At 70.9% G+C, this 56025-nt stretch carries 58 protein-coding genes (1 of these 58 only partly in view); 26 read left to right on the top strand and 32 right to left on the bottom strand.

Annotated elements, in window-relative coordinates; all coding sequences use genetic code 11:
• On the top strand, positions 1 to 1553 hold the 3' portion of the coding sequence (gene ppc, locus AB0C01_RS27570) for a phosphoenolpyruvate carboxylase (protein ID WP_357241696.1). Its footprint begins 1234 nt before the window's first position; only the last 1553 of its 2787 coding nucleotides appear in the window; the start codon falls outside the window, past its left edge; the stop codon is at positions 1551 to 1553.
• Positions 1554 to 1621: 68 nt separating this feature from the next.
• Here ppc and AB0C01_RS27565 read toward each other — a convergent pair whose 3' ends face one another.
• Complete coding sequence (locus AB0C01_RS27565) at positions 1622 to 2422, bottom strand: hypothetical protein (RefSeq protein ID WP_357241693.1); 801 nt, start codon at positions 2420 to 2422, stop codon at positions 1622 to 1624.
• A 54-nt stretch (positions 2423 to 2476) separates the two neighbouring features.
• Here AB0C01_RS27565 and AB0C01_RS27560 point away from each other — a divergent pair, with 54 nt between their 5' ends.
• On the top strand, positions 2477 to 3640 hold the full coding sequence (locus tag AB0C01_RS27560) for a DNA recombination protein RmuC (RefSeq protein WP_357241690.1): 1164 nt from the start codon (positions 2477 to 2479) through the stop codon (positions 3638 to 3640).
• Between the two features lie 9 nt (positions 3641 to 3649).
• On the opposite strand, the gene AB0C01_RS27555 is transcribed toward AB0C01_RS27560, so the two are convergent.
• Both AB0C01_RS27555 and AB0C01_RS27550 read right to left on the bottom strand, forming a co-directional pair.
• Positions 3650 to 4084, bottom strand: a complete 435-nt coding sequence (locus AB0C01_RS27555; RefSeq protein WP_357572503.1) for a hypothetical protein — start codon at positions 4082 to 4084, stop codon at positions 3650 to 3652.
• 40 nt (positions 4085 to 4124) lie between these two features.
• Positions 4125 to 5111, bottom strand: a complete 987-nt coding sequence (locus AB0C01_RS27550) for a 4-hydroxy-3-methylbut-2-enyl diphosphate reductase (RefSeq protein WP_357241684.1) — start codon at positions 5109 to 5111, stop codon at positions 4125 to 4127.
• 114 nt (positions 5112 to 5225) lie between these two features.
• Here AB0C01_RS27550 and xseA point away from each other — a divergent pair, with 114 nt between their 5' ends.
• Positions 5226 to 6455, top strand: a complete 1230-nt coding sequence (xseA, locus tag AB0C01_RS27545) for an exodeoxyribonuclease VII large subunit (RefSeq protein WP_357241680.1) — start codon at positions 5226 to 5228, stop codon at positions 6453 to 6455.
• 30 nt (positions 6456 to 6485) lie between these two features.
• Positions 6486 to 6707, top strand: a complete 222-nt coding sequence (locus AB0C01_RS27540; protein ID WP_357572502.1) for an exodeoxyribonuclease VII small subunit — start codon at positions 6486 to 6488, stop codon at positions 6705 to 6707.
• Positions 6708 to 6750: 43 nt separating this feature from the next.
• Here the strand turns inward: AB0C01_RS27540 and AB0C01_RS27535 are convergent, their stop codons facing one another.
• A complete protein-coding gene (locus AB0C01_RS27535) occupies positions 6751 to 7599 on the bottom strand; it encodes a hypothetical protein (RefSeq protein ID WP_357572501.1) in 849 nt (282 codons plus the stop codon).
• A 163-nt stretch (positions 7600 to 7762) separates the two neighbouring features.
• The gene (locus AB0C01_RS27530) at positions 7763 to 8410 is read right to left on the bottom strand and encodes a DUF4245 family protein (RefSeq protein ID WP_357241675.1); all 648 of its coding nucleotides are present in this window, start codon (positions 8408 to 8410) and stop codon (positions 7763 to 7765) included.
• Between the two features lie 159 nt (positions 8411 to 8569).
• Here AB0C01_RS27530 and glpX point away from each other — a divergent pair, with 159 nt between their 5' ends.
• Together glpX and AB0C01_RS27520 are read left to right on the top strand one after the other, a co-directional pair.
• Positions 8570 to 9601: a class II fructose-bisphosphatase gene (gene glpX / locus AB0C01_RS27525; protein WP_357241672.1), complete on the top strand. Its 1032-nt coding sequence runs from the start codon at positions 8570 to 8572 to the stop codon at positions 9599 to 9601.
• Positions 9598 to 10569 carry a DMT family transporter gene (locus AB0C01_RS27520; protein WP_357572500.1) on the top strand — a complete coding sequence of 324 codons (972 nt, stop codon included), beginning with the start codon at positions 9598 to 9600 and terminating at the stop codon, positions 10567 to 10569. The genes glpX and AB0C01_RS27520 overlap by 4 nt, the downstream gene beginning before the upstream one ends.
• Before the next feature lie 37 nt (positions 10570 to 10606).
• Here the strand turns inward: AB0C01_RS27520 and AB0C01_RS27515 are convergent, their stop codons facing one another.
• The 7 genes from AB0C01_RS27515 to AB0C01_RS27485 form a co-directional block, all read right to left on the bottom strand.
• Positions 10607 to 12271, bottom strand: a complete 1665-nt coding sequence (locus tag AB0C01_RS27515) for a hypothetical protein (RefSeq protein ID WP_357572499.1) — start codon at positions 12269 to 12271, stop codon at positions 10607 to 10609.
• Between the two features lie 65 nt (positions 12272 to 12336).
• Positions 12337 to 13305: an NAD(P)/FAD-dependent oxidoreductase gene (locus AB0C01_RS27510; protein WP_357572498.1), complete on the bottom strand. Its 969-nt coding sequence runs from the start codon at positions 13303 to 13305 to the stop codon at positions 12337 to 12339.
• A 106-nt stretch (positions 13306 to 13411) separates the two neighbouring features.
• Positions 13412 to 14065 (bottom strand): rhomboid family intramembrane serine protease, encoded by a 654-nt coding sequence (locus AB0C01_RS27505; protein ID WP_357241660.1) that lies wholly within the window; start codon positions 14063 to 14065, stop codon positions 13412 to 13414.
• Between the two features lie 107 nt (positions 14066 to 14172).
• Entirely contained in the window at positions 14173 to 14850 is a 678-nt protein-coding gene (locus AB0C01_RS27500) for a lytic transglycosylase domain-containing protein (protein ID WP_357241657.1), read from the bottom strand.
• Positions 14851 to 15127: 277 nt separating this feature from the next.
• On the bottom strand, positions 15128 to 16543 hold the full coding sequence (locus tag AB0C01_RS27495) for a PhoH family protein (protein WP_357241654.1): 1416 nt from the start codon (positions 16541 to 16543) through the stop codon (positions 15128 to 15130).
• Positions 16544 to 16958: 415 nt separating this feature from the next.
• The gene (locus AB0C01_RS27490; RefSeq protein WP_357076516.1) at positions 16959 to 17294 is read right to left on the bottom strand and encodes a hypothetical protein; all 336 of its coding nucleotides are present in this window, start codon (positions 17292 to 17294) and stop codon (positions 16959 to 16961) included.
• Between the two features lie 31 nt (positions 17295 to 17325).
• A complete protein-coding gene (locus tag AB0C01_RS27485; protein WP_357241651.1) occupies positions 17326 to 17670 on the bottom strand; it encodes a hypothetical protein in 345 nt (114 codons plus the stop codon).
• A gap of 264 nt (positions 17671 to 17934) precedes the next feature.
• On the opposite strand from AB0C01_RS27485, the gene AB0C01_RS27480 reads away from it, so the two are divergent.
• From AB0C01_RS27480 to otsB, 3 genes are all read left to right on the top strand, one after another.
• The gene (locus AB0C01_RS27480) at positions 17935 to 18378 is read left to right on the top strand and encodes an XRE family transcriptional regulator (protein ID WP_357241648.1); all 444 of its coding nucleotides are present in this window, start codon (positions 17935 to 17937) and stop codon (positions 18376 to 18378) included.
• Positions 18379 to 18540: 162 nt separating this feature from the next.
• Complete coding sequence (locus AB0C01_RS27475) at positions 18541 to 18894, top strand: hypothetical protein (protein ID WP_357241645.1); 354 nt, start codon at positions 18541 to 18543, stop codon at positions 18892 to 18894.
• Positions 18895 to 18961: 67 nt separating this feature from the next.
• Complete coding sequence (gene otsB, locus AB0C01_RS27470; RefSeq protein ID WP_357241642.1) at positions 18962 to 19786, top strand: trehalose-phosphatase; 825 nt, start codon at positions 18962 to 18964, stop codon at positions 19784 to 19786.
• A 39-nt stretch (positions 19787 to 19825) separates the two neighbouring features.
• On the opposite strand, the gene AB0C01_RS27465 is transcribed toward otsB, so the two are convergent.
• The 8 genes from AB0C01_RS27465 to AB0C01_RS27430 form a co-directional block, all read right to left on the bottom strand.
• Complete coding sequence (locus AB0C01_RS27465; protein WP_357572497.1) at positions 19826 to 20596, bottom strand: isoprenyl transferase; 771 nt, start codon at positions 20594 to 20596, stop codon at positions 19826 to 19828.
• A gap of 31 nt (positions 20597 to 20627) precedes the next feature.
• The gene (locus AB0C01_RS27460) at positions 20628 to 21770 is read right to left on the bottom strand and encodes a geranylgeranyl reductase family protein (RefSeq protein ID WP_357241636.1); all 1143 of its coding nucleotides are present in this window, start codon (positions 21768 to 21770) and stop codon (positions 20628 to 20630) included.
• Positions 21771 to 22025: 255 nt separating this feature from the next.
• On the bottom strand, positions 22026 to 22631 hold the full coding sequence (locus tag AB0C01_RS27455) for a response regulator transcription factor (protein ID WP_357241634.1): 606 nt from the start codon (positions 22629 to 22631) through the stop codon (positions 22026 to 22028).
• Positions 22628 to 23800, bottom strand: a complete 1173-nt coding sequence (locus tag AB0C01_RS27450) for a sensor histidine kinase (RefSeq protein WP_357241631.1) — start codon at positions 23798 to 23800, stop codon at positions 22628 to 22630. Before AB0C01_RS27450 ends, AB0C01_RS27455 begins: the two co-directional genes overlap by 4 nt.
• Before the next feature lie 20 nt (positions 23801 to 23820).
• Positions 23821 to 24552 (bottom strand): ABC transporter permease, encoded by a 732-nt coding sequence (locus AB0C01_RS27445; RefSeq protein ID WP_357241628.1) that lies wholly within the window; start codon positions 24550 to 24552, stop codon positions 23821 to 23823.
• 1 nt (position 24553) lies between these two features.
• The gene (locus AB0C01_RS27440; protein WP_357241625.1) at positions 24554 to 25444 is read right to left on the bottom strand and encodes an ABC transporter ATP-binding protein; all 891 of its coding nucleotides are present in this window, start codon (positions 25442 to 25444) and stop codon (positions 24554 to 24556) included.
• A gap of 88 nt (positions 25445 to 25532) precedes the next feature.
• Positions 25533 to 26390: a hypothetical protein gene (locus AB0C01_RS27435; protein WP_357572496.1), complete on the bottom strand. Its 858-nt coding sequence runs from the start codon at positions 26388 to 26390 to the stop codon at positions 25533 to 25535.
• 37 nt (positions 26391 to 26427) lie between these two features.
• Positions 26428 to 28272 (bottom strand): phosphoenolpyruvate carboxykinase (GTP), encoded by a 1845-nt coding sequence (locus AB0C01_RS27430; RefSeq protein WP_357241620.1) that lies wholly within the window; start codon positions 28270 to 28272, stop codon positions 26428 to 26430.
• Positions 28273 to 28699: 427 nt separating this feature from the next.
• On the opposite strand from AB0C01_RS27430, the gene AB0C01_RS27425 reads away from it, so the two are divergent.
• The 3 genes from AB0C01_RS27425 to AB0C01_RS27415 all read left to right on the top strand — a co-directional run bounded on the left by AB0C01_RS27425 (position 28700) and on the right by AB0C01_RS27415 (position 30723).
• Positions 28700 to 29248, top strand: a complete 549-nt coding sequence (locus AB0C01_RS27425; RefSeq protein ID WP_357572495.1) for a GtrA family protein — start codon at positions 28700 to 28702, stop codon at positions 29246 to 29248.
• A 63-nt stretch (positions 29249 to 29311) separates the two neighbouring features.
• Positions 29312 to 30013, top strand: a complete 702-nt coding sequence (locus tag AB0C01_RS27420; RefSeq protein WP_357242386.1) for a GtrA family protein — start codon at positions 29312 to 29314, stop codon at positions 30011 to 30013.
• Positions 30010 to 30723 carry a MaoC/PaaZ C-terminal domain-containing protein gene (locus AB0C01_RS27415; RefSeq protein ID WP_357572494.1) on the top strand — a complete coding sequence of 238 codons (714 nt, stop codon included), beginning with the start codon at positions 30010 to 30012 and terminating at the stop codon, positions 30721 to 30723. Before AB0C01_RS27420 ends, AB0C01_RS27415 begins: the two co-directional genes overlap by 4 nt.
• 49 nt (positions 30724 to 30772) lie before the next feature.
• Here the strand turns inward: AB0C01_RS27415 and AB0C01_RS27410 are convergent, their stop codons facing one another.
• A complete protein-coding gene (locus AB0C01_RS27410) occupies positions 30773 to 31345 on the bottom strand; it encodes a PH domain-containing protein (RefSeq protein WP_357241614.1) in 573 nt (190 codons plus the stop codon).
• Between the two features lie 123 nt (positions 31346 to 31468).
• A complete protein-coding gene (locus tag AB0C01_RS27405) occupies positions 31469 to 32344 on the bottom strand; it encodes a biotin--[acetyl-CoA-carboxylase] ligase (RefSeq protein ID WP_357241611.1) in 876 nt (291 codons plus the stop codon).
• Between the two features lie 84 nt (positions 32345 to 32428).
• On the opposite strand from AB0C01_RS27405, the gene AB0C01_RS27400 reads away from it, so the two are divergent.
• A complete protein-coding gene (locus AB0C01_RS27400) occupies positions 32429 to 34012 on the top strand; it encodes an acyl-CoA carboxylase subunit beta (RefSeq protein WP_357241608.1) in 1584 nt (527 codons plus the stop codon).
• 103 nt (positions 34013 to 34115) lie between these two features.
• Here the strand turns inward: AB0C01_RS27400 and AB0C01_RS27395 are convergent, their stop codons facing one another.
• The 4 genes from AB0C01_RS27395 to AB0C01_RS27380 form a co-directional block, all read right to left on the bottom strand.
• A complete protein-coding gene (locus tag AB0C01_RS27395; protein WP_357572493.1) occupies positions 34116 to 34982 on the bottom strand; it encodes a hypothetical protein in 867 nt (288 codons plus the stop codon).
• Complete coding sequence (locus AB0C01_RS27390) at positions 34975 to 35475, bottom strand: sigma-70 family RNA polymerase sigma factor (protein WP_357241602.1); 501 nt, start codon at positions 35473 to 35475, stop codon at positions 34975 to 34977. The genes AB0C01_RS27395 and AB0C01_RS27390 overlap by 8 nt, the downstream gene beginning before the upstream one ends.
• 62 nt (positions 35476 to 35537) lie before the next feature.
• Positions 35538 to 36521, bottom strand: coding sequence for a 2-dehydropantoate 2-reductase N-terminal domain-containing protein (locus AB0C01_RS27385; protein ID WP_357572492.1), 984 nt, complete (start codon positions 36519 to 36521; stop codon positions 35538 to 35540).
• A gap of 125 nt (positions 36522 to 36646) precedes the next feature.
• Entirely contained in the window at positions 36647 to 37390 is a 744-nt protein-coding gene (locus tag AB0C01_RS27380) for a M50 family metallopeptidase (RefSeq protein WP_357572491.1), read from the bottom strand.
• A 101-nt stretch (positions 37391 to 37491) separates the two neighbouring features.
• Between AB0C01_RS27380 and AB0C01_RS27375 the strand changes: the two genes are divergently transcribed.
• Together AB0C01_RS27375 and AB0C01_RS27370 are read left to right on the top strand one after the other, a co-directional pair.
• Positions 37492 to 38043, top strand: coding sequence for a Uma2 family endonuclease (locus AB0C01_RS27375; protein ID WP_357572490.1), 552 nt, complete (start codon positions 37492 to 37494; stop codon positions 38041 to 38043).
• Between the two features lie 126 nt (positions 38044 to 38169).
• Positions 38170 to 38922, top strand: coding sequence for a GH25 family lysozyme (locus tag AB0C01_RS27370; protein ID WP_357241590.1), 753 nt, complete (start codon positions 38170 to 38172; stop codon positions 38920 to 38922).
• An 81-nt stretch (positions 38923 to 39003) separates the two neighbouring features.
• Here the strand turns inward: AB0C01_RS27370 and AB0C01_RS27365 are convergent, their stop codons facing one another.
• Complete coding sequence (locus tag AB0C01_RS27365; RefSeq protein WP_357572489.1) at positions 39004 to 39237, bottom strand: hypothetical protein; 234 nt, start codon at positions 39235 to 39237, stop codon at positions 39004 to 39006.
• An 87-nt stretch (positions 39238 to 39324) separates the two neighbouring features.
• On the bottom strand, positions 39325 to 41337 hold the full coding sequence (locus tag AB0C01_RS27360) for a protein kinase (RefSeq protein WP_357241584.1): 2013 nt from the start codon (positions 41335 to 41337) through the stop codon (positions 39325 to 39327).
• 90 nt (positions 41338 to 41427) lie between these two features.
• Here AB0C01_RS27360 and AB0C01_RS27355 point away from each other — a divergent pair, with 90 nt between their 5' ends.
• From AB0C01_RS27355 to AB0C01_RS27330, 6 genes are all read left to right on the top strand, one after another.
• Positions 41428 to 41622 (top strand): acyl-CoA carboxylase subunit epsilon, encoded by a 195-nt coding sequence (locus tag AB0C01_RS27355; RefSeq protein WP_357241581.1) that lies wholly within the window; start codon positions 41428 to 41430, stop codon positions 41620 to 41622.
• Positions 41623 to 41710: 88 nt separating this feature from the next.
• Positions 41711 to 42175 carry a hypothetical protein gene (locus AB0C01_RS27350; RefSeq protein ID WP_357572488.1) on the top strand — a complete coding sequence of 155 codons (465 nt, stop codon included), beginning with the start codon at positions 41711 to 41713 and terminating at the stop codon, positions 42173 to 42175.
• A complete protein-coding gene (locus tag AB0C01_RS27345; RefSeq protein ID WP_357572487.1) occupies positions 42172 to 43557 on the top strand; it encodes a hypothetical protein in 1386 nt (461 codons plus the stop codon). Before AB0C01_RS27350 ends, AB0C01_RS27345 begins: the two co-directional genes overlap by 4 nt.
• Positions 43558 to 43670: 113 nt before the next feature.
• A complete protein-coding gene (gene mycP, locus AB0C01_RS27340; protein ID WP_357572486.1) occupies positions 43671 to 44711 on the top strand; it encodes a type VII secretion-associated serine protease mycosin in 1041 nt (346 codons plus the stop codon).
• 189 nt (positions 44712 to 44900) lie between these two features.
• Positions 44901 to 45569, top strand: coding sequence for a Maf family protein (locus tag AB0C01_RS27335; protein WP_357241569.1), 669 nt, complete (start codon positions 44901 to 44903; stop codon positions 45567 to 45569).
• A complete protein-coding gene (locus tag AB0C01_RS27330; RefSeq protein ID WP_357572485.1) occupies positions 45566 to 46219 on the top strand; it encodes an O-methyltransferase in 654 nt (217 codons plus the stop codon). The genes AB0C01_RS27335 and AB0C01_RS27330 overlap by 4 nt, the downstream gene beginning before the upstream one ends.
• A 203-nt stretch (positions 46220 to 46422) precedes the next feature.
• On the opposite strand, the gene AB0C01_RS27325 is transcribed toward AB0C01_RS27330, so the two are convergent.
• The 3 genes from AB0C01_RS27325 to AB0C01_RS27315 form a co-directional block, all read right to left on the bottom strand.
• Positions 46423 to 47178 carry an ABC transporter permease gene (locus AB0C01_RS27325; protein ID WP_357241564.1) on the bottom strand — a complete coding sequence of 252 codons (756 nt, stop codon included), beginning with the start codon at positions 47176 to 47178 and terminating at the stop codon, positions 46423 to 46425.
• Positions 47179 to 47195: 17 nt separating this feature from the next.
• Positions 47196 to 48155 carry an ATP-binding cassette domain-containing protein gene (locus tag AB0C01_RS27320; protein ID WP_357241561.1) on the bottom strand — a complete coding sequence of 320 codons (960 nt, stop codon included), beginning with the start codon at positions 48153 to 48155 and terminating at the stop codon, positions 47196 to 47198.
• Positions 48156 to 48280: 125 nt separating this feature from the next.
• A complete protein-coding gene (locus AB0C01_RS27315) occupies positions 48281 to 48892 on the bottom strand; it encodes a PadR family transcriptional regulator (protein ID WP_357242382.1) in 612 nt (203 codons plus the stop codon).
• Between the two features lie 139 nt (positions 48893 to 49031).
• Here AB0C01_RS27315 and AB0C01_RS27310 point away from each other — a divergent pair, with 139 nt between their 5' ends.
• Positions 49032 to 50783, top strand: a complete 1752-nt coding sequence (locus AB0C01_RS27310; RefSeq protein ID WP_357572484.1) for a biotin carboxylase N-terminal domain-containing protein — start codon at positions 49032 to 49034, stop codon at positions 50781 to 50783.
• A 41-nt stretch (positions 50784 to 50824) separates the two neighbouring features.
• Here AB0C01_RS27310 and AB0C01_RS27305 read toward each other — a convergent pair whose 3' ends face one another.
• Positions 50825 to 51718, bottom strand: a complete 894-nt coding sequence (locus tag AB0C01_RS27305) for a LysR family transcriptional regulator ArgP (RefSeq protein ID WP_357572483.1) — start codon at positions 51716 to 51718, stop codon at positions 50825 to 50827.
• A 70-nt stretch (positions 51719 to 51788) separates the two neighbouring features.
• On the opposite strand from AB0C01_RS27305, the gene AB0C01_RS27300 reads away from it, so the two are divergent.
• From AB0C01_RS27300 to AB0C01_RS27285, 4 genes are all read left to right on the top strand, one after another.
• Complete coding sequence (locus tag AB0C01_RS27300) at positions 51789 to 52385, top strand: LysE/ArgO family amino acid transporter (RefSeq protein ID WP_357572482.1); 597 nt, start codon at positions 51789 to 51791, stop codon at positions 52383 to 52385.
• A 159-nt stretch (positions 52386 to 52544) separates the two neighbouring features.
• On the top strand, positions 52545 to 53984 hold the full coding sequence (locus AB0C01_RS27295) for a GuaB1 family IMP dehydrogenase-related protein (protein ID WP_357241549.1): 1440 nt from the start codon (positions 52545 to 52547) through the stop codon (positions 53982 to 53984).
• Between the two features lie 227 nt (positions 53985 to 54211).
• On the top strand, positions 54212 to 54826 hold the full coding sequence (locus tag AB0C01_RS27290; RefSeq protein WP_357241545.1) for an RNA polymerase sigma factor: 615 nt from the start codon (positions 54212 to 54214) through the stop codon (positions 54824 to 54826).
• The gene (locus tag AB0C01_RS27285; RefSeq protein ID WP_357241542.1) at positions 54819 to 55757 is read left to right on the top strand and encodes a CU044_5270 family protein; all 939 of its coding nucleotides are present in this window, start codon (positions 54819 to 54821) and stop codon (positions 55755 to 55757) included. The genes AB0C01_RS27290 and AB0C01_RS27285 overlap by 8 nt, the downstream gene beginning before the upstream one ends.
• The last annotated feature ends 268 nt before the right edge of the window (positions 55758 to 56025 follow it).

Here is a 56025-nt window from a genome sequence, read left to right as displayed (position 1 = left end):
ACGCCGAGGCGCACCACGCGGTGCTCGCCCAGCTCTACGAGGCCGTCGGCGAGGTCTCCGACTACCCGTCGCTGACCCGGCTGGAACGCACCAAGCTGCTGGCCGACGAGCTGACCGGCCGTCGACCGCTGTCCACCCTCGACACTCCGCTCACCAAGCCGACCCGCAAGACGTTCGACGTGTTCAGCACGATCCGGGAGGCCCAGGACCGGTTCGGCACCGAGGTGATCGAGTCGTACATCATCTCGATGACCATGGGCGTCGACGACGTGCTGGCCGCGGTGGTGCTGGCCCGTGAGGCCGGCCTCGTGGACGTGCACAGCGGGCGGGCCCGGGTCGGGTTCGTACCGCTGCTGGAGACCCCGGCCGAGCTGAACGCCGGCGGCGAACTCCTCGACGACCTGCTGTCGCTGCCCGCGTACCGGGCGCTGGTGAGCGCCCGAGGCGACGTGCAGGAGGTCATGCTCGGCTACTCCGACTCCAACAAGGAGGCCGGGATCACCACCAGCCAGTGGTCGATCCACCGGGCGCAGCGCGCGCTGCGCGACGTGGCCGCCCGGCACGGGGTGCACCTGCGGCTGTTCCACGGCCGGGGCGGCACCGTGGGGCGTGGCGGCGGGCCGACGCACGAGGCGATCCTGGCTCAGCCGTACGGCACGCTGGACGGCGCGATCAAGGTGACCGAGCAGGGCGAGGTGATCTCCGACAAGTACACCCTGCCGTCCCTGGCCCGGGAAAACCTGGAGCTCACCCTGGCCGCGGTGCTCCAGGCGACCCTGCTGCACACCGCACCACGGCAGCCGGCCGAGATGTTGGAACGCTGGGACGCCACCATGGACGTGGTGTCCGAGTCGGCGTACCGGTCCTACCGCTCGCTCGTCGAGGACCCGGACCTGCCGGCGTACTTCTGGGCGTCCACCCCCACCGAGTTGCTCGGCGCGCTGAACATCGGCTCCCGGCCGGCGAAGCGCCCGAACACCGGCGCCGGGCTGTCCGGTCTGCGGGCCATTCCGTGGGTGTTCGGCTGGACGCAGACCCGGCAGATCGTGCCGGGCTGGTTCGGCGTGGGCTCCGGGCTGGCCGCCGCCCGCGAGGCCGGGCTGGCGGACGTGCTGGCCGAGATGCACCGCAACTGGCACTTCTTCCGCACGTTCCTGTCGAACGTCGAGATGATGGTGACCAAGACCGATCTGAGCATCGCCCGCCGGTACGTCGAGACCCTGGTCCCGAAGAAGCTGCACCCGATCTTCGAGCAGATCGAGCAGGAGTACGAGCTGACCAAGCGGGAGGTGCTGGCGGTGACCGCCTCGCCCGCCCTGCTGGAAAACTCGCCGGTGCTCCAGCGCACCCTCGCCGTCCGCGACACCTACCTCGAGCCGCTGCACCATCTCCAGGTGGCGCTGCTGCGGCAGTACCGGGAGTCCGGCGCCGCCGGGCGGGCGATCGCCACCGCGCCGGGCGGCCGACGCGCACCGAGCGACGGCACCGCCCTGGAACGGGCACTGCTCACCACTGTGAACGGCATCGCCGCCGGGATGCGCAACACCGGCTGATCAGGCCGAACGCGGAACGGACCCCGGTCGCTGCGACCGGGGTCCGTTTCGTCAGATCCGCCCGACGGTCAGAAGTCTCCACCGCCGAAATCGCCACCGCCGAAGTCCCCGCCACCGAAGTCGCCACCGGCGTAGTCGCCGCCGACGTCCCCACCCTGGTCGCCGCCACCGAAGTCGCCGCCCTGGTCGCCGCCGTCGCCGCCCTGATCGAAACCGTCGCCGAAGCCCTCCTGGTAGCCGGCGTCATAGCCGTAACCGGGGTCGGCGAAGGCCGGCGAGAACAGCGCGTCGGCGATCAGGATGCCGCCGAGCACACCGGCGCCCGCCCCCAGCGCCGTCTTCCACCACGGCGTCGAATACCAGCCGGCCGGCACCGGTCGACCCTGATAACGCCCACCCGGGTAGTAGTAGGGCGTTTCCCGGCCGGGTTGCGGACCGGCCCGGAAGGTCTGCCCCTGCACGTCGACCTCGCGCTCCCTGGTGAGCTGGCCCACGCCACGGGCGGCGGCCAGCGCCGGCACCTCGGGACCCGGGTCGATGCCCAGCGCGGTACGCGCCGCCCGGATGTACGCGAGCCCCTCCAGCGCGGTCTCCCGGGCCAGCGCGAACTGGTTCGGCGTACGCGCCTGCTCCAACTGCGAGCCGGCCGCGTTGTACCGCTCACCGGCGTCGGCCAGCGCCTGACGTACCGCTGGCTCCTCGCCGTGCAGGTTCATCAACTGGCCGCCGAGGCGCTCGTACCACCGCTGCGCCTCCGCGCGGGCGTCGCCGAGCGCGGTCCGTTGGCGAGCCCCAGCCTGGGCGCGGACGAGCGCCGCGGCGCCCAGCGCGCCGACCAGCACGACGACGAGGCAGAGCACAAGTTCCATGCCAACGAACGTACCCCCGCCTCGCACGTCGTACCGGTCTGGCAAGCTCCGGTGATGGACGTCTCGACGCTGCTCGTGGTGGTCGTGTGCCTCGGCGCCGGCGGAGCGGTCGGTTGGCTGGCGGCCCGGTCCCGGTCAGCGGCCGACATCGCCCGCCTCGATGCCACCCTGGCCGCCACCCGGGAGGGCGAGGGCCGGCTGGAGCAGTCCATGCGGGCGCTGGGTTACGAGGCCACCGCGCAGTCCCAGGAGGCGGTGGCCCGAGCGGTCGCGCCGCTGCACGACACCCTGCGTCGCTACGAGCAGCGGGTGGCCGAGCTGGAGCACGACCGGGTCGACGCGTACGCCGAGCTGCGCGAGCAGGTCCGGTCGATGACCGCCGTCTCCGGTGAGCTGCGCACCGAGACCAAGCAACTGGTGGCAGCGCTGCGCGCGCCGCAGGTGCGGGGCCGGTGGGGTGAGCACCAGTTGCGTCGGATCGTCGAGGCGGCCGGGATGTTGGAGCACTGCGACTTCTCCGAGCAGGTCACCGCCGCCACCGACCAGCAGGTCGTCCGACCGGATCTGGTGGTCCGGCTGCACGGCGGCCGATCGGTGGTGGTGGACGCCAAGGCGCCGTTCGACGCGTACCTGACGGCCATGGAGGCCCGTGACGAGCGGGGTCGCGACACCCACCTCGACGCGCACGCCCGGCACCTGCGGGGGCATGTGGACGCGCTGGCTGCCAAGTCGTACTGGTCGGCGTTCGACAACTCACCCGAGTTCGTGGTGCTGTTCGTCCCCGCCGACCCGTTCCTCGACGTCGCGCTCCAGCGTGACCCGACGCTGCTGGAGCACGCCTTCACCCGCAACGTGGTGCTGGCCACGCCGGCGACGCTTGTCGCCCTGCTCCGCACTGTCGCCTACTCGTGGCGGCAGGAGGCGCTGGCCCGCAACGCGCTGGCGGTGCACACCCTCGCCCGCGAGCTGTACGGTCGGCTCTCCACGCTGGGCGACCACGTGGGCAAGCTCGGGTCCTCGCTGGCCGGGGCGGTGACCGCGTACAACCGGGCGGTCGGCTCGTTGGAGGCCCGGGTGCTGGTCAGCGCGCGCAAGCTCGCCGAGTTGGGCGTGTCGGACGACGAGTTGGCCACGCCCGCGCAGGTCGAGTTGACGCCCCGGCAGCCGCAGGCGCCCGAGCTGGTTGATCCGTCCGACGACGAGGTCGCAGCCCGCTAGCCGGGCTGGTCAGGACCGGATGGCGTTCGACACGACGAGCGGGATGCCCTGCTGGCAGGTGGTCATCATGTCGGGCTCGGCCCGACCGGTGACCTCCACCCGCGCGCCCGGGGTCAGCACGTCCCGCGGCCCTCCGAGCAGCAGGTAATCGCCGAGCAGGACGCAGTTGGGCTCCACCCCGCTCTGCACCACCCCGGTCACGGTGGTGGCCCGGACCCCCGGGGGCGTGCTCGGCCCGCCCGGCTTCGGGCTCGACTGCCGGGCGGTCGGTGCGGGGTCGACGATCGACGGCGTGCTGGTCGGGTCGGGGGTGGGCGAGCTGGTCACCGGCTGCGTCCCGGTCGGCATCGGCGGGGGGTTGCCGCGTTCGGCGTCCTGGCCGCCGCAGGCGCTGAGCGCCCCGCAGATGGTCAGCGCGGAGACGACGAGCCGAAAGGTCCTCATGCCAGATCTGACGTACGCCGGGCCGGGTTCGTTCCCGTGCTCAGCCGCGCGCCGCCGCGGCCTTCATGTCCCGCTTGAGTTCCTGCGGGAGCGAGAACACGAGCCGCTCGTTGGCGGTGGTGATCTCCTCCACGTCGGCGAAGCCCCGCGCGGCGAGGTAGGCCAGCACGTCCTGGACCAGGTCGTCCGGGACGCTCGCGCCGGAGGTCAGGCCGACCGTGGTGGCCCCCTCCAACCAGGCGTCGTCGATCTCGTGGGCGAAGTCCACCAGGTGGCCGGCGCGCGCGCCCGCGTCCAGGGCGACCTCGACCAGGCGGATGGAGTTGGAGGAGTTCGTCGAGCCGACCACGATCACCACGTCGCAGTCGGGGGCGATCTCCTTGACCACGTGCTGCCGGTTGGACGTGGCGTAGCAGATGTCGTCGCTGGGCGGCGACTGCAACAGCGGCAGTCGCTGCTTGAGCCGGGCCACGGTCTCCAACGTCTCGTCGACCGAGAGCGTGGTCTGGGAGAGCCAGACGACCTTCTCCGGATCCCGGACGGTGACCTTGTCCGCGCCGTCCGGGCCGTCGACCAGTTGGATGTGGGCGGGGGCCTCGCCGGCGGTGCCGATGACCTCTTCGTGCCCCTCGTGGCCGATGAGCAGAATGTCGTAGTCCTCGGCGGCGAACCGCTTCGCCTCGTGGTGCACCTTGGTGACCAGCGGACAGGTCGCGTCGATCGCCTTCAGCGAGCGCTGCTTGGCCTGCTCGTAGACCTCGGGAGCGACGCCGTGCGCGGAGAAGATGACGGTGGACCCCTCCGGCACCTCCTCGTTCTCCTCCACGAAGATCGCGCCCTGGGCCTCCAGGGTCTGCACGACGTGCTTGTTGTGCACGATCTGCTTGCGCACGTAGATCGGGGCACCGTAGAGCTTCAGTGCCTCCTCGACCGTCTGCACGGCGCGGTCGACACCGGCGCAGTAGCCCCGGGGCTTCGCCAGGAGCACGCGCTTACCGGTCCGGGGAGTCGCCTCAGCCTCAGTCACCCCCCCATCGTACGTGCCGCCGGTCAGCCCTGGTGATCAAGAGGTTTACGTCAGAAACGCGCCCGATGCTGACGCAAACTTCTTGATCACCGCGAGGGTCCGTAGGGTGGGCGGGTGACTGAGGGGGCGCGCAGCAGCGCGGAGGAGCCCTGGCCGGTTCGGGTGGTCAGCCAGAAGGTGGGGGCCTGGATCGCCAAGCTGGGCTGGGTGTGGGTGGACGGGCAGGTGGCGCAGATCAGCCGCCGCCCCGGGGCCAGCACTGTCTTCCTCACCCTGCGTGACCCGTCGGCCGACCTGAGCCTGACCGTCACCACCAACCGGGACGTGCTCGACGCCGGCGCACCGGAGCTGCGCGAGGGCGCCCGGGTCGTGCTGCACGCCAAGCCGGAGTTCTACGCCGCCCGGGGCACGTTGAGCCTGCGCGCCGACGAGATCCGTCAGGTGGGGCTCGGGGAGTTGCTGGCCCGGCTGGAGAAGCTCAAGAAGCTGCTCGCCGCCGAAGGGCTCTTCGACCGCGCCCGCAAGCGCCGGCTGCCGTTCCTGCCCGGCCGGATCGGGCTCATCACGGGTCGGGCGTCCGCGGCGGAGCGGGACGTGCTGACGAACGCCCGGCGACGCTGGCCGGCGGTGGAGTTCCGCACGGTCAACGTGGCCGTGCAGGGTCCCTCCGCGGTGCCGCAGATCGTCGACGCGCTCCGGGTGCTGGACGCCGACCCGAGCATCGACGTGATCATCATCGCCCGCGGCGGCGGCGGCATCGAGGATCTGCTGCCCTTCTCCGACGAGGCGCTCTGCCGTGCCGTGTTCGGCTGCCGTACCCCGGTGGTCAGCGCCATCGGTCACGAGACGGACGCGCCGCTGATCGACTACGTCGCCGACGTCCGCGCCTCCACCCCGACCGACGCGGCCAAGCGGGTCGTCCCCGACCTCACCGAGGAGGTACGCCTCATCGGTCAGGCCCGGCACCGCCTGGAACGGGCGGTGCGCAACCTCGTCGATCGGGAGACCCACCGGCTCGACGGGCTGCGGTCCCGGCCGGTGCTGGCCCGACCGCAGGTGATGGTGGACCAGCGGGCGACCGAGCTGACCGCGTTGCGCCAGCGGGCCGGCCGCTGCCTGGAGCACCGGCTCGTCGCCGCCGACGACGACCTGCGCCACACCCTCGCCCGGCTGCGCGCGCTCTCCCCCGCCGCCACCCTGGACCGGGGGTACGCGATCGTGCAGCGCGCGGACGGCCACGTGGTGCGCGCGGCGGCGGAGGTCGGCAAGGGCGACGCTCTACGGGTACGGCTGGCCGACGGTGAACTGGCCGCCACGGTCGACGGCGCAGTGGCGACGCGGTGACCGGGCGAGCGGTGTGCTGAGATGGGTGCGATGACTGACGACACGAAGGCCGGGCCGGACGAACGGCTCAGTTACGAGCAGGCCCGCGCCGAGCTGGCCTCGGTGGTCGAGCGGCTGGAGGCCGGCGGCACGTCCCTGGAGGAGTCGCTGGCGCTGTGGGAGCGTGGCGAGGCGCTGGCGGTGATCTGCCAACGCTGGCTGGATGGGGCGCGGGCGCGGATCGACGCCGTCCGGCAGGAGCCCGCTTCCTGACCGACCTCCGGTGGGGCGGCCGGAGCCGCCCCACGCGGACGCGTCAGTTGAACAGGTTGTACAGCTCGGCCGGCGCCTCGACGACCTCGGCAGCCGGCGGCTTCTGGGCAGCGGTGGCGGCACCGTAGTCGGAGTACGTCATCTTGACCTCCTGGGCGGCGGTCTGCCCGGCGGCCGGCAGCTGTAGCACCAGCTCGCTGAGCCGGCCCTGCGGGTCGACCTTCGCGGTGAAGGGAACCGTCTTCGCCTGGGTGCCCAGCGCGGCGATCGTGGCGGCGTTCAGCGAGCCCGCCTCGGCGGCCTTGGTGACGTCGATGGTGCCCGCGTACGCGCCGGTGCCGGTGCTGCGGACCTCGGTGATGCCCTGGGTGAGCACCGCGCTACCGGCCGGGTCGACCTTCTCGAAGTCGAATCCGAGGCTGCGGTTGCCCTTGATCCGGGACTGGTCCAGGTGCTGGTACTTGCCGAGGTTGAGCTGCTTGATGGTGGGCAGGCTGTCGGCGGTGGCGCCGCTCAGCTCCAGCTTGACCCAGCTGTCCGGCTTGTAGTGGATCACGTCGAGCTTCATTGCCAGGTCGGACGAGGGTCCGCCGATCGCGACCTTCATCGTCGCGCTCTGGCTCGGCTGGTGCACCTGGCCCTCCGCCGTCGAGCCGGCGCCGGCGAGGGTGAATCGGAAGTTCCCGTTGCTGATCTCCTTGGTGGAGTCGAGCAGGGCCTGCTTGGCGTCGCCCGCCGCCGGGGCACCAGACGGGCTCGCCGTGCCGGAGGCGGTCGCCGTCGGAGTGGCGGTCGATCCGGCGCTGCCGGTCGTACCGCTGCCGCAGGCGGCCAGGGCGGGCGTGAGCAGAGCGGCGGCTACCAGGCCGGCGCCGAGTCGTCGAACAGTCATATGTGTCTCCCAAGAGGGTCACCCGACGACCTGGACGGCGCCGGAAACCGGGCGACGCGGCAGCACCGTCGGCCGCGACGCGCGATCCGGGTCGAGTCAGCGCGCCCGGATCACTCCCTCTCTGTTCCCTGTCGACGGGTCGGACAATCGCCCTTCTGTCCGATCAGTGCAGCGAGCCGGCCAGCTCGCGTAGTTCGTTGTTCCCGGCATCACCGACGACGATCACCGTGCGGGTCGGTTCCAGCAGGACCAACGCCTGCTGGTTGCCCCGGGCCGCGTAGAGCTGCCAGGTCCGCCCGGCCAACTCGGTCGGCCCCTGGGGCTGGCCCTGGTCGGTCAGCTCGGCGGGGAGCAGCCGCTCGGCCGGCACACTGCTCTGCAGGAGTTGGACGCCCCGCCCCTCCGGGGTGAGGTAGCCGATCCGCAGGTTCGCACCGCCGTCGACGGTCTGGTAGCGGGCGCTGACCGTCGACCAGTCGGAGCCGAGCCCCTCCGGCTGGCTCACCGGAAACACGTTCGCCGACCGGGCCTGTTCGATGGCCGGGGCCGGATCGACGGTCGTGGCCTGATCACCACCCAGAAAGCCCCGGTAGAACGCCAGCAGCAGCGCGATCGGGACGAGCAGCACCAGCAACGAGATCGCCATGTCCTTCGGCGACCGCTCGGATTTGGCGGGCGCCGCCCGCTGCGGTGGCGTCGGGTCATCGCCGGCGCTCTCACCACCGGGGGCGACGGGGACGTCGACCGGCGGCTGACCGTCGGGTGGCGTGCGGTCGGCGGGTACGCGGTCGGCTGGCTGTGCGGGCTCCACCCCTCCATCTTCGCAGCCGCCCGACCGGCGGTATCCAGGCCATCACCGCCCCGCGCCAACGCCCGGTCGGCCATCGTGTGAGGATCAGCGACAGAGCCGGCAGCGGGGACCGCCCCGCCGCCGGTCGTCCCCGCACCGTCGCGAGGAGGAGCAGCCGTCATGACCAACACCAGGACGCGGATCCCACAGGATCTCGACCGAAACCTCGCCCTCGACCTGGTCCGGGTCACCGAGGCCGCCGCGATGGCGGCCGGTCGGTGGGTGGGCCGGGGCGACAAGGAGGGTGGCGACGGCGCGGCCGTCGACGCCATGCGCAAGCTGATCAACTCGATTCAGATGCGTGGCGTGGTGGTGATCGGCGAGGGCGAGAAGGACAACGCCCCGATGCTCTTCAACGGCGAACACGTCGGCGACGGCACCGGCCCGGAGGTGGACGTCGCCGTCGACCCGGTCGACGGGACCACGCTGATGAGCAAGGGCATGCCGAACGCCGTCGCGGTGCTCGCCGTCTCCGAGCGGGGCGCGATGTTCGACCCCAGCGCCGTTTTCTACATGGAGAAGCTCGCCGTCGGGCCGGCGTACGCCGACGTGATCGACATCAACGCCGGGGTGGCCGAGAACCTGCGCCGGATCGCCAAGGTCAAGGGCACCGACGTCTCCGAGGTGACGGTCTGTGTGCTGGACCGGAGCCGCCACGACGACCTGGTCACCCAGATCCGCCGGACCGGGGCGGGCATCCGGTTCATTTCCGACGGCGACATCGCGGGCTCCATCGCGGCCGCGCGCGGCGAGTCGGAGGTCGACGTGCTGATGGGCATCGGCGGCACCCCGGAGGGCATCATCTCCGCGTGCGCCCTGAAGTGCATGGGCGGTGCGATGCAGGCCAAGCTCTGGCCCCGCGACGAGCAGGAGCGGGAGAAGGCGCTCGCCGCCGGGCACGACCTGGACCGGGTGCTGGGCACCGATGATCTGGTCACCGGTGACAACTGCTTCTTCGTGGCGACCGGGGTCACCTCCGGAGATCTGCTGCGCGGGGTGCGGTACCGGGCCGGCGGCGCGTACACCCAGTCGATCGTGATGCGGTCGAAGAGTGGCACGATCCGGGTGATCGACTCGTACCACCGGCTGGAGAAGCTGGCGCTCTACTCCGCTGTCGACTTCGACGGTCGTCCGCTGGCCGAGCAGGAGTGACAGCCACCAACACGGAGACACCGCAGATCCTGTCGGCCGCCCGCCGGGTCACCGGCGTCGCGTTGGCGTCCGTCTCCGGGGTCGCGGTGGCGGTGCAGTCCCGGATCAACGGCGAACTGGGGGTACGCCTCGCCGACGGCTTCGCCGCCGCGGTCGTCTCGTTCGGCATCGGCCTGCTGGTGCTCCTGATGCTGGTGCCCGCCACCCCCGGTGGGCGGCGTGGGCTGGCCGCGACGCGGCGTGCCCTGGCGACGGGAACGCTGCGGCCGTGGCAGTGCCTCGGCGGGATGTGCGGGGCTTTCCTCGTGGCCACCCAGGGGCTCACCATCGGCACGCTCGGCGTGGCGGTCTTCACCGTGGCGGTGGTGGCCGGCCAGACCGGCAGCAGCCTCGCCGTGGACCGGGCCGGGATCGGGCCGACCGGCCGGCAGCCGGTCACCCGGCAGCGGCTGGCCGGCGCGGTGCTCACCGTGCTGGCGGTCGGCCTGGCGGTCGGCGACCGACTCGGCGACCCGGGCGCGTTGGCGCTGGCCCTGCTGCCGCTGCTCGCCGGGGTGGGCATCGCCTGGCAGCAGGCCGTCAACGGCCGGGTCCGGGCGGCGGCCGACAGCGCGTTGACCGCCACCCTCGTCAACTTCGCCGTCGGCACCGTCACCCTGCTCGTCGCGTTCGCCATCGACATCGCCGTCCGCGGCTTGCCGAACGGCGACCTGCCGAGCGAGCCGTGGTTCTACCTGGGCGGCCCGATCGGCATCGTGTTCATCGCGATCGCCGCCGCGATCGTGCGCTTCACCGGTGTGCTGCTGCTCGGTCTGGCCACCATCGCCGGCCAGATCGTGGGGGCGGTCCTGCTGGACCTGGTGCTGCCCACGGCGGCCTCCCACCCCGGTGTGAACACCCTGCTCGGGGCAGCGCTGACCATGGTTGCGGTGCTGATCGCCGCGTTGGCGCCACCCGCCCGCCGCTGACCACCCGCCCGCCGGGGGGCAGCCGCATGTCGGAGGTTCACGGCGGCGGCGATTGCGACGGGTACGGCGGATCAGGGACCCTCGGTGGGTACGCAGGGTAGGGCGCAGGCGGATAGGGCACGTGCGGTGGGTAGGGCGGGCGCGGTGGGTACCGGCGCTCGAACCCACGGGCCGGATCCACGAGCCGCGCGATCCGGGTGGCCAGCAGCACGCCCGGCACCGTGGCCAGCAGGGCGAGCGCCACCGCGAACCGGGTCCGCGAGGGGGTGCCGTACAGCCAACCGACGAGCGGCAGCACAGCCAGGAGCGCGGTGAGCAGGAGCCCGGTGAGCGCCCAGCCGATCCAGCGCCGCAGAGCGCCCTGGTAGGAGGCTCGAACGATCATGGCCACCACGGTGAGGACGCCCACCGCCAGCACGAACGGCACGGCCATGAACGCCAGGGTGTCGTCGTCGCGCTCCCAGGCCGCGGTCAACACCATCCCCGCGACCAGCATCGACGCACTGCTGACGACCCCCCACCAGCGCGGACCTCCACCACGGCGGATCACGAGATGACCGGCGAGCGCAGTGACCGCGCAGCCGAGAGTCAGCGCCAGCGTGACGGCGAGCAACAGGTCCAGCTGGCGGTCGCCGGGTCCGCCACCGCCCAGCCGGGGCGGTTCGTCCCACGACGCGCCGAGCTCCTCGAAGAGGAACCCGTCGCGCTGCCACCCACCGTCGGGCAGGCGGCGGAGAAACCCGTCCCGCCCGTTGGCGACGAGCACCTCGTGCCCACCCCCGGCGTGGGGGTAGACGACCAGATCGCGGGAGGCGAAGTGGCGCTGGAAATCGCCCGGGTTCGGCGACCGGCGGGCCAACTCCTCCCGCTGCCCGTCGGGCACCTCCCAGGCCACCCGCCAGGTCGCGCCGGCGTCGTCGCTCTCCTCGACCCGTAGGTGCCCGGTGACGATCCGATAGCAACGCCGGGGCGCGTCCGACGCGCACGCCTGCTGCTGCCCCACCTCCTGGCGGGACAGTCGCCGCTGCTCGTCCTCCGTGGCCGGCCGCCAGGTGGCCGCGCCGTCCTCGCTGACCGCCCACTGCCCGTCCAACGGGCTGGCCGGCCAGTCCGAGTTGCTGTAGCCGCTGCCGACCGAGATCGCCGGGTGGCCGTCGAGCGTCGCGGTGCTCACCGCGTACGGGTAGTAGATCGGGCTGGTGGCGGCTACCGCCAGGACCGCCGGTGGCAGCACCACCAGCAGTCGGACCAGCCGGGCGGTCCGTTGGCGCACCGGTCGGCGGCGCGACCGGTTCCAACTCCACCAGGCCAGGCCGAGCACCGGCAGGGTGAGCAGGTCGGTCCGGTCGGCCCGGACCAGCGACGGCCCGGCCAGCACGGTCCAGGCCGACGAGGCCAACTCGGCGGCGTACCCGCTGGATTTGACGAGCGCGAACCCGGCGCCCACCGCGACCAGACCGGCCAGCGCGGCGGCCCGGGCCGGCATCCGCGGCACCAGGAGGGTCAGCAGCACCGCGACCAGCGGCGGGGCGAGCACCAGACCGGCGAGGTCGCTCAGCTTGCCGGTCAGCAGGCCGGGGTGGGCCGCCTTCAGTACGTGGTCGTTGAGCAGCAGCAGGACCAGGGCGATCACGGTGGCGGGATGGCAGAGCCAGGACAGCGTGGTGGGTGCGCCATCCTGCGGTTTCTCGGAACCCGTCATCCGGACAGGATCCGGTCGACCTGTCTCGATCCGGACTCAGGTCGGTCTGGGTCCGATACCGACCGTCAGCCGGCGTCGGAGGAGTGCCCCGGGAAGAGGTGTGCGCTCGGGTCGATGGCCACGGCCGCGTTGTTGACAGCCGTCGCCGCCTCGCCGAAGCCGGTGGCGATCAGCCGCACCTTGCCCGGGTATTCGGTGATGTCGCCCGCCGCGAAGACCCGGGGCAGGTTGGTGGCCATCGCGCTGTCCACCAGGATGTGCCGGCGGTCCAGACGCAGCCCCCACTCGGCGAGCGGTCCCAGATCGGCGGTGAAGCCCAGCGCGGCGACCACGGTGTCCACCGGCAGTGTCTCGGTGGCACCACCGCGGACGGTCACCTCGGCGGCGGTCACCGCGCCCTCCCCGATCAGCCGGCTGACCTCGGCGTTGACCACCACCCGCACCGGTAGGGACAGCACCCGGGCGACAGTCGAGGCGTGCGCCCGGAACTTTTCCCGGCGGTGCACGAGGGTCACCGAACGGGCCAGTGGTTGCAGCGCCAACGCCCAGTCGAAGGCGGAGTCGCCACCACCGACGATCAGCACGTCCCGGTCGGCGAGCGCGGCCGGCTCGGTGACGAAGTAGACGATCCCGGTGCCGGGAGCGCCGTCGGCGCACGGCAGCGGCCGCGGGCTGAAGCTGCCGAGCCCGCCGGTGACCACCACCGCACCGCAACCGAGCTGCGCACCCCCGGCCAGGCCGAGCACTGGGCGGTCGTCGACGTACGAGAGTTTCTCGGCACGGGTGTCGAGCAGGTATTGCGGTGCGAACGGGGCGGCCTGTGCGACCAGGTTGGCCACCAGGTCCCGGCCCTTGACAGCGGGAAAGCCGGCCACGTCGAGGATCAACTTTTCCGGGTACATGGCGGTGACCTGACCGCCGGGCTCGGGCAGCGCGTCGATCACCGCCACCGACAGACCTCGGAACCCGGCGTAGTACGCGGCGAAGAGACCGGCCGGACCGGCCCCGATCACGGCGACATCGACCTCGCGCATGGCGTACCGTCGCTTTCCGCTTACGGATCAACGCAGGCTGATCTTCGACGGTAGGCGGGTGTCGGTGGTCCGGCAAGCACCCCTCCGGGGCGCGCCGGGGAATTGGTCAGGGCAGGCGGAGGGTGTCACCCGAGTAGTCCGGCCCATCCAACGCTGGGCGTCGACGGCGGAACAGGATCGCCGCCACCACCCCTCCGAGCAGGCCGAACAGGTGACCCTGCCAGGAGATCCGCTCGTCGGTGGGGAGGATGCCGACCAGTTGCCAGCCGTAGAGCAGGCCGACCAGCAGGAAGACCGCGAAGTTCCACCAGCTGCGTTCGACGATGCCCCGGGTGAGCAGGATGCCCAGGTAGCCGAAGATGACGCCGCTGGCACCGACCACCACCGAGTTGGGCGAGCCGGTGAACCAGACGCCGAGCCCGCTGACCAGGATGATGACCAGGGTCGACCAGAGGAAGCGGCGGGCGCCGGCGGCCAGGACGAACGTGCCCAGCAGGATCAGCGGGATGCTGTTGCTGTAGAGGTGGTCGAAGCCGTGGTGCAGGAACGGGGAGAAGAAGACCCCGTCCAACCCTTCGATGCGCTGCGGGATGATGCCGGCGTTGGCGTCCAGGCCGAACGCGAGCCCCTGGTCGACGGCCTCGATGAGGAAGAGGAACGGGACGACCGCGCACATGGCGACGAACGCCCGGCCGAGCGCGGCGTAGAACGCCTCGGTGCCGAACCGGTAGGGGTCGCCGCTTGACGGGTGCAGGGTCACTCCACAACTGCTATCAGCAAAAGCGGCCGACCGCCACTCACGTCCCGTCCGAAGTACGCGCGAAGGCGGGGCGAGTGGAGACCCACCCGCCCCGCCTTCGAGAGCTGTCAGTAGTGGTTGTTGTTCTGGAAGAAGGTCCAGGCGCCGCAGGGCGTCTTGTACCTGCCCTTGATGTAGCCCAAGCCCCACTTGATCTGGGTGGCCGGGTTGGTCCGCCAGTCGGAGGCGACCGAACCCATCTTGCTGCCCGGCAGGGACTGCGGGATGCCGTACGCACCGGACGAGTTGTTGGCGGCCTTGTGGTTCCAGCCGCTCTCCTTGGTCCAGAGCTTCTCCAGGCAGGGGAACTCGGAGATGCCGAAGCCCGAGTCGATCATGAGGGCGCAGCCGATCTTGCGGTTGCCGCTGTACTCCTCGCAGGACGCCGGGATCGGTCCGTCGTACGGCTTGGCGGGCGCGTTGGCGGCCGCGCGTTCGCGCTTGCGGGACGCCGCGGCGGCCTCGGCCCGACGGGCCCGCTCGGCGGCCTCCTTCGCGGCCTGCGCCGCCCGCAGCTTGGCCTGGTACTCGGCGGCCCGCTGCTTGGAGACCTGCACCTGGTGGGCGGCCTGCCGTTCCCGCTGGTACGCGAGGTCGGCCTGGTCGATCTCGCGGCTAACCTGCTCGGTCAGGCCCTGTTGCTGGGTTTCCCGGTCTTCGCCCAGGTAGAAGCCGCCGGCAACGCCCACGGACAGCAGGGCGACAGCAGCCGTACGGGCACCCAACCGGCTCCACAGCCGACTCACGAAGTGGTCCCTTCGTCGGGAGCAAGGACGTGGCGCGGCCGGGCCACAGGTGGGCTGCCAACCGTGCCACGAGCGTCCCGACCGATTGCCGGTCGCGCCGACACACCGACCGCCGCCGATGTCGCCCGCCTCGCGACGAACGATCACCAACGATCCGGGTGGTGCGTGGACGCTCGTGGGACACGATTGCGCACAGTGAGGCCGATGGGAAACCGACCGGCGCCTTTGTGATCTGCGCCACACGTTTAATGCGGACAAAAGCCCACAAAAGCACCCGTCAGATCGGGATGTCCTCCAGGAGATCGGTGACCATCGCGGCGATCGGCGACCGCTCCGAACGGCTGAGGGTGACGTGCGCGAAGAGCGGATGACCCTTGAGCGCCTCGATGACGGCCGTCACGCCGTCGTGCCGACCGACCCGCAGATTGTCCCGCTGGGCCACGTCGTGGGTGAGCACCACCCGGGAGCCCTGCCCGATCCGGGACAGCACCGTCAACAGCACCCCGCGCTCCAGGGACTGCGCCTCGTCCACGATCACGTAGGCGTCGTGCAGGCTGCGACCCCGAATGTGGGTCAGCGGCAGCACCTCCAGGATGCCCCGCGAGGTGACCTCCTCCAGCACGTTCTCGTGCACCACCGCGCCGAGCGTGTCGAAGACCGCCTGCGCCCACGGCGACATCTTCTCCGACTCCGAACCGGGCAGGTAGCCCAGCTCCTGGCCGCCGACGGCGTACAGCGGGCGGAACACGATCACCTTCTTGTGCCGGCGGCGCTCCATCACCGCCTCCAGCCCGGCGCAGAGCGCCAACGCCGACTTGCCGGTGCCCGCCCGGCCGCCCAGCGACACGATCCCGATCGACTCGTCGAGCAACATGTCGAGGGCGATGCGCTGCTCGGCCGAGCGGCCGTGCAACCCGAACGCCTCCCGGTCACCCCGCACCAGCCGGACCGACTTGTCCGGCAGCACCCGGCCGAGCGCGGAGCCCCGCCCCGAGTGCAACACCAGGCCGGTGTGGCAGGGCAGACCGGCCGCCTCGTCGAGGTCGAGCGTCTCGCCGGCGTACAACGACCCGATCTGCTCCTCGGTCAGGTCCATCTCGGACATGCCGGTCCAGGTCGGGTCGCTGGCCTGACCGTGGCGGTACTCGTCGGCCCGCAGGCCCACCGAGGCCGCCTTGACCCGTAGCGGCATGTCCTTGCTGACCAGGGTGACCTCCCGGCCCTCGCCGGCGAGGTTGAGCGCGACGGAGAGGATCCGGGCGTCGTTGCTCTCGGTCCGGAAACCGGGTGGCAGCACGCCGTCGTCGGTGTGGTTGAGCTCCACCCGCAGGGTGCCGCCGACGTCGTTGGCCGGCACCGGTCGGTCGAGTCGACCATGCCGGACCCGCAGGTCGTCGAGCATCCGGAGCGACTGCCGGGCGAACCAGCCCAGCTCCGGATGGTGCCGCTTGCCCTCCAGTTCGGTGATGACCACCAGAGGCAGCACCACCTCGTGCTCCGCGAACCGGTGGAACGCCGCCGGATCGGAGAGCAGCACGGACGTGTCCAGGACAAAGGCCTGGCCGGCTGGTCGCGGCTCCTTCGGGTCGGCCGGCGCGGCGGCCGCCGTGCGGCGGCTCCTGGTGGCACGGCGGTTCGTGGCAGTCGCGGCCGGGGTCTGGTCGGCACCGGCGGTGGTACGGCGAGTCGTCACAGGCCTGCTCCGACGGATGGGCATCCGCCACCCGTGTTCCGGCTCCTCCGGTGCCCGGGGACACGGGGTCGGATGCGGAACCCCATGCGCGAGGTCGCAGATCCGGGCGGACCGGCTGGCTCGGGAGAACCCCGTGCCATGCCTAGACGCTAGCCCCGCCGGACCCTTCCGGCTAGGGGGCCGACGTGGATCTACCTAGACGGGCGTGTGAACACGGCTTCGCGGGGTCCCGCACCACCGGGAAGGCCGGCGGTGGGCGCGGCGGAACCGGCCGGGATGCATGCCCCCTGCGCGCACCCCGGCCGGTCTGGGGTCACCGTCACCGGTCTGACGTGACCCCGACGGTGCGTGTCCGCCGCGGACGACGCACCGCGTCGGTGGTGTCGGTCGGCGGGATCGTGCCCGCCGACCGACCTCAACCGGTACGTCGAACGAGCGTGCCGGTCGGGTGCCGCCCGGTGATCGGGGCGGCCGGCGCACTGAACGACGAGCCGGTGTACGTGGTGCCGGGGCGGGCGACGGTGCTGGCCGAGCGGACGACGCCCGCCGGGGAGACCGACAGGGCGGAGGCGATCGCGGCCTGGGCGTCGCGGCGACGGCGGTTCCAGGCGCCCCGGTCACCGTCGAAGTAGCCCTGCCGGTAGCCGAAGCGGTAGCCGATGCGGTAGCTGAGCTGCCCGTGCAACCGGCCGGCCGCGTAGCTGGTCGCGCCGAGCACCAGGACGAGGAATACCGCGAGAAACGGGCTCATCGGGCGACCCCGGCCCGGCCCGGACGCCCGGTCACTTCTCCTCCGGCTCGATCGTGGTGGGATCCGCGACGAGCAGCCGGTCCAGGTCGTCGGTGCTGACCTCCTCGACCAGCTCGACGCTGATCCGGCAGCCGTCCAGCATGATCTCGGCCACCGAGGAACGGCGGATCTCGCCGCCTGCGTCGTAGACCCGGACGCTCAGCTCCGGGCAGCCGAGGTGGGTACGCCAGGCGTTCCACTCGGCGCGGTCGCCGACACTCAGCGACAGGTAGCGGCAGCCTCGGGCGAGGTAGAGGCGCCAAGGGGCGGTCAGCCCCGCGGCCACCCCCTCGGCGATCAGCCCGAAGGCCTGGGCGCGGGTGGCGAGCTCGGTCACCACACCCCCTCCGAACCGGGGGTGTGACGCATGTGAGCACCAATCGTCTCATGCACGTGACACACCGTAGATTGTCCCATGGGCGTGACAGTATCAGCTTTTCGTCCGCTTACGCTTGCCACTACGGGCATCTATTCTGCCCGCGTGACACCCCTCGACAGTGGCACTGAATCGTTTACCGGAAATCCGAAGCTACCGTCACGTAGGCGTGACAGTGGCGAGCCGGGGCGCGCGCTCGTCACCGGCTGGCCGTACGGTCACGGGGTGACCGAGACGGCCAATGCGCGGAAAATCGCCTTCGCCACCTTCGTCCGCCGCGCCCTGGACGAGGCACGAGCGACCCGAGCCTGGAGTGGCACCGAGGTGTCCCGGCGCACCGGGGTCTCCCGGCAGACCATCAACCGGTGGGTCCGGGGCGACTGGGCCAGCGACCCGGAAGCCGAACGGGTGGTCGCCTTCTGCGAGGGCCTGGGGCTGAACCCGGCGGCCGCCTTCGCCGCACTCGGCTGGGACCGCACCGCGGCCGGCCCCCGCGGTGGCCAGCCCGCCCCTCCGATGGACCCGGACGTGGAGGCCCTGCTCCGCCGCCTGGTCGACCCGAACGTCTCGGACGCGGAGAAGTTCCACATCCGCGAAACCATCAGATATCTCGCATACCGCCCAACGCTGCCGGTCGATGTCCGAAATAGAGGCAATCAAGCAGGGTAGTTCCTCAGATGGCGAAAGAACGCCTGGTCAGGTTCATTCGTTTGCCTCCGGGGCCGGAACGGGCACGCTAGCGTCCGTACTCGTACTGCTTGGGCTCGTCATCGGCGGGGGGACGGGACAAGGCCGAACCCAGCCCTGCGGGACAAAAGGAGGGGTCTGTCCATGACCCTGAAGTGGTTGGCAGTCGTGGTCGCGACGGTGTCGATGACACTGTGGGCGACCGGCAACGCGGTGACCCTCGCGGTCGACGGCGGGCAGCTTCCGCTGCTCGTGAACCTCTTCGTGCTCATCACCGCCGGCACCGCGGTCATCCTGGCCGTCGTCGCCGAGCTGCACGAGCGGATGAACGACCGGATCAGCGCGCTCACCGAGTTCCTGGTGGCACGGCTCAACGAGATCGAGAACCACACCGGCGATCGCAACACCGGGTTTGTGGAGGGCTACCTGTTGAGCCACGGCCAGGACGCGGCGGTGGTGCCGTTCGGCCGACGTGGACGAGGAGCCGCCGAACGCTGATCGCCCACCGCGTAACGGGTCCGCTCGGCCAGGAATGAGCCTTCGTCGCCGGGGTACGCTGACGCGCGTGCCGCCGTTGAATCTGGGCAATCATCAGCCGAGAACCCCGTTGAACGCCGACCAGGCCTGGCGGACCACCGCCAGCCGGGCGGCCGGGACCGTGCTCTTCTTCGACTTCGACGGCACGCTCGCGCCCGTCGACGACGATCCGACCGCGGTACGCCCGGCTCCCAAGGCGTTGGCCGCGATCGAGGCACTCGCCCCGGTCGTGCAGCGGGTCGCGATCGTCTCCGCCCGACCCGTCGAGTTCCTTCGGGATCAGCTCGGCGGGCTCACCGGCGTGGACCTCTACGGCCTCTACGGGCTGGAGCACAGCCATTCCGGCGGGGAGACCGTCACCGAGCCGGCCGCGCTGCCCTGGGTGCCGACCATGACGGAGCTGGCCGACCTCGCGCGGGCTGAGCTGCCACCCGGCACGCTCGTGGAATACAAGCGGCTCTCGGTCGCCCTGCACTGGCGTACCGCCCCGCAGCTCGGCTCGACCGTGCAGCAGTGGGGGCAGGCGCAGGCCGACCGCCTGGGGCTGCGCGTGCAGGCCGGGCGGATGGTGCTGGAGCTCAAACCGCCTGTCGACCGGGACAAGGGCATGGTCATCGGCGAGGCGATCAAGGGTGCAACCGGCGCCTGGTATTTCGGTGACGACGTCTCGGACATCAAGGCCTTCGCCGCGCTGCGCGCCCGCGCCGCCGCCGACCCGGACTTCCTCGGCATCTGCGTGGCCGTGGCCAACCCGGAGACCGGCCACGAGGTGGCAAACGCCGCCGACCTGACGATCGAGTCCCCGGCCGCCCTCGGCGACTTCCTCACCCAGGCACTGACCCACCTGCCCTGACCCGGCCGCGCGGCGACGGACACGTCGCCCGCCGCCGGTTCAGGCGCCGTAGCGGCGTTGCCTGGTCGCGTACGAGCGCAGTGCGCGCAGGAAGTCGATGTGCCGGAAATCCGGCCAGTTGAGCTCGCAGAAGTAGAACTCCGAGTGCGCGGACTGCCAGAGCATGAAGCCGGACAGCCGCTGCTCCCCGCTGGTGCGAATGACCAGGTCAGGATCGGGCTGACCACGGGTGTAGAGGTGCTCGGCGATGTGCTCGACGTCCAGCACCTCGGCCAACTCCTCGATGGTGCCGCCGGAGGCGGCGTGCTCCAACAGCAGCGAACGGACCGCGTCGGTGATCTCCCGCCGACCGCCGTAGCCCACCGCGATGTTGACCTCCGCGCCGCCGGTGCGCTCGCGGGTGCGTTCCTCGGCGCCCTTGAGCGCCGCCGCGGTCTGCGCCGGGAGCAGGTCGAGCGCCCCGACGATGCGCAACCGCCAGGGGTTGCCCTCCTCGGAGAGCTCCACCACCAGGTCTTCAATGATCTTGAGGAGGGGGTCCAGCTCACTGGCCGGTCTGCGCAGGTTGTCGGTGGCCAGCAGGTAGAGGGTCACGTGCCCCACGCCGGCCTGGTCACACCAGCCGAGGACATGCTTGATCTTCGCCGCGCCGACCCGGTGTCCGTCGTTCGGGTCGACGAAGCCCATCTCCCTCGCCCAGCGGCGGTTGCCGTCGCACATCACCCCGACGTGCCGGGGCACCGGCTTACCCGCGAGCTTCGCCGTGAGCCGGCGCTCGTACACGGAGTAGATAAGGTCCCGCAGCGTCATCACCTAGCAGCGTAGCGACCCTTCGCCCAGATCACCGCCTCGGAGCCCCATCCCCGCCGACCAGACCGATGCCGATCATCGCCAGCGTACGGGCGGTGAGGCGTCCGTCACCCAGTCCCAGCTCGACCACGTCGTAGAACACCCGGTCGTCGCGCCGGGCGGCCCGGACCGCCGCGTCCACCACTCGGCCACGGCGCGCCAACCAGGCCGCGACCGAACTGTGCCGCAGGTGGGTGCCGAGGCGGCGACGCAACCCGTGCGCGTACCTGCCGGCTGCCGACTCGGGCGCCTCGGCCGCCGCCGCACCGGCGAGCGCACCGGAGAGCAGCGCGTAGAAGATGCCCTCGCCGGTGAACGGATTGATCAGTGACAGCGCGTCCCCGGCCAGCAACGTGCGGCCACGCCCCGGTGCCGGCCGGTGGGTGGACAGCGGCAGGTGATGGGCGCGCAACGCGGTCACCGTCCCCAGGTCGGTGCCGGGCAGCAGCGCGGCCAGCCGGTCCAGCAGGTAGGCCCTGCTCAGCGACTCACCGCGCAGCACCTCCCCGTACCCGACGTTCGCCCGCCCGTCGCCGATCGGAAAGGACCAGGCGTACGCCGGCCAGCGCGCCTTCGAGGTGACGATGAGCTGCTCGGACGGGCCGGGCAGCGCCGGCGCGTATCCCCGGATGGCAAGCGCCAGGTGCCGGTCGGGATTCTGCGGGTGGCCGAGCGCCCGACGCACCACCGACCCGGCGCCGTCGGCGCCCACCACCACCCGCCCGGACACCTCCCCGTCGAGCACCACCCGGTCGGCGCGCGGCTCGACCCGGCGCACGGTGTGCCGGCGCAACTGCGCGCCGGCCGCCACGGCCGCCGCCACCAGGCGCGCGTCGAAGACCTCCCGGGGCACGGTGTACGCGGGTCGGGGCAGCGCCCGGGCCACGGCACCGCCACCCGGCGAGATCATGCGTAACGCGGGCAGCGGCGCGTAACCCGCCACCGCCTCGGTCACCCCCAACTCGGTCAGCACATCCACCGAGTGCGCGGCGATCCCGTCGCCACACGCCTTGTCCCGGGGGAAGTCGGCCCGGTCCAGCAGCAGCACGCTGGCGCCCGCCCGCCGCGCCGTCAACGCGGCGGCCGCCCCGGCCGGCCCCGCTCCCACCACCACCACGTCGAATTCGTCGCTCACCGCGCGCCTCCCTCCGTTCGGTGGGCGGCCCGCTCCTGCCCCGCCCGCGCCGCCGACATCGACCCCGGTGACCGGCGTCACCCGCCATCCTGCCCGCTGCCCGCTCACCCAGACCGATGCCGCACGGCGCCGCACCCGGACCCGCGCCGTCGATCATGGAGTTGTGGTGGACGACATAACTCGCGTAAAAGGGCAAGTGAGGCACCACAACTCCATGATCGGCGCGGTCCGGCACGGGCTGACGAGGGCCGGGCGTCAGATCCAGCCGTTGGCTCTGGCGTGGTGGGCCGCCTCGATCCGGTTGCGGGTGCCGGTCTTGCCGATGGCCGCCGACAGGTAGTTGCGGACGGTGCTCTCGGACAGGTGCAGTCGGGCGGCGATGTCGGCGACGGTGGCACCGTCCACGGCGGCGGTCAGCACGTCCCGCTCCCGGTCGGTGAGCGGGTTCGGCCCGGCCGACAGCGCCGCCGCCGCGAGCGCCGGATCGATCACCCGCTCGCCGGCCAGTACCCGGCGGACGGCCACCGCGAGTTCCTCCACCGGCCCGTCCTTGACCAGGAAACCCGCCGCGCCGGCTTCCATCGCCTGGCGCAGGTAACCGGGCCGGCCGAACGTGGTGAGGATCAGCACCCGGCACTCGGGCAACTGCTCCCGCAGGATCGCCGCCGTGTCCAGACCACTGCCGTCGGGCATCTCGATGTCCAGCAGTGCCACGTCCGGACGGCTCGTCCGGGCCGCCTCCAACGACTCGGCCACGGTGCGGGCCTCGGCGACCACCTCCATGTCGTCTTCGAGGTTCAACAGCAGGGCCAGCGCGCCGCGCATCATGCCCTGGTCCTCCGCGAGCAACAGCCGGATCATCCGGTCACCGTCGCGATCCGGCTCGTGGGAACCCGAACGGTGAGCAGCAGACCCCCGTCGCGCGCCGGGCCGACCTCCAGGGTGCCGCCCGCCTGCTCCAGCCGCTCGGTCAGACCACGCAGACCGTTGCCGAAGGCCGGCCGGCCACCCACCCCGTCGTCCCGAACGGTCAGCACCGACCCGTCGGCGTCGGCGTCGACCCTGATGTCGCACCGGGACGCCCGGCTGTGTCGCAGCACGTTCGTCACCCCCTCCCGGAGCACCCAGGCGAACACGTCGTCGGTCTCGACATCGAGCTGCCCGTCCGTCCGCACGGTAACCGCGATGCCGACATCCGCCAGGACGGTACGGGCGTTGTCCAGTTCCCGGCCGAAGCTGTGCTCGCGGTAGCCGGTGACCGCCTCCCGCACCTCGGCGAGGGCGGTGCGACCGATCCGCTCGATGTCGGCTGCCTCCACGGTGGCCCGCTCGGGGTCCGTCGGAGCCAGTCTGCGTACCACCTCGGCTTTCACCACGACCAGCGACAACGTGTGGCCGAGCAGGTCGTGCAGGTCCTTGGCGAACCGGAGTCGTTCCCGCTCCACCACCGTGCGGGCCAGCTCCCGCTGGGTGCGGCGCAACTCGTCGACCAGACGGGCCACCCGGGCGAACGCCAGCGTCATGGCACCCGCGAGCAACGTGACCAGCGCGATCTGGACCATGTTGTCGGCCGGCAGGCGTCGGGCTACCCCGATCACCAGCACCGCCACGACGCTGCCACCGACCCAGCCGAAGCCCCAGCCGACCTGGACCAGTCCCACCGCGCCGGCGGAGCACACGTACATCAGCAGGGCCAGCCAGCCCTCCGAGGCACCGGCGTACGCGGCAGCGAGCGTCACCCCGAGCAGCGCGAGCAGTGCCAGCCCGGCACGAAACAGGAGCGGTCGAACGGCCAGTCCGGCCACCGGCACCGCCACCAGGGCGAGATAGAGCAGGGCGAAGAGGGTCAGCCCGGCCGCTGCCACCGGCACCGGGTGGACCTGTCCTCGCACGATCGCGGTGGCCGGCGGCAGCAGCAACCACAGCCACAACGTGTGAGCCAGCACGAGCACGACGCCGCGGCGCCGCCGACCACGGTCGACGGACGCCGTCGTCTCGGCGGCACCAGGCAGGTCGGCGACACCAGGCATGGTGGAAACCGTAGCGGTGGTCAACGGCCCACGGCCGCGCGCCGGTAGGCCCATGCCGCGACTGCCGCGAAGAGCAGCGTCCAGGCCAGGAGCAGGCCCAACCCGGACGGGGTGGGTGCCAGCCCGGCGACCGACCGCCAGCCGAGTTCGGCGTACCGGTACGTCGGTAGTGCGTGCGCCAGGTGCCGCAACGCGGCGGGGAAGTACGTCACCGGCAGCAGCAGGCCACCGAGGACCGACAGGCCGAGGAAGGCCAGGAAGTTGACCACCTGGGCCAACTGCGGGGCGAGCCCGTAGCCGATGGCGAGCCCGAGCAGGGCGAACGGTACCGAGCCGGCCCACAACAGCAGCAGTAACGCGGTCCAGCGGGCAGCATCCAGGTGGACGTCCTGCTGCAACCGCCCGGCGACACCGACCGCGACCACCGACGGCACCCCGGTCAGCGTGCTGACCAGCGCCTTCGTCACGACAGCCTGCCAGGGCGGCAACGGGGTGACGCGGAGTTGGTGCAGCCAGCCGACCGCCCGCTCCTGCGCGACCGACGACCCCACTGAGAGCACGCCCGCGACGGCGCCGTAGCCGGCCAGGCCGACCATCAGCGCGGCGGGCGCGGCCACACCCTCCAGTTGGTCACCGCGTCCGGCGAACCCGGAGAAGATCAGGTACGTGAGCACCGGCCCCAGGACGGAGAACAGCATGAGACGTGGGTCCCGGACCAGCCGACGCAGCTCGAATCGTAGATAGGCGCGCATGTCAGTGCTCCCCTCCGGCGGTGGTGAGAGTGAGGAAGGCGGGCTCCAGTGCGACGGAGACCTCCAGTCCGCGGAAACCGCGGGTGCCCGCCAACGCCATGACCGTGGCGTCGGCGTCGTCGGTGGTGAGCACCACCCGGTCGCCCCGCACCTCCACCGACCGGACACCGGGCAGCAGGTCCAGCCCGGTGACGGACGCACCGGCAACGTCGAAGGCGACGGTACGGCTGCCCGCGAGGGCACGGAGCTGGGCGGGCGGCGCGTCGGCCACCACCCGGCCGGCGGCCAGCACCACGACCCGATCGGCGTACTCGTCCGCCTCGGGTAACTGGTGCGTGCTGAACAGGACGGTGTTGCCCTCGGCGGCGTACCGGCGGAGGGCAGCCCAGAACTCCCGCCGGGCGGCGACGTCCATGCTCGCGGTGGGTTCGTCGAGGACCAGCAGTTCCGGGCCGCCGGCCAACGCGAACGCGAACCGGGCACGCTGTGCCTCCCCACCGGAGAGCCGGTCCAGCCGACGGTTCGCCTGGCCGGTCAGTCCCGCCGTCGTGAGGATCCGATCGGTCGGCGACGGATGCGGATACAGCGCGCGGGCCAACTCGATCACCTCTCGGACGGTGGCGGCGGAGACGACCCCGGCCCCCTGCAGCATCGCGCCGACCCGGCCGGCCCGGACCGCCTCCGCAGGAGACCCGCCGAACAGGGCCACGGTCCCGGCGTCGGCCGGGGCGAGACCGAGCAGGATCGAGATGGCTGTCGTCTTGCCCGCGCCGTTGCGCCCGAGCAGTGCGACGATGCTGCCCCGCGCGACGCTCAGGTCCATGCCGGCAAGGGCTCGCACGGACCCGAACGACCGGGTAAGTCCAGTGAGACGTACGACGATGTCACCCATGCCCAGCACGCTACGAAGGGTTGAAGCCCTTCCGGCAGTGCCACCGGTACCGGGTGCGTGATGACAAATGTCCCGGGGCAGGCCGGGGTCAGGCCGCAACGACGTCGGGGGCGCGGGCGGCGCGGCGGAGGCCGTAGAGCGCCAACCCTGCGGCGGCGACCAGCGGGGCGCCGTCGCGGACCAGGCCGTCCACGCCCAGCAGCCACCAGCACAGCGGCAGATCCACGGCGAGCACGACCAGGGTCACGCCGACCAACAGGCCCCGCGCCCAGTCCTTGCCCCGCATCAGGAACGCGGTGCAGAACAGCACCGCGTAGCTGGCCACGATGCCGGCGCCGAACCAGAGCAGCACGGCCGGTAGTGCGGTCAGCCGCCCGTCCAGGATGGATCCCCCGGCCACCAGGGCCGGCACCAGCATCAGGGGGCTGTAGGTGAACGCCGCCACCCGGCTGGTCAGCAGCCAGGCGCTGGCCTGCGGTCGGCGCGGAGGGGTCTCCCGCCAGGAGACGCCCTCGCGGTCGATGACGAGGCGGGGCCGGTGCCGGACCAGGTGCCCGGCCAACGCCGACGAGCGGTACAGCAGCCAGACCACCGCCACACAGAGCGCGCTGAGCACGGCGAAGCCGAGCAGGCCGGGCAGCGGCGGCACCCCCTGCCGGGGCACGATCAACCGGCCCACGGCGAAGACCGTGGTGACCGCGAGGATCAGCCCGAACGGGCGAGCCACCGTTCGACCCCGGCGCACGTGCCCGATCAGCAGCAGGAAGCCGAACGAGCGCAGCATCGCCCAGCCGGTCCGTACGGCCAGCCCGAAGCCCTGCTCCGGGGCGTACCACCAATTGAGCAGCTCGACCACGACGGTGGCCGCCGCCGTCGTCGCGAGCAGGAAGGTGAGCACCCGGACGGCGGACGGCCGCCGGACCTGGGTCTCGGCGGCCGTCGTCATGGGATCCGTTGTTGCCCGCGAGGGGCGCTCTTCACACCTACCGCTGCGGCTGTGCGGCGTCGAGGCGGGCGCGCAGCGCGTCCAACTCGGCCCAGAGCACGCCCGGCAGCTTGTCACCGAACTTCTCGAACCACTCGGTGATCATCGGGAGCTCGTCGCGCCACTCGTCCGGGTCGACCTTCAGCGCGATCCGGACGTCCTCCGGGGTCATGTCCAGGCCCTCGACGTCCAGCGACTCGGGCGTCGGCACCATGCCCACCGGCGTCTCGACCGCGTCGGCCGTGCCCTCGATCCGCTCGACGACCCACTTGAGCACTCGGGAGTTCTCCCCGAAGCCCGGCCAGAGGAAGGAACCGTCCGGGTCCTTGCGGAACCAGTTGACGTAGTAGATCTTCGGCAGCTTCGCCTCGTCGCCGTCGGTGCCCTTGCCCATCTCGATCCAGTGCCGGAAGTAGTCACCGGCGTGGTAGCCGATGAACGGCAGCATCGCCATCGGATCCCGGCGGACCACGCCGACCGCGCCGGACGCGGCGGCCGTCGTCTCCGACGAGAGCGTGGCACCCATGTAGACGCCGTGCACCCAGTCGCGGGCCTCGGTCACCAACGGGATGGTGTCCTTGCGACGGCCACCGAAGAGGATCGCGTCGATCGGCACGCCGTTGGGGTCGAAGTACTCGTCGGCGAGGATCGGGCACTGGGTGATCGGGGTGCAGAACCGGCTGTTCGCGTGGGAGGACAGGCCCTCGCTCTCCGGCGTCCAGTCGTTGCCCTTCCAGTCGATCAGGTGCGCCGGCGGCTCTCCCATGCCCTCCCACCAGACGTCACCGTCATCGGTGAGGCCCACGTTGGTGAAGACGGAGTTGCCCCGGTCCAGGGTGCGCATGGCGTTGGCGTTGGTCTTCCAGTCGGTGCCGGGCGCGACGCCGAACAGGCCGTACTCCGGGTTGACGGCGTAGAGGCGGCCGTCCGGGCCGAACCGCATCCAGGCGATGTCGTCGCCGATGGTCTCGACCTTCCAACCCGGGATGGTCGGCTCCACCATGGCCAGGTTGGTCTTGCCACAGGCCGAGGGGAACGCGCCGGCGATGTGGTGGACCTTGCCCTCCGGCGAGGTGATCTTGAGGATCAGCATGTGCTCGGCGAGCCAGCCCTCGTCGCGACCCATGACGCTGGCGATCCGCAGCGAGTAGCACTTCTTGCCGAGCAGCGAGTTGCCGCCGTAGCCGGAGCCGTACGACCAGATCTCCCGGCTCTCCGGGAAGTGCGAGATGTACTTGGTCTCGTTGCACGGCCAGGCGACGTCCTGCTGGCCGGGGGCGAGCGGGGCGCCGATCGAGTGCAACGCGTGCACGAAGTCCGCGTCGTCGCCCAACGCCTCGAGGACGCGGGTGCCCATCCGCGTCATGATGCGCATCGAGGCGACCACGTACGGGCTGTCGGTGATCTCGACACCGAACATCGGGGACTCGGCCTCGACCGGACCCATGACGAACGGGATGACGTACATGGTCCGGCCCCGCATCGAGCCGCGGTACAGCTCGGTCATCGTCCGCTTCATCTCCGCCGGCGCCATCCAGTTGTTGGTGGGGCCGGCGTCCGCCTCGTCGACGGAGCAGATGTAGGTGCGTTCCTCGACCCGGGCGACGTCCGTCGGGTCGGTACGCGCGTAGAACGAGTTGGGCTTCTTCTCCGGGTTCAGCCGGATCAGCGTGCCGGCTTCGACCAGCTCGTCGGTGAGGCGGCGCCACTCCTCGTCGGACCCGTCCACCCAGACGACCCGGTCGGGGGTGGTCAGTTCCGCGACCTCACGGACCCAGGCGAGCAGTTTCGGATGGGACGTCGGGGCCTGATCAATACCCCGCACAACAGCCGGAGCAACCATGACACATCTCCTTGTGGTCGACGCTGACCGATCTATGGGATGCACGAGACTCAGCGGCGCGATGCGTCGCCTTCGTGGAAACCTGGGATTGGCCTCAGCGTAAACCGGGCAGCCTTCCGAGTCAGTGGGACTGGTTGTGAAGAACTGCACAAGCTACGGCCACGCTGCGGCATCACGATCTGATACCCGCTTTCCTGCGCAGTTTCACGCAAATCTTGTTGTGCACCCCGGCGGACGCTTGTGGCGGTCGGGCCGTGGACCTGCCCCGCCGACCGGTGCGTGGATTCCCGTTCCGAGGCGCGTCAGTCCTCCGAATTGGTTACGCTGCGTACGACGGTTTCGCACACGGTGATCAGCTGCGCCGGGCGACCACGCCCGCTTGCCATAGCTCCCCCTCGGACTGGCCCGGAGCCGGTAGGCTCGCTCCGTGGCCGCCACGATGACCGGGGAGCAACCGGGTCCCCGGCAGACCCGACCGGGTCTGGTTGGCAAGCTGCTGGACCGATTCGGTCACCTCGTCCGCGAGATGAGCAAGTTCGCCACCGTGGGCGGCGTCGCCTTCCTCGTCGACTTCGCGCTCTTCAACTACCTGACGAGCACGCGCGACGTCGAGCAGCTGACGGCGAAGACGATCTCGACCATCATCGCGGCCTCCGTCGCCTTCGTGGGCAACCGGTTCTGGACCTGGCGGCACCGCCAGCGCAGCAACCCGGCCCGCGAGTACGCGCTGTTCTTCTTCTTCAACGTCGTCGGTCTCGGCATCGCGGTGGCCTGCCTCGCGATCAGCAGGTACGGGCTCGGCAGCGTCTGGCCGGCCGTGTTCCAGACGACCCTGGCCGACAACGTCGCCAGCTACATCGTCGGCACGGGCCTCGGCACGCTGTTCCGATTCTGGTCGTACCGGCGGTTCGTCTTCGTCGAAGCGGGAACCCGGACCGTTCCGCAGGTAAGACCCGACCCCGACCGCAGGGCGTGACCTGCCGCTCACCCCGTTTGGCCGGTGATCGCCGGTCACACCGACTGCCCTAAGGTGTTTCGCATGCGTCTTGTCCGCCTGCTGCCTGAGCGCTGGCAGAAGTTCATCCACGAGGCGCTCAAGTTCGGCATCGTCGGTGGCATCAACACCGTCATCAATTACGCAGTGTTCAATGCCCTTGCACTGACCGTTTTCGTCAATGGTCAGTTGAAGGCGACGGTGATTGCGACGGTCGTCGCCACGATCACGTCGTACCTCATGAATCGGCACTGGACGTACCGGGATCGCCCGAAATCGGCGATGCGCCGGGAGTACGTCCTTTTCTTCCTTTTCAACGGGGCTGGCCTGCTCATCGAGCTGGGCGCCGTGGCGGCGGCCAAGTACGGCCTCGGCGTTCACGGCCTGCTGGCACTGAACGTGGCAAAGACCGCGGGTGTCCTGTTGGCCACGCTGTTCCGGTTCTGGTCGTACCGGACCTTCGTGTTCCAGCCCGTCGCTGTCGCCGACGACGAGGCGAAGCCCGAGCCCACCTGGCACGACATCCCCCGCGACGAGTGGGACACGATGGCCGAGATGGACCCGGTCGCCGAACTGGCCGAATCCGTGTCGGAGCTGGAGGAGGCGGAGTCCGCGCGACGTGCCGACCCACCGGCCGGCGCGCCCACCCAGGGCCGCCCCCGGTTGAGCGTCAGCCCCGCCGCCGACCTGGACGCGGAGCTCGCCGCGGAGTTGCACGTCAGCACCCGCCGCGCGCCCCGCCGGTGACGACACCCGACGCCCGCTCCGGCACCGGGCAACCCGCCGAGCTGTTCTTCGAGGATCTTGTCCCGGGGCTCACCGTCGACCTCGGTGTGGTCACCGTGGATGGCGACGAGATGGTCGCCTTCGCGCGGCGCTTCGACCCGCAGTGGTACCACGTCGACGCCGACCTGGCCGGGGCCAGCCGGCACGGTGGGCTGATCGCCAGCGGCTTCTACACAGTCAGCCTGTTCATGCGCGCGTACGTCGACCACCTGCTGTCCCGGGCCGCCGCGGACGCCTCCCCCGGCCTGGAGGAGCTGCGCTGGCTCGCCCCCGTGCGCGCCGGTGACCGGCTCGCCGTTCGGGTCGACGTGATGGGCGCCCGGCCGTCGAGCGCCCGCCCGGGGCTCGGTACCGTCAGCCTCACCGGCACCATGCTGCGTCTCGGCCCGGACGATCGGCCCGAGCAGGAGGTGCTGCGGACCCGCTTCCGTGGCTGGTTCGCCGTCCGCCCAGGCGACGCCGACGCGCCTGACGCCGGCCCTGACGAAGCCGACGCGCCCGACCCGGCCGAGGCCGACGCGCCCGAGGCCGACCCAGCCGAAGCCGACGCACCCGGCAGCGGACCGTCCGACGCCGGCAAGCCGGTGGGTGGGCCGCCGGACGCGGGCTCGGCCGAGACTGGCCCGGAGGGACCCGCCAACGGCCCACCCCGGGCCGAACCACCCGGCTGACCCGCCCCGACACACTGCGGCGGCGGGCCGCCGAGGCACCCGACCCGGATCAGGTCGTGGTGTCCCGCAGTGGCTTGCCGTCCTGCATGTCGGCGAGCATGTCGCGCATCTCCCCGTCGCCGAGCGAGTGCTTGTCGTGTTGCGCCTCGACCAGCTCGTACAGGGTGGTCTGCACCCTTCCGACACTCGGCACGTCGGCGAGCACCGACTGGCCGCGTTCACCTGCCGACTCGATGGTGAGCGTGCCGCAGCCGAGCAGACGTTCGACGAACCGCTGGTTCATCGCGTGGTCGTTGACCCGGGTGAGCGGAAGGTCGCGCCGGTCGCGGGAGAAGACACCCTGCTGGATCAGCACCCGCTCATTGGTGAACAGGTAGTGGGTGGTACGCCAGACCAGAAACGGCCACAGCCCGAGCCAGAGCACCCCGACCAGGGCGATCACTCCGATCACGGCCAGCGCGACCGAACCGCCACCGCTCTCGGGCAGCAGGAGCACGCCGACCACCACCGCGGCGATGGCCAGCACCAGCACCGCGATCGGCCGGATCAGCGCCTTCCAGTGCGGGTGCAGATGGAGCACGACATGCTCGTCCGCGGTGAGCACGTCTTCAGGAAACGCCACGACAACCTCCATCGCCATTTTTCCGACGCGCAGACGGTAAACCCCCAGGCCCCACCACGACATCCGCCGCGCGGCCCCACCCGCTGTCCATGATCTTGCACGTGTTTCGAAAAGGGGTGGTGGTCAGCGCAGGTGCAGGACGTCTCCGGCGGCCAGGGTTCGGGCGCCCGTCGGCGTGGTGAGCTGAAGTTGGCCGTCCGGGTCCACTCCGGTGGCGGTGCCGATCACGGTCTCGCCGTCGGGGAGCAGGACGCGTACCTCACGGCCGATCGTCGCGCAGGCCGCCAGGTAGGCGTCGCGCAGGCCGCTGGCGACCGCGTCGCCACCCGCCGAGCGCCAGCGGTCGTACCAGTCGGCGACCGAGCGCAGCAGTGCCCGCAACAGGGGGTCCCGGTCGGTCGCCGCCGCACCGGCCAACTGCAACGAGGTGGCCGGTAGCCCGGTCGGATTCACCGGCAGCTCCTCGGCGCGCAGCGTCACGTTCAGCCCGATGCCGAGCACGATGGCCGGCGGTTGGTCCGGCGCCCGTCCGGGCACCGCCTCGGCCAACACGCCCGCGCACTTCGCGTCGTCGATCAGCAGGTCGTTGGGCCACTTCAGGGTGGCGTCCAGCTCCGCCAGCCGGGCCACCGCCTCCACCAGCGCCACGCCGGCCAGCAACGGCAGCCACCCGTACCCGGGGGGTGTCACGGGTAGCCAGTCGCGGTCCGGCACGGCCACGCCGGGCCGCAGCAGCACGCTCGTCGCGATGCCGGCCCGGGGCGGCGACTGCCAGACCCGACCGCGCCGGCCGCGCCCGGCGGTCTGCCGCTCGGCCACCACGACCAGACCCTCGGGTTCGCCGGCCCGGGCCGCCTCGGCCGCGTCGGCGTTCGTGGAGCCGGTCTCGGCGTGCAACTCCAGGCGGGTCCACGGCCCGTTCGGCGAGACCAACGCGCGACGCAGCCGCGCCGCCGACAGCGGCGGACGGTCCAGATCGGTGTACGGGGAGCCCGACATTCCGCCAGCCTACGGCGGTGGCGGCGCCGACACTGAGGGGTACTGCACAGCGGCACCGACCTGAACCATCGTTATATTCCCAGGGTGACTACCGAGACCGGGACCAACATCCACAGCACCGCGGGCAAGCTGGCGGACCTGGAGCGCCGGGTCGACGAGGCGGTGCACGCCGGGTCGGCCCGCGCGGTCGAGAAGCAGCACGCGCGGGGCAAGAAGACCGCCCGCGAGCGGATCGGGATGCTGCTCGACGAGGGCTCCTTCGTCGAACTCGACGAGCTGGCCCGGCACCGGTCCACGGCGTTCGGGCTGGAGCGCAACCGCCCGTACGGCGACGGCGTGGTCACCGGCTACGGCACTGTCGACGGCCGGCAGGTGTGCGTGTTCGCGCAGGACTTCACGGTCTTCGGTGGTTCGCTCGGTGAGGTCTTCGGCGAGAAGATCGTCAAGGTGATGGACCTGGCCATGAAGATCGGCTGCCCGGTGGTCGGCATCAACGACTCCGGCGGCGCCCGCATCCAGGAGGGTGTGGTCTCGCTCGGCCTCTACGGCGAGATCTTCTTCCGCAACGTGCGGGCCTCCGGCGTCATCCCGCAGATCTCCCTGGTGGTGGGACCCTGCGCGGGGGGTGCGGTCTACTCCCCGGCGGTCACCGACTTCACCGTGATGGTCGACCAGACCTCGCACATGTTCATCACCGGCCCGGACGTGATCAAGACGGTGACCGGCGAGGACGTCGGCATGGAGGAGTTGGGCGGCGCCCGCACGCACAACACGCGCAGCGGCAACGCGCACTACCTCGCCACCGACGAGGACGACGCGGTCGACTACGTCAAGGCGCTGCTGTCGTACCTGCCGTCGAACAACCTCGACGAGCCGGTGGTCTTCGACGCGCCCGCCGACCTGGCGATCAGCGACGAGGACCGGGAGCTGGACACGCTGATCCCGGACTCGGCCAACCAGCCGTACGACATGCACACCGTGCTGGAGCACGTCCTCGACGACGGGGAGTTCCTGGAGGTCCAGCCGCTCTACGCGCAGAACATCGTGGTCGGCTACGGCCGGGTGGAGGGCCGCCCGGTGGGCGTCGTCGCCAACCAGCCGATGCACTTCGCCGGCACCCTGGACATCGCCGCCTCGGAGAAGGCCGCCCGGTTCGTGCGCACCTGCGACGCGTTCAACATCCCGGTGCTGACCTTCGTGGACGTGCCCGGCTTCCTGCCCGGCACCGGCCAGGAGTGGGACGGCATCATCCGCCGGGGCGCCAAGCTCATCTACGCGTACGCCGAGGCCACCGTCCCCAAGGTCACCGTGATCACCCGCAAGGCGTACGGCGGGGCGTACGACGTGATGGGCTCCAAGCACCTCGGCGCGGACCTGAACTTCGCCTGGCCCACCGCCCAGATCGCCGTGATGGGGGCGCAGGGCGCGGTGAACATCCTCTACCGCTCCGAGCTGGCCAGCGCCGAGGACCCGGCCGCGATCCGGGCCGAGAAGATCGCCGAGTACGAGGACACCCTGGCCAACCCGTACGTGGCGGCCGAGCGCGGTTACATCGACTCGGTGATCGCACCGCACGAGACGCGCACCCAGATCGTCCGGGCGCTGCGCGTCCTGCGCACCAAGCGGGAGACCCTGCCGCCCAAGAAGCACGGCAACATCCCGCTCTGAGCGGGTGGCCCCTGCTCGCTTGATCCGCGCAACTTCGGGGAAAGTGCTGCCTCCCGGCACCGGGAGGCAGCAACATCCCTGACGTTGCGCGGATCAAGAAGGGTCAGCAGGCCGGGTTGGCCTCGGGGCACAGTCGCCGAGCGGCCGTCCGGCCCAGCGCCTCAAGATCCGCGTCGCCCAGGCCCAGGCCCGGGTCGGGCACCAGCACGGTGACCAGGTCGCCGACCCGGACCACGACGGTCATCCCCACCGGGCTGGAACGCTGGAGTGTCCTTCCCGAGGCCGGGCCACGGGGGGCGAACGGCACATGCCGCACCAGAATCGACTCGTCACCGGCGAAGTTGCTCGCCGCCGTCTCCCAGGCGTGCTTGCTCTCGTTGGGCGTCGTCTCGCCCGCGGCGACGACGTTCTCGACGACATGCCACTCGGGGCAGGCGTCGAGCAGCGCCCTCAGGTGAGTGAAGAGTCGCGCGCTCACCAACGGATCGACCCGGTAGACGTCCTGGCTGAGTTCGACCCTGGTCGGTGCCCTGCCGGCCCCCGTCGGCGACAACAGGGTCTGCGACCGCGAGTAACGGGAGTACGCGGGGACCGCGGGCAGGCCACGACTGTCGCCGCACCTCTGCAGCGTTGGATCCAGTCGGACGACCTCACCGAGGCCGGCGTCGCCGAGCTGCACGGCGCCTTTCACCGGCACCTCGGTGACAGCCAGCAGGGCGTCGAGGGGGATCTCCGCCCGGGCGGGGCTCTGCGTCGCCACAGGCACGGCGGTAGTAGGCGGAGCCGACGTGCGCTCCGTCAGGGCGTATGCCGGGCCGGTCACCGCCGCGAGCACCGCGACCGCCGCGAACGCGGCCGTGCGACGCCTACGCCTGCGGGCCGTCGCCCGGATCTCCTCCGGCTCCGGCCACCTGACGTCACGCAGGTCCCGGTGGACCCGTTCGACGAATGCCAGGTCGTCGTCACGCATCGGTAGCCTCCTCCAGGTCAGAGACGGCGAGCAGGCCGGCGAGCGCGGTGCGCCCCCGGGACAGTCGAGCCTTGACGGTGCCCACCGGGGCCGCGGTCTCCCGCGCCACGTCGGCGACCGGCATGCCGACCAGGTAGTACAGGGCGATGGCGACGCGTTGCTCCTCGGGCAGCCGACGCAGGGCCGCGACCACCTCGACGGTGTCGGTGCCCGGGCCGGGAACGCTCTCGGTGGCACCGTGCCGCAGGTACGCGCGGGCCCGGCTGCGCAGGCTGCGCCAGCGGCTGACCGCGACCCGGCTGGCCACCACCCGCACCCACGCCTCCGGATCGTCGTACCCACGGACCGTCGACCAGCGCTGCCACGCCCGGATGTACGCCTCCTGCACGGCGTCCTGAGCCTCGACCCGGTCCCCGGTCAGGGCGTAGACGAACCCGAGCAGCCGTTGCCGGCTCCCCCGGTAGAACTCGTCGAACTCGTCGACGTCCGGCACCCGTTGCCTCCCCGTGTCGGTCGCAGGGAACACGCGCCGGGCCGGGTCATCGGTTGCCCCGATCAGGAGATCATCTTCTCCAGTTCGGCGAGCGGGAACGCGCCGGCCGCGATCCGCTCCCGCACCGCCCGACGTACGGCCCGCTGCACGGCGACGTTGGCCGGCGTCGGCACGCCATGCAACCGGCCGAGCAGCGCGATCTCACCGTTGAGGTGGTCGACCTCGGTCGAGCCGGTGCCCCGGGCCAGGCTCTGCCAGGTGGAGCCACCGGAGCGGGCCTCGCCGTCGACCGGGCGCTGCTGCACCAGGTCGCCGCGTTCGGCCTTCTCCTCCGGCGGGGACGTGTGCGCGATCCCGGCGGCGGCGAGCGCGGCGACACCCTCGGCGCGTACCCGCTCGGCCAACGCCTCCGGGATGTCCCGACCGAGCAGCGCCTGGAGGCCGTTGCCCAGATTGCTGAGCAGCTTGCCGTACTTCCAGCGCAGCACGTCCTCGCGGACCGGCGCGACGAACCCGGCGGCGCTCAGATCGGCGGCGATCGCCCGGTCGGTGTCGTCGGCGCCCTGGGGGTAGCGCCCAATGTGGAGCATCCCCGGGTGCGGGTAGCCGTTCGCCACCACCACGCCCGGGTCCAGGTGGGTGGCCGGCAGCCAGACGCAGACCGGGTGCACGTCGGCGAAGAGCCGCAGCGCGGCCCGCTCGTTGGCCACCCCGTTCTGCGCGGTCACCAGCGGCAGACGTTCGCCCGCCGTGCCACCGCCGGCCACCGGCGCGTCCACCCAGGCGGCCAGCGCGCCGGCGGTGTCCTGCGACTTCACGGTGAGGATCAGCACGGTGTCCGCCGGCAGCGGCTGGTCCGTGGGCCGGTCCACCGCCGCGAGCCGGGCGGTGACCTCGCCGTCGGGCTGCCGCAGGGTCAACCCGTGCGCCCGGATCGCGTCCAGGTGGGCGCCGCGGGCCACCACTGTCACGTCCCGGTCGGCCTGGGCCAGCCGTACGCCGATGGTCCCGCCGACCGCACCCGCCCCGATGATCACGTATCGCATGGCCTCATTCTGCCCGCCCCCATCCCTCCCGCCGTCGATCATGGAGTTGTGGTGCCTGACTGCGGGGGTATTGCGGCTTTCGCGGCCCACCACAACTCCATGATCGACCCGTGCGGAGGTCGGTTTTAGAGCGCCAGGCCGGCGCTGGTGAGGATGGGGCCGGTCAGCAGCAGGGCGCCGGCGACCAGGGCGGCCAGGTTGACAAGCGCGAAGACCCCCACCCAGAAGAGCGGCGGGAACGGGGTGAGCCCCGCGAGTTGGTCGGCGTCCGAGGCGGGCATCCGCCCCCGCGACCGCAGCCGTTGCAGCTCCACCACCGGTCGCACCCCACCGAGCAGCAGGAACCACACCCCGACGTACGCGAACGCGGCCTGGACCTGCGGCGGGGCGTACCACGAGACGGCGAACACCAGCGCGCCGGTGACCAGCAGCGACACCACTCCGAAGACGTTGCGGATCAGGACGAGCATGGCCAGCAGCAGCGCCACCGCCACCCAGAGCAGCAGGGTGATCCGGTTGCCGCCGAGCAGCCAGGCACCGGCCAGCCCGACCAGCGGCGGGGCGACGTACCCGGCGAGCAGGGTGAGGATCATGCCCGGCCCGGTGGGACGGCCGGCGGAGAGCGTCAACCCCGATGTGTCCGAGTGCAGCCGGATGCCGCGCAGCTTGCGCCCGGTGAGCAGAGCGACGAGCGCGTGCCCGCCCTCGTGCGCGATGGTGATGGCGTTGCGGGCGATCCGCCACGGCAGCCGGGTGGACACCACCACCAGCGCCACGGCCGCGGTGATCAGCACCAGCAGCGGGGGCGGGTCCGGCTGAGCGCCGAACAGCGTGTCCCAGGTCTCGCCCAGCCCGTCGATCGACATCATGGGGCGCGAGCCTACCGGCGGCGTTCCGTGTCACTCCCGGAGCACCGCCTCGTATCCTGGAAAACTGATCGGGTGGCGAGTGAAGCGAGAGGTGAACGCGGGTGAGCGCAGCCCTCCTGGAGCCGCACGTCGGCCTGTGGACCGAGGCCGACTACTTCGCCTTGGGCGAGACGCCTGACCGGATCGAACTGCTCGACGGGAGCCTGATCGTGAGCCCTGTACCGAGCCGACGGCACCAACGGGTGTCGCGCCGGCTGGCGAACAGCATCGAGGCGGCAGCAGAGCCTCGTGGTCTCCTGGTCTATGACGCGATCAACGTCCGGCTCGGTGTCGACCGGGTCGTCGTTCCGGATCTCGTCGTCACCGACGCCGACGACGACGGCACCCAGCTCGACTCGGACCGAGTGTCGCTCGTCGGCGAGGTCGTCCCGCCGGGCAACGCCGCTGCGGACCGGCTGGTCAAGATGCAGCTCTACGCCATCGCGCGAATCCCCTGGTATCTGCTGGTCGAGCAGGACGGCGAGGGTCACTCGCTGCGGCTGCACCGGCTCGACGGTGAGCACTACGTCGAGGACCAGGTGGCCAAGGCCGGCGAGACGCTGACCATCGTCGAGCCGTTCCGCTGGCAGCTCGACCCGGCCGCGCTGGGCTGATCCGTCCGACTCCCGCAACCGGGACGACACACGCCCGTCGATGAAGCTTTTTTCAGTCGCCCTTGTGATCTAGGGCACTTACCTCCAAAGATGGTTGTCGATAGAGCGACGTCCTTGGAGGCATTCATGGCCCGTACCTCGTCATCGCTGCGCCGCGTGCTCGCGGCCAGCCTCACCGTCCTCGCCACCGCGGCGGCGGCCCTGGTCGCGACCGCCGGACCGGCGGCCGCCGCCACCACACCCGGCATCGACGTGTCCCGCTACCAGGGCACCATCAACTGGACAAGCGTCCGCAACGCGGGCATCCAGTTCGCCTTCATCAAGGCGACCGAGGGCACCACCTACAAGGACCCGAACTTCAACGCCAACTACGTCAACTCGTACAACGCCGGGGTGATCCGCGGGGCGTACCACTTCGCCCGGCCCAACATCTCCGCCGGCTCCACCCAGGCCAACTACCTGGCCTCCAACGGCGGCGCCTGGTCGGCGGACAGCCGAACCCTGCCGGCGGCGCTGGACATCGAGGCGAACCCGTACAGCGGCGGCTACTGCTACGGCCTGAGCACGACCGGCATGCGCAACTGGGTACAGGACTTCCTGAACACCTACCGCTCCCGCACCGGCCGGTACGCCGTCATCTACACCACCACGAGCTGGTGGAACCAGTGCACCGGCAGCTGGACCGGCCCGTGGGCGAACCACCCGCTGTGGCTGGCCCGCTGGTCGAGCACGCCCGGCGCTCTGCCGGCCGGGGCACCGGTGTGGAGCTTCTGGCAGTACACCAGCACCGGCGTCGTCTCCGGGATCAGCGGCAACGTGGACCGCAACTACTGGAACGGTGACCGCAGTCGACTGATCGCGCTGGCCAACAACACCTGATCGGGCCGTTGGCGGCAGCGGGATCGACGGTCACCACCTGGTTGACAATCGGTCCGGCTGCCGCCACACACCGGGTACGGGTCAGACCCGCCGTCGGCTCAACGCCGGCACCATCACCGGAGCATCCTCGCGGACCAGCGCGTCCCGCCGGCTGAGCCGCCGGACGCCCACCGCACCAATGGTGATGGCAACGACGCCGAACAGCGCGACGAGTACCGGAAGCCCAATGCTGATCAGCAGCAGTGCCACATCGCCGAGTGCGACGAGCATCCACAGTGCCAGCCGGGGCCGGGCGTTCCTGTATCGGTAACCCATGTCGCACCTCCCTCCGTCGTTGGAGATCAGATACCCCGAACGACGCAAGAACATGCGAGAGAGGTTCGCGCAGGTGCGGAACGCCTGTCAGTTGACCCGATCGGGCTTGAAGCCCTTGACGATCTGGTCGAAGTTGGCGAGGTTGGCCTGCCAGTCCTTCTCCGCGATCTCCCACCGGATGGCGTAACCCCGGTTGGTGGCGGTTACGAAGCCCCGGTTGCGCACATAGATGCGGGTGCCGTCCCGGGTCTCCAGCCACTCCCAGTCGGCGCAGGTCCGGTACCAGTCGCAGGCCTTGATGCTGCCTACCAACTGATAGTTCTTGACCAGGCCCTTGCGGTACGGTTCCTTCTCCTTCCAGTCGGCGACCGCGTCCTTCTCCGGGCTGGAGGTCCATTGGACCAGCATCTTGCCAGGCCCGCCGGACTGGTTGAAAACGGCCGTGTCCGAGCTGGTCTGACGGCCGCTCCAGCCGGGTGGGAGCGGAATGGAGAGGGTCGGCCCCTCGTACAGCTTCCAACCCGCCGGCAGCGCGTTCGGGTCGGTCGACGGCGTGGCCGAGGGCGACGCACTCGGTGCGCCCGTGGTGGGCGGAGGCGCCGCCGGAGCCGAGGACTGCGCCGGCGCCGACGTCGCGGCAGCACCGGTCGTCGGGCCGGCCTGCGGGGTCTCGTTGTCGTCGCCCTTGGTGAGCATCGGCACGATCACCACGAGGCCGATCAGCAGCAGGGCCACAAGCGCCCCGATCAGCACGTTGCGTCGGGTGTTGTTCGGCTTCGTGCCGTCCGACGGCGGGACCGCCGCACGCCCGGCCGGACTCAACGGCGGCATCAGCGACGTCGGCGTCGTCGGCTTGCGCTGCTCCGGGGCCACCGGCGGTCCGTCGACCACAGTCGGTTCGTCGTCGACGTTCGCCGTACCGTCGCCGACGCTCGTCGTACCGTCGCCGGTCGTGTCGGCCGTGGCCGTGACCTTCGCGGTCGGGTCGGCATCGGACGGGCTGTCGATCGTGGCGGTCGGCTCGGCCGGCACCACCGCGGTCGGGTCGGCTGGCACCGGTGCCGTCGGGTCGGAATGCTCGCCGGAGGGAACGACTGTCGTCGGCGTGGCATCGGCGGAGGTGGTCGCGGCAACAGCGGAGGTAGCGGCCGGCGGCGGTGACACCGGCCGGTCGGCACTCTCGGCCGGCCGCGGGGCGGGGACGTGCGGCGGGCGCGGCTCGCGCGGGCCGTTCGGCCCCGGCCGGCGTACGCCATCCAGCAGTGAGATCCCGCGCGCACGCTTGCCACCGGCGCGGCGCAGCAGGCGTTCCGCCACCTCGGCGGTGATCCGCTCGTGCGGATCCTTGCGGAGCAGCCCGTTGAGCACAGCCTTGAGCGGACCGGCGTTCTTCGGCGGCGGAATCGGCTCGGTCGCCAGCGCCGCGAGGGTGCCGATCGCCGACGGGCGGGCGTAGGGCGACTTACCCTCGACCGCCGCGTAGAGCGTCGCGCCCAACGACCACAGGTCGGCCTCCGGACCGGCGGTGCCGTCGCGGGCCCGCTCCGGCGAGATGTACGCGGGTGAGCCGAGCACCATGCCGGTGCGGGTCACGTTCGGGTCACCCGGGATCGTGGCGAGACCGAAATCGGTCAGTACCACGCGGCCGTCCTCGCCCAGCAGCACGTTGCCGGGCTTGACGTCGCGGTGCATGACGCCCGCCTTGTGCGCGGCACTGAGCGCGCCCAGCACGCCGAGGCCGATCTCCACCGTGCGGGCCACCGACACGGGACCGTCTTCGGCGAGAGTGTCCTGCAACGACTTCGACGCCACGTACTCCATGACGATCCACGGATCACCGTCGGTGCGCAGCACGTCGAAGATGCGGACGACGTTCGAGTGGTTGAGCCGGGCGATGGCCCGCGCCTCCCGCAGGGAGCGCTCACGCATCTCCCGGCGCTCCTCGTCGGTGAGACCCGGCGGCGGCACCAATTCCTTGATGGCGACGTCCCGGTGCAACACCTCGTCGCGCGCCTTCCACACCCGGCCCATGCCACCCTGGCCGAGCGGCGTCAGAAGCCGGTATCGGTCAGCGACAAGTTGGGGAAGCGCGTTCGACATCGGTGAGACGGTACCCGGACCCACCGACGCTCACACCGCCGGCACGCCACTGTGCGCTTCCGGTAACTTCGCGCCGCGTACCCTGGCGTCATGTCTGCCGAAGAGCCGCTGTTCCGGGTCGTCCGGGGCGTGCCCACCGCGGAGGAGTTGGCCGCCCTGGTAGGGGCGATCATCGTGCGATCCCGCCCAGCCGCCGCGCCCACGCCGACGACCGCGTCCGCCTGGGCACGCAGCGGTCGGCCCTCCAGCTCCGGTGGGTGGCGCGCCGCCGGCCTGCCTCGCTGAACCGACCCTTCGGACGGGGGCTGCCAGCGGTGCGTGCAGACGTTACCCTCACTCAGGGAGACGGTGCCGTGACAGCGAGGGAGGACCCGTGATCCCCGACGAGGACCGGCCAGCGCCCTGGCTGCGCGGCTACGGTGGCATCGAGGCCGACATCGGCCAGCTCAGAGAGTTCGCCGACCGGCTCGCCGCCGAGGTCGAGAGCAACTACGCGCCGCACCTTCCGTACATCGCGGAAGACATGTCCGCGCGGCTACCCAACCCGTGCGACGCCTTCGTCGAGCTGGTCACGTTCCTGCACGCGCACCACGAGACGCAACAGGCCACCGCCGACATGGTCTACGCCGTCCGCGGCGCCACCGGCCACCTGGCCGCCGCCGCCGATCAGGTCGCCACCCGGTACGCCGACAGCGACGCCTTCACCGCCGCGCGAGTGGTGGACGTACGACAGGCCCTCGCCGACCCGACCAGCATGCTGCCCGGCGGCCCGACACCCATGCTGACCGACCCGACCGGCCCCGACGCCGACACCGAAGGGCCGGTGGTGCTGCCATGATCAAACGGGACTCCGGCCGCACCTCCGGCCTCACCGACTGGCACCTGATGGACGTCAACAGCATGTGGGCCTGCCTCCAGGACCACGAGACCGACAACCACTGGAAGCAGGTCGCCGGCTGGCGCAAGGTCTGCGACCTGGCGCAGACCCACCTCAGCCGCCTCCAGGAATACCGGCGCGGGCTCGCCGAGGCGTGGCCACCCGAAACCAGCGCCGCCTCCAGCACCTACCTCGCCGAACTCGACGAGCTGATCGACAAGGTGCAACGCACCCACAACGCCGCCGCCGCGAACTACACCGCCCTGTCCGCCGCCACCCAGGCCATCGGCACCACCCGCGCCGCACTCCGCAAGATCCACGAGGAGTACGCGACCAAGTCCCAGAAGAAGCAGGCGTACGAGTCGATGGCCGCCGACCCGAAAGCGGTGATGGGCAACCGGGTCACCGAATCGCCCGTCAGTGATGCGGACCTGGAACGGCTCAACGTTCAGGCACGAGCGGCGATGTTCAACCTCAGCGGCGAACTCCAACAAGCCCAAGCAACCCTACAAAAACCACCAGCAGCACCACCACGCCCAAGACGGGACCCCTCAAGCCCTGACGCTTATGACAACGCCGCACCTACAATCCCTCCAATTCTGCCGATGCCCATGGCCGTTGGCGCGCCTCCCCGTTCAACCCGGCCTAGTTCCTCAAATGGCAAGCAATCGGCCCAGGCGGCCCCCGTGATGGGACCGGTACTTGGCGGCACCAACTCCGGAGTCGCGCCGCCTCCGGCGAACGCTGGAGTAGCTGCGGCTGGAATGCCAACTCCAGCGGCCGGCATCGGGCCGCCCGCCGCGCTGCCGCCGGGGTCGATAGCTCATTCCCCGAACCCAGCTTTGGGCAAAACATCTGCAACCACTGGTCGGCCATTCAACGGAAACAACAAGGGTGTCTCGCATACACCGCCTCCAACGGTACGATCAATACCGCCGAATGGCCTTATTGGTGGTGCACCCAACCTCGGATTCAGTCAGCCCGTGGACGGCTCCGCCCCAACAAGAAGAGTAAATCCGATCGGCGGTGTAATCGGAGGCGGTGGCGCCGGGACTACGCCGACCGGAGGGGCGGGCTCGCGCCCGGGCGGAGGTCGGAGCCTAGCCGGAGGACAGCAGTTGCCGCCGATCGGTGGCGCTCCCGGCTTCAATGGCACTACCACCTCCAGTCCGGGCCCTGGCTACTCGTTTGGCCGCCCCAGTAGGAACGGACAGGACGAAGGACGACGCGGCTGGGACGCCGACCATCCTTGGGAGACTGATCAGGGGGTAGACCCTATCGTCCGCCCCCCTGAAGAACACGGCCCACATGACCCTGGCCCTGCTATCGGCTTCGATAGGTAATGAGATTAACCAGACAGGCTTCCAGGTTATCTGCGGTCAGCCTATTGGTAACGCTTTCTACAGCTTTCCCCACGCAGGGGAGGGATCACTATCCACAATACTCCCCTGGTGATATGGAGCGCGTCCGGTCTGACCAATGGCACCTCCAGTATCTCAAAGCCTCCGATGCACAACGCATCTCGCGAGGGGCGGGAGTGATCGTCGCAGTCCCGGATACCGGCGTTCAACCGCACCCCGACCTTCACAGAAACCTCCTTCCAGGAACTGACGTCATCGGTGGCGGCGACGGCCAGAATGACCAGAACAGTCACGGTACAGGCATGGCCGGATTAATTGCCGCACATGGCCAGGGACCTACAATGGGCGCCCTAGGCATAGCCCCAGACGCTCACATATTGCCCATTCGAGATACGCCCGCCGACGGTCAGGGAGAACCCGATAAACTGGCTGCCGGCATCAGCTTTGCCGTCCGCAATGGGGCTGACATTATTAGCATATCTTCAGTGGGCGGTGCGGGGATTCCACTACAACAATCTATTAAGACAGCACTCGCGGCGGATGTAGTAGTGGTGGCCTCCGCCGGCAATCATCCACAGGACGCCGCAGTTGGTTATCCCGCATCCGAAGATGGGGTTATCGCTGTCGGCGGAGTCGATCGAGACGGGAACCGCGCTGCCGTTTCGGTGACTGGGCCGGAGATTGATGTGGTTGCGCCTGCGGTCGATATCTACAGCACGAGCATCGATGGCAAGTACCGCAAAGGCACTGGGACCTCTGACGCCACGGCGATCGTGGCGGGGGCGGCTGCGTTGATCCGGTCCAAGTACCCGTACCTGCCCGCGCGCGAGGTGGCGCACCGGCTCACGGCGACGGCGATCGACAAGGGCGCGCCTGGGCGTGACGACGAGTACGGCTACGGCGTGATCGATCTGGTGGCGGCGCTGACGGCGGACGTACCGCCGCTGGGGTTTGAATCTGTGAACGCGTCGGCTGGCCCGACGACGGCTGCTGCCCAGCCGGGTGACGACGAGGGTGGCGCGACCGCGCGTGGCCTGGTCACGCTTGGGGTGATCTTGGCTGCGGGGGTCGGATGGGCGGCGGTGGCGCGGCGCCGCCGGCGCGGCGATGATCCGCCGCCCAGGATTAGTCGCTGATTGGGCGACAGCGCGGCGATCGACTCGGGTTCCTTGATGTTGCGGTGTCCGGGGCGGTGGGACAGCCCGGTATCAACGAGGGCGAGTCGATCACGCCCGGCGGTGCGTGGGTCGGTGCGTGCGTCCGGTCGCGTGGGTCGGTGCGTGGTGGGAGGCGTTGTGGGGGTGGTTGCCGGTAACGTCGGACGGGTGCCCGAAACTCTGCCGCTCCGCCTTGTGCTCGCCTCGGCGAGCCCTGCCCGTCGCAAGATCCTCCAGGCTGCTGGAATTGAGCCAGATGTGCTGGTCAGCGGGGTGGATGAGTCGCTGGTGGTGACCGATCGGGCTGAGGAGTTGTGCCTGGAGTTGGCGCGGCTCAAGGCGCAGGCGGTGTTGACCCGGCTGAGCCCTGGCGCCGGCCAGCGGACGCTGGTGATCGGCTGCGACTCGGTGCTCGCGTTCGACGGGAAGATCCTCGGCAAGCCTACGGACCCGGCGGACGCCACCGGGCGGTGGCTGCGGATGCGGGGGCGCAGCGGCGTCCTGCACAGTGGGCACTGCCTCATCGACGTTTCCGCCGGGCGGCGCGCGGAGGCGGTCGCCTCGACCACTGTCCACTTCGCGGACATCAGCGACGACGAGATCGCCGCGTACGTGGCGAGTGGCGAGCCGCTGGCGGTGGCCGGCGCGTTCACGATCGACGGGTTGGGCGGGCCGTTCGTGGAGCGGATCGAGGGTGACCCGGGCACTGTGGTCGGGCTGTCGATGCCGCTGCTGCGTCGACTCCTCGCGGAACTCGACCTACGGATCACCGACCTGTGGACGAAGGTCGCGCCCGGGGGCCAGTCGGTCGAGTCGGTCGGTAACGTCCGCTCATGACCACCAAGTCGATCCCGCTGACTGACGAACTGCACTCCTACCTGGTCGCCCACGGCTCCCCGCCGGACGAGATCATTCGGGACCTGGCCGAGGAGACCCGGTCGGTGCTGCCAGAACACGCCACCATGCAGGTGGCGCCCGAGCAGGCCGCCTTTCTGACGTTCCTCACCCGGCTACTCGACGTACGGCAGGCTGTCGAGATTGGCACGTTCACCGGGCTCTCGTCGCTGGCGATCGCCCGCGGGTTGCCCGAGGGTGGGCGGCTGACCTGCTTCGACATCTCCGAGGAGTTCACCGGCATCGCCCGGCGCTACTGGGCTCGGGCCGGCGTGCAGGACCGGATCGAGCTGCGCATCGGCCCGGCCGGGGAGACGTTGCGGGAGTTGCCGCACGAGCGCTACCTGGACTTCGCGTTCATCGACGCCGACAAGACGGGTTACCCGGTCTACTGGGCCGAGTTGGTGCCTCGGATGCGGCCCGGTGGGGTGATCGCGGTCGACAACGTCCTGCGTGGCGGTCGGATCGTCGCGCCGCAGGACGAGGGCGACCGGGCGATGGCCGCCTTCAACGACGAGGTGGTGGCCGACGTGCGGGTGGATCCGGTGATGCTGCCGATCGCGGACGGCCTCACCCTCGCCCGGGTGCGCTGACGGCCAACGCCCGGCCGGCTCTGATCCTCTCGAGTTCCTGGAAGTCGCGGCATCCCACCCGGTAGGACACCCCGACTTCCAGGAAACCGAGTCGATCAAGCCAACCGCCGCCGCCGAGCCGATCACGCCAAGGCCGCCGCCGGGTCGACCAGGCCAGGGCGACCTGGACTCGACCAGCCGAGGCTGGTCGAGTCCAGGTCGGGTCAGCGGACGCTGCGGGCGAACTGGCGGGCGGCCCAGTAGACGCCCAGCGCGGCGAGGACCGCCGTGATGCTCAGGCCCTGCCAGACCTTGTCGCTGCCCAGGTCACCGGCGAACAGCGCCCGGGTGCCGTCGACAGCCCAGGAGAACGGGTTCCAGTTGGCGATGCCCTGCAACCAGCCCGGTGCGAAGGTGAGCGGCAGCAGGATGCCGGAGAGCAGCAGCACCGGCTGCGCCACGGTGTTCATCAGGGGGGCCAGGGCGTCCTCGCTCTTGACCTTGAGAGCGACGCCGTAGGAGACGGCCGAGGTCATGAGGGCGATCAGGGCGAGCATCAGGTACGCCAGCAGCAGGTCCCCGATGAACACCCGCAGGTCGAACAGGAGCGCCAGCAGGGTGATGATGATCGCCTGCACGACGAGCGACACGACGTCGCGCAGCGAGCGACCGAGCAGCAGGGCGAGTCGGCTGATCGGGGTGACCCGGGAGCGTTCGATGACGCCGGCGCGGAGCTCGGCGATCAGGCCGAAGCCCTGGAACAGCCCGCCGAAGATCGCCAGCAGCACCAACAGACCGGGTACGAAGATCTTGTAGGCGGCGGCCTGGGTGGGCGCGTTCAGTGCGGGCTTGAGCAGCGGGGCGAAGAGCAGCAGGTACATGACCGGCTGGAACACGCCGACGAAGACCCAGACCGGGTTGCGCAGCAGGAGTTGAGTCTGGCGTTGGAAGATCAGCCAGGTGTCACGGGCGAATTTCATGAGTGATCTCCGGGTTGTCAGGACTCGCGCAGCGAGCGACCGGTCTTGGTGAGGAAGACGTCGTCCAGGCTGGGTCGGTGCAGCTCGATCGAGCGCAGGTCAAGCCCGGCGTGGTCGAGCCTGCGCAGCACCTGCGGGATGGCGACGGCGCCCTCGTCGACGTAGAGGCGTAGGCCGCCCTCGTCGATGGTCTCCAGCTTGTTGACGTACGGCTCGGCGTCGAGCACCTGGGCTGCCTGCGGGGTGGCGGCCAGGTCGAGACCGACAAGCACCACGTCGCCGGAGATCTCGCGCTTGAGCTCGGCCGGCGTGCCCTCGGCCACGACCTCGCCGTTGTCCATGATCGCGATCCGGTCGCAGAGGGCGTCGGCCTCGTCCAGGTAGTGCGTGGTGATGAAGACGGTCATCCCGTCCCGGCGTAGCCGCCGGATCTCGTCCCACATGTGCGCGCGGCTCTGTGGGTCGAGGCCGGTGGTCGGCTCGTCCAGGAAGACGATCTTCGGCTCGTGGATGATGCCCAGCGCGATCTCGACCCGCCGACGCTGACCACCGGAGTAGGTCTTGCACTTGCGGTCCGCGTACTCGGTGAGCTGGAAGGCCTCCAGCGCGCGGACGGCGCGGCGCTGCGCGTCGGCCTTGCCGATGCCATACATGCGGGCATGCAGGACCAGCTCGTCGCGAGCGGTGGACTCGTCCCAGGTGCTGCCGCCCTGCGGGACGTAGCCGATCCGCCGACGCACCTCGGCCGGGTCCTTGCGCAGGTCGGCCCCGGCGATGGTGGCCTCGCCGCCGTCCGGCTCGATCAGCGTGGCGAGCATCCGCAGCGTGGTGGTCTTGCCGGCGCCGTTGGGGCCGAGGAAGCCGAAGATCTCGCCCTCGGCGACCTCGAGGTTGACGCCGCGCACGGCGTCCACCGTCTTCGTCTCTCGACCCGCGCGGGAGCGGAACGACTTCCGCAGCCCCCTGGTCTCGATCATTTTTGCTCCTGGTCGTTCGGGCCGGCCGCGCCGGCCGTCGGAGTGGGACGACGCCGGACGGCGCACTCCCCCGCTGTGCCACCAGCAGGCTAACGCGATATAACTCTTGTAGTCAACGTTGATTATTACGCCTGCGTCGGAGGCGTCGACTCGGGACGTCCCTTCCACCCCGACCAACCCTCGACGTCCGCCAGCTCAGCAGGCAGGTACGACACTCCGGAGTCGATCCGCTCGGCGATCCGGTCGCACCACCCCATCTCCGCCTCCGCCCGCGCCGCCCACAGCTCGAACATCCAACCCACGTGCACCGGCTTGCGGTTACGCACCCAGTCCGACTCCAGGGAGGCGCGCATCGACTCGACACCGGCGCGCAGCAGATTGGCCCGGTTGCGCAGGGCCGCCGCGGCCTCGTCGCGCGGCAGGGCGGGCAGGAAGGAGAAGGCCACCGCGAAGGGGTCGGACTGCTCGCCGAGGTTCCACCAGAGGTTGCGCAGCAGCGTCTCGAACTCGTCCTCACCCTTCGGGGTCACCTCGTAGGTGGTGCGGGCCGGACGGGATCCCACCTGCTCGGTGGCGACGGCTCGGAGCAGCCCTTCCTCGGTGAGCTTGCGCAACGCGTGGTAGATCGAACCGGGCTGCACGTTCGCCCACTTGTCGGCGCTCCAGCTCAACAGCTCGCGGCGCACGTCGTAGCCGTGCACGGGCTGCATCCACCGCACCAGACCGAGGATCATCATTCGAGTCGCAGACACCCGACAAGCGTAATAGCCAAGTTTGACTATGGTGAGTGCCGCATTCCACACTGAGCGATCGTTAGGGTGACCGGGGCGGCCGATACACTCCCCGTCAGTAACCTGCCGGGGAGGAGCCACGAAGGTGCGCAAGGTACTCATCGCCAACCGCGGCGAGATCGCCGTCCGGGTGATCCGTGCGTGCCGCGACGCCGGCTTGGGCAGCGTCGCCGTGTACGCGGACTCCGACCGCGAGGCCCTGCACACCACCCTGGCGGACGAGGCGTACGCGCTCGGCGGGGACAGCGCGACCGAGACGTACCTGCGCATCGACAAACTGCTCGACGTCGCCGCACGGGCCGGCGCGGACGCCGTACACCCGGGTTATGGCTTTCTCAGTGAGAACGCCGACTTCGCCCAGGCGGTCATCGACGCCGGGCTGACCTGGATCGGCCCCACCCCGCAGGCGATCCGCGACCTCGGTGACAAGGTGACCGCCCGGCACATCGCCCAGCGCGCCGGTGCGCCGCTGGTCCCCGGCACCCCGGACCCGGTGGCCAGCCCGGACGAGGTGATCGCGTTCGCCGCCGACCACGGCCTGCCGGTCGCCATCAAGGCCGCCTTCGGCGGTGGCGGGCGCGGCCTCAAGGTCGCCCGGACGATGGAGGAGATCCCCCAGCTCTTCGAGTCGGCCACCCGGGAGGCGGTCGCGGCGTTCGGCCGGGGCGAGTGCTTCGTCGAGCGCTACCTGGACCAGCCCCGACACGTCGAGGCGCAGGTCCTCGCCGACCAGCACGGCAACGTGATCGTGGTGGGCACCCGGGACTGCTCGCTGCAACGTCGACACCAGAAGCTCGTGGAGGAGGCCCCCGCGCCGTTCCTCACCGACGCCCAGCGGGCACAGATCCACGACAGCGCCAAGGCGATCTGCCGGGAAGCCGGCTACCACGGCGCCGGCACTGTCGAATACCTGGTCGGCCGGGACGGCACCATCTCCTTCCTGGAGGTCAACACCCGGCTCCAGGTCGAGCACCCGGTCACCGAGGAGACCGCCGGCATCGACCTGGTCCGCGAGCAGTTCCGGATCGCCGACGGCGAGAAGCTGCGTACCACCGAGGACCCGACGCCGCGCGGGCACGCCATCGAGTTCCGGATCAACGGCGAGGACCCGGGCCGCAACTTCCTGCCCGCCCCGGGCACCGTCACCGCGCTGCGCCTGCCCAGCGGCCCGGGCGTCCGGGTGGACACCGGCATCTCGGCCGGCGACGTGATCGGCGGCAACTTCGACTCGCTGCTCGCCAAGGTGATCATCGTCGGTGAGACGCGGACCGAGGCGTTGGAACGCGCCCGCCGCGCACTGGACGAGATGATCGTCGACGGGATGGCCACCGCGCTGCCGTTCCACCGGCTGGTGGTGCGGGACGAGGCGTTCACCGCGGAGCCGTTCACCGTGCACACCAGGTGGATCGAGACGGAGTTCCACAACACCGTGCCGCCGTTCACCGCCGCCGCCGGCGCCGCCGAGGCGCCGGCCGAACGCGACACCGTCGTGGTCGAGGTGGGCGGCAAGCGCATCGAGGTCAGCCTCCCCGCCGGCTTCGGCGGGAGTACGACCACCGCGGCACCCGCCTCCCGCAAGCCGACCCGGCGCGGCGGCGGTGCCAAGGCCGGTGCCCCGGTCAGCGGCGACGCGCTCACCTCACCGATGCAGGGCACCATCGTCAAGATCGCGGTGGCCGACGGCGACACCGTGGCCGAGGGCGACCTGGTGGTGGTGCTGGAGGCGATGAAGATGGAGCAGCCGCTGCACGCGCACAAGGCGGGTACGGTCAGCGGCCTCAGCGCCGAGGTCGGCGCCGTGATCACCGCCGGTGCCCCCATCTGCACCATCGCCTGAGCGCCCGACTCCGCACCATCGCCGGAGCGCCCGGCGGGCGGTCAGCGCAGGGCTTCGGCGGCGACCGCTCGGACGGCGGCGGTCAGGGAGTTCAGCACGTCAGACTCCAGCCGCCAATGTTGCCAGTACAGCGGAACGTCGAGGTGTCGGCCCGGCGCGAGGTCGACGCAACGACCGGCGGTCAGGTCGGCCTGGGCGATCTGTTCCGGCACCAGACTCCAGCCCAACCCGAGCCGGATCGTCTCGCTGAACGCCGGCACCGACGGTACGTAGTGCACGGGCGGGTCGAGCGGTCGACCGACCACCGCCCGGATGAACCGGTGCTGCACCCGATCCTTCCGGTCGAAGACCACCAGCGGGGTGCTCGCCAGCGCGGCTGCGGTGAATCCTCCGGCGAAGTGGGAGGCCGCGAATTCCGGGGTGGCCAACGCGCGGTAGCGCATGGCCCCGAGCCGCAGCACCCGGCAGCCCTGCACGGCCTCCCGTTGGGCGGTGACCGCCGCCATCACCGAACCGTCACGGAGCAGCTCGGCGGTGTGGTCCTGATCGTCCTGCCGCAGGTCGAACGAGAGCCCGGCCCGCTGCGGCAACCGGGCCAGCGCGGCGGGAAACCAGGTGGCCAGCGAGTCCGCGTTGACCACCACGGCGACCCGGATCCGGCCACCGCCAGCCAGCGGGCCGCGGGCCTCGGTCAGCGCCTCCCGTTCGAGCAGCGCGAGCTGGCCGGCCAGGCGCAGCAGCGGGCGACCGGCGTCGGTTGCCACGCACGGACGGGCGCGGCGGACCAGCACCTGGCCGACAGTCTCCTCCAGCGCCTTGATCCGTTGGCTCACCGCCGACGGCGTGACGTGCAGCAGCCGGGCCGCCGCGTCGAAGCTGCCCTCTGCCACCACCGCCGCGAGTGTCCGCAGCTGCGCCGAGTCGAGACCGTCCATCAGCTGAGCTTAAGTTACGTCAGAATCTTTAGTTGGACTGGTGGACACCCGCGGTCCTAGCGTCGACGTCGTGCTCACCTCCGCCGTCGCCGGCTTCTCGATCTCCATCGCGCTCATCGTCGCCATCGGCGCCCAGAACGCCTTCGTCCTGCGCCAGGGCCTGCGACGCGAGCACGTCATACCCGTGGTGCTGACCTGCGCCGCGTCGGACGCACTGCTGATCGTGGCCGGAGTGGCCGGGGTCGGTTCGCTGGTGACCGGCCGACCGGGCCTGCTGATGGCGATCCGCTGGGGCGGTGCGGCCTTCCTGCTCTGCTACGCGGGGCTCGCCGCCCGCCGCGCCCTGCGTCAGGGCGCCCTGCTGCCCACCGAGCGGCCCCCAGCCACGTTGGGGGCGACCCTGCTCGCCTGCGCCGCCTTCACCTACCTGAACCCGCACGTCTACCTGGACACCGTGCTGCTCCTGGGCAGCGTGGCCCAACAACACCCGCACCGGTGGGTCTTCGGCGCCGGCGCCGCCCTGGCCAGTGTGGTCTGGTTCACCGCCCTCGGCGTCGGTGCGCAGCGCCTCGCGCCGCTGCTCGCCCGCCCCGCCGCCTGGCGGGTGCTGGATGCGCTCATCGCCGTCGTGATGGCCGGACTCGCCGTGGCACTCCTGCTGGGCTGACCGGTTCGTACCCGGCCGGGCTCGCCGTGGCACTTCCGCCGGGCTGACCGGCCCAGTGGCGAGCACCGACGAGGCCACCGGGACCAGGACCAACGACGATGCGAGTGTTTTCCGCGACCACCGGCGGTGGAATGGACCGCGAGCGGGAATGATTGCCGGGTGCGGTTCCTTCACGGCGCGGCTCCCGCGCACGACCTGACCTATACCGACGTCTTCATGGCGCCGGCCCGCTCCGACCTGGGCTCTCGGCTCGACGTCGACCTCTCCACCGGCGACGGCACCGGCACCACCATCCCGCTCGTGGTGTCGAACATGACCGCGGTCGCCGGCCGGCGGATGGCCGAGACGGTGGCCCGGCGGGGCGCGATCGCGGTGATTCCGCAGGACATCCCGATCGAGGTGGTGGCGAATGTCGTCGCCTGGGTCAAGCAGCGGCACCTGGTCTACGACACGCCCATCACCCTGGGTCCCACGGAGACCGTGGGTGACGCCATCCACCTGCTGCCCAAGCGCTCGCACGCCGCAGTGATCGTCGTCGACGACGCCGGCCGACCGCTGGGCGTGGTCACCGAGGCGGACACCACGGGAGTGGATCGGTTCGCCCAACTCCGCCACGTGATGTCCACCGAGCTGCACACCGTCCCGGCGGACGCCGACCCGCGTACCGGTTTCGAGCTGCTCTCCGCGGGCCGTCGCCGGCTCGCCCCGGTGGTGGACGCCGACGGTCGGCTGGTCGGGGTGCTGACCCGCCAGGGCGCGCTGCGCGCCACCCTCTACACGCCGGCCGTGGACGACCGGGGCCGGCTGCGCATCGCGGCGGCCGTCGGGATCAACGGCGACGTGACAGGTAAGGCCGCCGCGCTGCTGGAGGCGGGGGTGGACACGCTGGTCGTGGACACCGCGCACGGCCACCAGTCGCGGATGATCGCGGCGCTCCAGGCGGTCCGCAAGCTGGACCCGGGGGTGCCGGTCGCGGCCGGCAACGTGGTCACCGCCGAGGGGGTACGCGACCTCGTCGAGGCGGGGGCGGACATCATCAAGGTCGGCGTCGGGCCGGGCGCGATGTGCACCACCCGGATGATGACCGGCGTGGGTCGGCCGCAGTTCTCCGCCGTGCTCGACTGCGCGACCGCGGCCCGGCAACTGGGCCGGCACGTCTGGGCCGACGGCGGCGTACGGCACCCCCGCGACGTGGCGCTCGCGCTGGCCGCCGGCGCGTCGAACGTGATGATCGGCTCGTGGTTCGCCGGCACCTACGAGTCCCCCGGCGACCTCTACACCGAGCCGGACGGTCGGCGGTACAAGGAAAGCTTCGGGATGGCGTCGGCTCGGGCGGTCAGTGCCCGTACCGCCGACGACAGTCCCTACGACCGAGCTCGTAAGGCGGTGTTCGAGGAGGGCATCTCCTCGGCGCGGATGTACCTGGACCCGGTCCGACCCGGCGTCGAGGACCTGATCGACGAGATCATCGCCGGGGTACGCAGCGCCTTCACCTATGCCGGCGCGCGAAACCTGACGCAGTTCCACGAACGGGCGGTCGTCGGCGTCCAGAGCGCCGCCGGCTTCACCGAAGGAATGCCCCTGCCCACGAGCTGGTGACCCCGGCCCCGCCCGCGTCACCATGGAGTTGCGCCGCCTTGTTCGACGGGCGGCAATGGGCGAAACCACCACCATTCCAATGAACGACGCCCGGGCGGGCGTGCCGAGAGCTGCGCGGCGAGCGGGATCGGCCTGCGCCGTGCCGGCGCTGCTCGCGCCGCCCATGAACCGTTTGGCCGCCGGACGCGGATAACAGGTGACCCATCCCGCTCCGCGAAAGGCTTTATATGAAGCACCTGCGGCGAGCAAAAGATGTCGATGTCGGTGCGATGGCGGACGGAGCGATTATCGCCCGGTCCGTGCAGGAACCAGAGATCTTCTCGGTCATCTTCGACCGACACGCGCCGCACATCCATCGTTACCTGGCCCGTCGTCTCGGCGTGCCGGCGGCGGACGACCTGGTTGCCGAGACGTTTCTGGCGGGATTTCGTCGTCGGGATCGATTCGACGTCACCCACTCGAACGCCCGGCCATGGCTGTATGGGATCGCAGCCAACATCGTCAGCCAACACTGGCGCAATGAGGAACGGGAGTACCGGCTACGGCAGGCGTACGTCCCCCCGACGAGCGAGACGGAGCACGCCGACCGGGTCGCCAATGTGGTGACCGCGCAATCGCTACGTCGACTCCTTCTGGATGCGTTGGCCGTGCTCTCCGACGGAGACCGCGACGTGTTGTTGCTGGTCGCGTGGGAGGACCTGACCTACGACGAGGTTGCCGCCGCTCTGACGATTCCGGTCGGCACCGTGCGATCACGACTCAACCGAGCCCGCCGGCTGCTCCGTGAGCGGTTGGGCGGCGAACCGGCCGGCACTATCAAGGAGGCACTGAGCAATGGATGAGATGCGGCTGCTCCAGCAACTCGGTGGCGAGACCGGGCTGCCGACCATCGAGCGGTTGGAGCCGGCCCGTGCCCGGCTGACGACCGAGATGACCGCCCTGGCCTCCGTACCCGTGACGACGATCGTACTTCCGGCGCCTCCTCGCTCGCGGCAGCCCGTTTGGCGGCTCGTGCTCAGCGGGGTGGCGGCGGCCAGCGTGGCTGCGTCGCTGGCTGCCGTACTGGTTCTTGCCCCGGACCGGCTCGGTGGCAGCACGCCGGCCGCCCGGGCCGATGCGGCCCAGGTTCTCCGGAACGCGGCGGCCGCTGCGCTGGAGCTGCCCGACGTCAATCCCCGGCCACATCAGTTTGTCTACTCACGCAGCCAGGAGGGGCCGGAGATCCGGGAGAGTTGGCAGTCGGTGGACGGAGTCCGGGACGGTCTGATCATCGAGACCGCTACCGATGGCCGCACGGAGACCATCCTGCCCGGTTGCCGGAACGGAAGGTCCGCGGTGACCAGGGGCGGCCAGGTGGTGCCGGGCGAGACCGAGCAGTGCACTCCAACGCCCGCCTACCGTGCCGACATGCCCACCGACGCCGCCGCCATGCGGGCCTTCCTGACGAAGAATCGCAGCGGTGAACCGGGTGACGCCAATGCTGCCGGCAAGGACCTCCTCTACTACCTCAGCGAGGGCTACCTACGCCCTCGATCACGTGCGGCGCTCTACGAGGCGGCGGCGGCGACGCCGGGCCTGCGGGCTGTGGAGCACGCCAAGGACGGCGCGGGCCGATCGGGTATCGGGATCACCTGGTCGTCGACGGGCGGCCCGGGACAGATCGTGCTGGTCTTCCATCCCGAGACCTACGCCTTCCTCGGGGTGGGTGGGTCGGCGGGATCGTCAGCCACGCTGGCTCTTGCCGTCGTCGACCGAGTCGGTCAAACACTCTGATCTTGCCCGGACGGGCGGGCGCCTCGGCGCGCCCGCCCGGTGGCTGTCGGAGCCGGTGCCGAGAGCAGAGCGGCGGTCGTTGCTCGGGGCGAGCGAGGGAATCATGCGCGATGACCCCTCGGTGGATGATCATTTTCCGGCAATCGGCTGGTCCGGCTGGAACGGTTCGCGCGCTAGGGCGTGTCTTCAAAGGCTCACAACCATTGGAGTAGCGCGGCGATGGTGACTGTGGCCTGGAACGAGGTCGCGGTCTTGTCGTAGCGGGTCG

This window comes from Micromonospora sp. NPDC048905 (genome assembly GCF_040649655.1).
Classification (GTDB): domain Bacteria; phylum Actinomycetota; class Actinomycetes; order Mycobacteriales; family Micromonosporaceae; genus Micromonospora.
This window is presented reverse-complemented; position numbering and strand designations above follow the sequence as displayed.

Bases quoted from the DNA above. Each gene is read 5' to 3' on its own strand.
- AB0C01_RS27455 (WP_357241634.1), bottom strand. From the start codon at position 22,631: ATGATCCGGCTGTTGCTCGCGGAGGACCAGGGCATGATGCGCGGCGCG.
- AB0C01_RS27445 (WP_357241628.1), bottom strand. From the start codon at position 24,552: ATGCGCGCCTATCTACGATTCGAGCTGCGTCGGCTGGTCCGGGACCCA.
- AB0C01_RS27365 (WP_357572489.1), bottom strand. From the start codon at position 39,237: ATGGGTTACCGATACAGGAACGCCCGGCCCCGGCTGGCACTGTGGATG.
- AB0C01_RS27325 (WP_357241564.1), bottom strand. From the start codon at position 47,178: ATGAAATTCGCCCGTGACACCTGGCTGATCTTCCAACGCCAGACTCAA.
- AB0C01_RS27555 (WP_357572503.1), bottom strand. From the start codon at position 4,084: ATGAGGACCTTTCGGCTCGTCGTCTCCGCGCTGACCATCTGCGGGGCG.
- AB0C01_RS27330 (WP_357572485.1), top strand. From the start codon at position 45,566: ATGACCACCAAGTCGATCCCGCTGACTGACGAACTGCACTCCTACCTG.
- AB0C01_RS27435 (WP_357572496.1), bottom strand. From the start codon at position 26,390: ATGACGACGGCCGCCGAGACCCAGGTCCGGCGGCCGTCCGCCGTCCGG.
- AB0C01_RS27450 (WP_357241631.1), bottom strand. From the start codon at position 23,800: ATGCCTGGTGTCGCCGACCTGCCTGGTGCCGCCGAGACGACGGCGTCC.
- AB0C01_RS27540 (WP_357572502.1), top strand. From the start codon at position 6,486: ATGACTGACGACACGAAGGCCGGGCCGGACGAACGGCTCAGTTACGAG.
- AB0C01_RS27285 (WP_357241542.1), top strand. From the start codon at position 54,819: ATGGATGAGATGCGGCTGCTCCAGCAACTCGGTGGCGAGACCGGGCTG.
- AB0C01_RS27490 (WP_357076516.1), bottom strand. From the start codon at position 17,294: ATGAGCCCGTTTCTCGCGGTATTCCTCGTCCTGGTGCTCGGCGCGACC.
- AB0C01_RS27465 (WP_357572497.1), bottom strand. From the start codon at position 20,596: ATGACGCTGCGGGACCTTATCTACTCCGTGTACGAGCGCCGGCTCACG.
- AB0C01_RS27345 (WP_357572487.1), top strand. From the start codon at position 42,172: ATGATCAAACGGGACTCCGGCCGCACCTCCGGCCTCACCGACTGGCAC.
- glpX (WP_357241672.1), top strand. From the start codon at position 8,570: ATGACCAACACCAGGACGCGGATCCCACAGGATCTCGACCGAAACCTC.
- AB0C01_RS27510 (WP_357572498.1), bottom strand. From the start codon at position 13,305: ATGCGCGAGGTCGATGTCGCCGTGATCGGGGCCGGTCCGGCCGGTCTC.
- AB0C01_RS27320 (WP_357241561.1), bottom strand. From the start codon at position 48,155: ATGATCGAGACCAGGGGGCTGCGGAAGTCGTTCCGCTCCCGCGCGGGT.
- AB0C01_RS27380 (WP_357572491.1), bottom strand. From the start codon at position 37,390: ATGATGTCGATCGACGGGCTGGGCGAGACCTGGGACACGCTGTTCGGC.
- AB0C01_RS27440 (WP_357241625.1), bottom strand. From the start codon at position 25,444: ATGGGTGACATCGTCGTACGTCTCACTGGACTTACCCGGTCGTTCGGG.
- AB0C01_RS27535 (WP_357572501.1), bottom strand. From the start codon at position 7,599: ATGACTGTTCGACGACTCGGCGCCGGCCTGGTAGCCGCCGCTCTGCTC.
- AB0C01_RS27560 (WP_357241690.1), top strand. From the start codon at position 2,477: ATGGACGTCTCGACGCTGCTCGTGGTGGTCGTGTGCCTCGGCGCCGGC.
- AB0C01_RS27385 (WP_357572492.1), bottom strand. From the start codon at position 36,521: ATGCGATACGTGATCATCGGGGCGGGTGCGGTCGGCGGGACCATCGGC.
- mycP (WP_357572486.1), top strand. From the start codon at position 43,671: ATGGAGCGCGTCCGGTCTGACCAATGGCACCTCCAGTATCTCAAAGCC.
- AB0C01_RS27370 (WP_357241590.1), top strand. From the start codon at position 38,170: ATGGCCCGTACCTCGTCATCGCTGCGCCGCGTGCTCGCGGCCAGCCTC.
- AB0C01_RS27565 (WP_357241693.1), bottom strand. From the start codon at position 2,422: ATGGAACTTGTGCTCTGCCTCGTCGTCGTGCTGGTCGGCGCGCTGGGC.
- AB0C01_RS27305 (WP_357572483.1), bottom strand. From the start codon at position 51,718: ATGGACGGTCTCGACTCGGCGCAGCTGCGGACACTCGCGGCGGTGGTG.
- AB0C01_RS27475 (WP_357241645.1), top strand. From the start codon at position 18,541: ATGACCCTGAAGTGGTTGGCAGTCGTGGTCGCGACGGTGTCGATGACA.
- AB0C01_RS27395 (WP_357572493.1), bottom strand. From the start codon at position 34,982: ATGCGTGACGACGACCTGGCATTCGTCGAACGGGTCCACCGGGACCTG.
- AB0C01_RS27360 (WP_357241584.1), bottom strand. From the start codon at position 41,337: ATGTCGAACGCGCTTCCCCAACTTGTCGCTGACCGATACCGGCTTCTG.
- AB0C01_RS27430 (WP_357241620.1), bottom strand. From the start codon at position 28,272: ATGGTTGCTCCGGCTGTTGTGCGGGGTATTGATCAGGCCCCGACGTCC.
- AB0C01_RS27355 (WP_357241581.1), top strand. From the start codon at position 41,428: ATGTCTGCCGAAGAGCCGCTGTTCCGGGTCGTCCGGGGCGTGCCCACC.
- AB0C01_RS27315 (WP_357242382.1), bottom strand. From the start codon at position 48,892: ATGATGATCCTCGGTCTGGTGCGGTGGATGCAGCCCGTGCACGGCTAC.
- AB0C01_RS27405 (WP_357241611.1), bottom strand. From the start codon at position 32,344: ATGTCGGGCTCCCCGTACACCGATCTGGACCGTCCGCCGCTGTCGGCG.
- AB0C01_RS27290 (WP_357241545.1), top strand. From the start codon at position 54,212: ATGAAGCACCTGCGGCGAGCAAAAGATGTCGATGTCGGTGCGATGGCG.
- AB0C01_RS27515 (WP_357572499.1), bottom strand. From the start codon at position 12,271: ATGACGGGTTCCGAGAAACCGCAGGATGGCGCACCCACCACGCTGTCC.
- AB0C01_RS27420 (WP_357242386.1), top strand. From the start codon at position 29,312: ATGCGTCTTGTCCGCCTGCTGCCTGAGCGCTGGCAGAAGTTCATCCAC.